The 42,292-nt window shown below is 73.3% G+C and carries 32 protein-coding genes; 19 read left to right on the forward strand and 13 right to left on the reverse strand.

Features of this window, described 5'->3' with window-relative positions; all coding sequences use genetic code 11:
* Positions 1 to 20: 20 nt before the first annotated feature.
* Positions 21 to 758: a hypothetical protein gene (locus ACIRQ9_RS33485; protein WP_404182122.1), complete on the reverse strand. Its 738-nt coding sequence runs from the start codon at positions 756 to 758 to the stop codon at positions 21 to 23.
* Positions 759 to 1,705: 947 nt separating this feature from the next.
* On the opposite strand from ACIRQ9_RS33485, the gene ACIRQ9_RS33490 reads away from it, so the two are divergent.
* Positions 1,706 to 2,365 (forward strand): NADPH-dependent FMN reductase, encoded by a 660-nt coding sequence (locus ACIRQ9_RS33490; protein ID WP_404182125.1) that lies wholly within the window; start codon positions 1,706 to 1,708, stop codon positions 2,363 to 2,365.
* 38 nt (positions 2,366 to 2,403) lie between these two features.
* Here ACIRQ9_RS33490 and ACIRQ9_RS33495 read toward each other — a convergent pair whose 3' ends face one another.
* Complete coding sequence (locus tag ACIRQ9_RS33495; RefSeq protein ID WP_404182128.1) at positions 2,404 to 2,691, reverse strand: hypothetical protein; 288 nt, start codon at positions 2,689 to 2,691, stop codon at positions 2,404 to 2,406.
* A 301-nt stretch (positions 2,692 to 2,992) separates the two neighbouring features.
* Positions 2,993 to 4,594 (reverse strand): ABC transporter substrate-binding protein, encoded by a 1,602-nt coding sequence (locus tag ACIRQ9_RS33500; protein WP_404182131.1) that lies wholly within the window; start codon positions 4,592 to 4,594, stop codon positions 2,993 to 2,995.
* Positions 4,595 to 5,059: 465 nt separating this feature from the next.
* Here ACIRQ9_RS33500 and ACIRQ9_RS33505 point away from each other — a divergent pair, with 465 nt between their 5' ends.
* Together ACIRQ9_RS33505 and ACIRQ9_RS33510 are read left to right on the forward strand one after the other, a co-directional pair.
* Entirely contained in the window at positions 5,060 to 6,022 is a 963-nt protein-coding gene (locus ACIRQ9_RS33505; RefSeq protein ID WP_404182134.1) for a hypothetical protein, read from the forward strand.
* A gap of 69 nt (positions 6,023 to 6,091) precedes the next feature.
* Complete coding sequence (locus tag ACIRQ9_RS33510) at positions 6,092 to 6,493, forward strand: alpha/beta hydrolase (protein WP_404182219.1); 402 nt, start codon at positions 6,092 to 6,094, stop codon at positions 6,491 to 6,493.
* Between the two features lie 47 nt (positions 6,494 to 6,540).
* Here ACIRQ9_RS33510 and ACIRQ9_RS33515 read toward each other — a convergent pair whose 3' ends face one another.
* A complete protein-coding gene (locus ACIRQ9_RS33515; protein WP_404182137.1) occupies positions 6,541 to 7,116 on the reverse strand; it encodes a TetR/AcrR family transcriptional regulator in 576 nt (191 codons plus the stop codon).
* Positions 7,117 to 7,418: 302 nt separating this feature from the next.
* Positions 7,419 to 8,855: a hypothetical protein gene (locus ACIRQ9_RS33520; protein WP_404182140.1), complete on the reverse strand. Its 1,437-nt coding sequence runs from the start codon at positions 8,853 to 8,855 to the stop codon at positions 7,419 to 7,421.
* A 160-nt stretch (positions 8,856 to 9,015) separates the two neighbouring features.
* Here ACIRQ9_RS33520 and ACIRQ9_RS33525 point away from each other — a divergent pair, with 160 nt between their 5' ends.
* The 3 genes from ACIRQ9_RS33525 to ACIRQ9_RS33535 all read left to right on the forward strand — a co-directional run bounded on the left by ACIRQ9_RS33525 (position 9,016) and on the right by ACIRQ9_RS33535 (position 15,764).
* Complete coding sequence (locus tag ACIRQ9_RS33525) at positions 9,016 to 10,896, forward strand: hypothetical protein (RefSeq protein WP_404182143.1); 1,881 nt, start codon at positions 9,016 to 9,018, stop codon at positions 10,894 to 10,896.
* Between the two features lie 128 nt (positions 10,897 to 11,024).
* Positions 11,025 to 11,318 (forward strand): WXG100 family type VII secretion target, encoded by a 294-nt coding sequence (locus tag ACIRQ9_RS33530; RefSeq protein ID WP_404182145.1) that lies wholly within the window; start codon positions 11,025 to 11,027, stop codon positions 11,316 to 11,318.
* 45 nt (positions 11,319 to 11,363) lie between these two features.
* On the forward strand, positions 11,364 to 15,764 hold the full coding sequence (locus ACIRQ9_RS33535) for an FtsK/SpoIIIE domain-containing protein (protein WP_404182147.1): 4,401 nt from the start codon (positions 11,364 to 11,366) through the stop codon (positions 15,762 to 15,764).
* Positions 15,765 to 15,829: 65 nt separating this feature from the next.
* On the opposite strand, the gene ACIRQ9_RS33540 is transcribed toward ACIRQ9_RS33535, so the two are convergent.
* The gene (locus ACIRQ9_RS33540; RefSeq protein ID WP_404182150.1) at positions 15,830 to 16,450 is read right to left on the reverse strand and encodes a hypothetical protein; all 621 of its coding nucleotides are present in this window, start codon (positions 16,448 to 16,450) and stop codon (positions 15,830 to 15,832) included.
* Between the two features lie 31 nt (positions 16,451 to 16,481).
* Complete coding sequence (locus ACIRQ9_RS33545; protein WP_404182153.1) at positions 16,482 to 16,769, reverse strand: hypothetical protein; 288 nt, start codon at positions 16,767 to 16,769, stop codon at positions 16,482 to 16,484.
* Between the two features lie 146 nt (positions 16,770 to 16,915).
* On the opposite strand from ACIRQ9_RS33545, the gene ACIRQ9_RS33550 reads away from it, so the two are divergent.
* The 3 genes from ACIRQ9_RS33550 (at position 16,916) to ACIRQ9_RS33560 (ending at position 20,751) form a co-directional block, all read left to right on the forward strand.
* Complete coding sequence (locus tag ACIRQ9_RS33550; RefSeq protein WP_404182156.1) at positions 16,916 to 17,596, forward strand: hypothetical protein; 681 nt, start codon at positions 16,916 to 16,918, stop codon at positions 17,594 to 17,596.
* Between the two features lie 284 nt (positions 17,597 to 17,880).
* Positions 17,881 to 19,416, forward strand: coding sequence for an ABC transporter substrate-binding protein (locus tag ACIRQ9_RS33555; protein ID WP_404182159.1), 1,536 nt, complete (start codon positions 17,881 to 17,883; stop codon positions 19,414 to 19,416).
* A 687-nt stretch (positions 19,417 to 20,103) separates the two neighbouring features.
* The gene (locus tag ACIRQ9_RS33560; protein ID WP_404182162.1) at positions 20,104 to 20,751 is read left to right on the forward strand and encodes a LuxR C-terminal-related transcriptional regulator; all 648 of its coding nucleotides are present in this window, start codon (positions 20,104 to 20,106) and stop codon (positions 20,749 to 20,751) included.
* Between the two features lie 97 nt (positions 20,752 to 20,848).
* On the opposite strand, the gene ACIRQ9_RS33565 is transcribed toward ACIRQ9_RS33560, so the two are convergent.
* A complete protein-coding gene (locus tag ACIRQ9_RS33565; protein ID WP_404182165.1) occupies positions 20,849 to 21,754 on the reverse strand; it encodes a hypothetical protein in 906 nt (301 codons plus the stop codon).
* A gap of 468 nt (positions 21,755 to 22,222) precedes the next feature.
* On the opposite strand from ACIRQ9_RS33565, the gene ACIRQ9_RS33570 reads away from it, so the two are divergent.
* Entirely contained in the window at positions 22,223 to 24,706 is a 2,484-nt protein-coding gene (locus tag ACIRQ9_RS33570; protein ID WP_404182168.1) for a SpoIIE family protein phosphatase, read from the forward strand.
* A 53-nt stretch (positions 24,707 to 24,759) separates the two neighbouring features.
* On the opposite strand, the gene ACIRQ9_RS33575 is transcribed toward ACIRQ9_RS33570, so the two are convergent.
* From ACIRQ9_RS33575 to ACIRQ9_RS33585, 3 genes are all read right to left on the reverse strand, one after another.
* The gene (locus ACIRQ9_RS33575; protein WP_404182171.1) at positions 24,760 to 27,075 is read right to left on the reverse strand and encodes an FtsX-like permease family protein; all 2,316 of its coding nucleotides are present in this window, start codon (positions 27,073 to 27,075) and stop codon (positions 24,760 to 24,762) included.
* 75 nt (positions 27,076 to 27,150) lie between these two features.
* Positions 27,151 to 27,900: an ABC transporter ATP-binding protein gene (locus tag ACIRQ9_RS33580; RefSeq protein ID WP_404182174.1), complete on the reverse strand. Its 750-nt coding sequence runs from the start codon at positions 27,898 to 27,900 to the stop codon at positions 27,151 to 27,153.
* Complete coding sequence (locus ACIRQ9_RS33585; RefSeq protein WP_404182177.1) at positions 27,897 to 28,412, reverse strand: PadR family transcriptional regulator; 516 nt, start codon at positions 28,410 to 28,412, stop codon at positions 27,897 to 27,899. Before ACIRQ9_RS33585 ends, ACIRQ9_RS33580 begins: the two co-directional genes overlap by 4 nt.
* A 133-nt stretch (positions 28,413 to 28,545) precedes the next feature.
* Here ACIRQ9_RS33585 and ACIRQ9_RS33590 point away from each other — a divergent pair, with 133 nt between their 5' ends.
* The 9 genes from ACIRQ9_RS33590 to ACIRQ9_RS33630 all read left to right on the forward strand — a co-directional run bounded on the left by ACIRQ9_RS33590 (position 28,546) and on the right by ACIRQ9_RS33630 (position 41,335).
* Positions 28,546 to 29,814: an ABC transporter substrate-binding protein gene (locus ACIRQ9_RS33590; protein ID WP_404182180.1), complete on the forward strand. Its 1,269-nt coding sequence runs from the start codon at positions 28,546 to 28,548 to the stop codon at positions 29,812 to 29,814.
* A gap of 196 nt (positions 29,815 to 30,010) precedes the next feature.
* The gene (locus ACIRQ9_RS33595; RefSeq protein WP_404182183.1) at positions 30,011 to 31,627 is read left to right on the forward strand and encodes a glycoside hydrolase family 13 protein; all 1,617 of its coding nucleotides are present in this window, start codon (positions 30,011 to 30,013) and stop codon (positions 31,625 to 31,627) included.
* A 38-nt stretch (positions 31,628 to 31,665) separates the two neighbouring features.
* Entirely contained in the window at positions 31,666 to 32,994 is a 1,329-nt protein-coding gene (locus ACIRQ9_RS33600; protein ID WP_404182186.1) for an ABC transporter substrate-binding protein, read from the forward strand.
* A gap of 6 nt (positions 32,995 to 33,000) precedes the next feature.
* Positions 33,001 to 34,368, forward strand: a complete 1,368-nt coding sequence (locus tag ACIRQ9_RS33605; protein WP_404182189.1) for a carbohydrate ABC transporter permease — start codon at positions 33,001 to 33,003, stop codon at positions 34,366 to 34,368.
* Positions 34,365 to 35,204 (forward strand): carbohydrate ABC transporter permease, encoded by an 840-nt coding sequence (locus ACIRQ9_RS33610; protein ID WP_404182192.1) that lies wholly within the window; start codon positions 34,365 to 34,367, stop codon positions 35,202 to 35,204. Before ACIRQ9_RS33605 ends, ACIRQ9_RS33610 begins: the two co-directional genes overlap by 4 nt.
* Before the next feature lie 1,032 nt (positions 35,205 to 36,236).
* The gene (gene wrbA, locus ACIRQ9_RS33615; protein ID WP_404182195.1) at positions 36,237 to 36,854 is read left to right on the forward strand and encodes an NAD(P)H:quinone oxidoreductase; all 618 of its coding nucleotides are present in this window, start codon (positions 36,237 to 36,239) and stop codon (positions 36,852 to 36,854) included.
* Positions 36,855 to 37,136: 282 nt separating this feature from the next.
* On the forward strand, positions 37,137 to 37,514 hold the full coding sequence (locus tag ACIRQ9_RS33620) for a hypothetical protein (protein ID WP_404182198.1): 378 nt from the start codon (positions 37,137 to 37,139) through the stop codon (positions 37,512 to 37,514).
* A gap of 12 nt (positions 37,515 to 37,526) precedes the next feature.
* Positions 37,527 to 40,493 (forward strand): AfsR/SARP family transcriptional regulator, encoded by a 2,967-nt coding sequence (locus ACIRQ9_RS33625; RefSeq protein WP_404182201.1) that lies wholly within the window; start codon positions 37,527 to 37,529, stop codon positions 40,491 to 40,493.
* Positions 40,494 to 40,771: 278 nt separating this feature from the next.
* Complete coding sequence (locus ACIRQ9_RS33630; RefSeq protein ID WP_404182204.1) at positions 40,772 to 41,335, forward strand: sigma-70 family RNA polymerase sigma factor; 564 nt, start codon at positions 40,772 to 40,774, stop codon at positions 41,333 to 41,335.
* Positions 41,336 to 41,339: 4 nt separating this feature from the next.
* On the opposite strand, the gene ACIRQ9_RS33635 is transcribed toward ACIRQ9_RS33630, so the two are convergent.
* A complete protein-coding gene (locus tag ACIRQ9_RS33635) occupies positions 41,340 to 41,966 on the reverse strand; it encodes a LuxR C-terminal-related transcriptional regulator (protein ID WP_404182207.1) in 627 nt (208 codons plus the stop codon).
* 169 nt (positions 41,967 to 42,135) lie between these two features.
* A complete protein-coding gene (locus tag ACIRQ9_RS33640) occupies positions 42,136 to 42,270 on the reverse strand; it encodes an SDR family oxidoreductase (protein WP_404182222.1) in 135 nt (44 codons plus the stop codon).
* Positions 42,271 to 42,292: the final 22 nt, after the last annotated feature.

The following is a 42,292-nucleotide window of genomic DNA, read 5'->3' on the forward strand; positions in this document are numbered from 1 at the left end:
CCCCCCCCCGCCCGACGAGGTCAGGCGAGCTTCTTCAGCTGCGCGTCGACGATGTCCTCGGGGATGGTCGGGGGTTGGATGGGATTGAGGGACAGGAAAGTGGCGATGGTGGAGTCCTGGCGGACGACCAGGACGGTGATGGGGATACTGGGTCCCCCGCTGTTGATGATCTGGGTGGCGTCGAAGGCGAGGGTCTCGTCGCCGTAACCGGAAACGGACCGGGACTGGGTACCGGAATATCCCAGCCCAGCACCCGGGTGGGCAGCGGACGGGCGCATCTCGGCCGTGCCGCACTTCGCAAGCGCGGCGCGCAGTTCGGTCATCACCGTGCGGGCGTTGGCAACGGTGTAGGACGTCAGGCCGACACTCGCATGCTGCCCGGGATCGTCGGAGGCGGACACGACATCCTGGCTGACCTGGGCCGTGAAGTCGTGCAGACTGCCCAGCTGTGCCGCCGCGAAGACGGGTCGGCAAGGTGCGGGTGTGACGGCGCGGTAGGTCGTGAGGTCGTCGTGGTTCACCGGGCTGCCCTTGCCCGTGACGGTGTCGACGGTATAGCCGGGGACGTCGTGCGCGGTCAGCGCCAGGCGGTCGAGGCCCTTCTGGCTGAGGCCCTTCCCGGACGCGGAGGCGGGCGATCCGGACGCCCTCTGCGGCTCCGAGCTCGCAGACGAGGCGGCGCCCGCGGTCGCAGACTGCTTACGTCCCTCAGCATCGTCCCCGCTGTCCGCACCGCATGCGCCGGTCAGCGCCAGCACCGACACGACACCCGCCGCCGCAACGACCCGTCTTCCGACCGCAGAAGCATTAATCATTCGCCCACCCCTCGGCGCCCCGACTCGGAGCACCCGCACAAAAAGCCCCGGCGTGTGCCGAGGCCGAAGTTCACAGGGAGCCTAGCCTGAACAGCCGGTGGTTTCACGGTGAGTGAGCGCGGGTGCGGTAGTGGCTGGTGCGGGCTCGGATCCGGTGACGGGTGCGCCAGCGGTGTCAGCGCATGACGAGCCAGGTGAGGGCGGTGCGAGCGGGGGCGACGAGGAGGAGTGTGCCGCGAAGTGATGCTCCCGCTCGGCGGCGGAATGCACGGGTGCGGTTTCTCGACCGGGCTCAGGTTCCACGTCGCCGGATACCGGTGCGAAGAACTCCGCCTCAAGACCCGCCGGGGGCCTACCCGCATGCCTCGAGAAGCGAATACGTCGAACGCGACCGTGCCGACGGGCCGGAGTTCACCCTCCGTGGCCGATCCGGCCCCGGTGCATACGGTTCCGTTCGAGGCGGGCCGACGGACGGGTGATTTGCCATCGGATGACTGCTTGCCCTGGCGCCCGCCGGCCGGCAGACCCTTGGGCAACGGGGAAAACGGCTGCCCGACAGGGCAGGATCGTGAGGAGTGCCCGGCAGGCGTGGGCGGCCGAGGACAGTTGCCTCAACCTTTCTGACCTGCCGAAACCACCCCCCAGAAGGTCAGGGCCGAAGGCAGGGCGGGACAGTCGTGAGTCGTCGTGTCTCCGACCGGGCCGTCATACTTCCGGTGCTTCCCATTTCGCTGCGTGCGGGAGGTGCGACGGGGCGGCCGTGAACTGTCCTTGGCCGGATGCCGCGGCCGCCCCGGTCACCGTTCGCGGGTCGCACGCGGGCCCGTGTCCGATGACACTCGTCCCAGGGCGACGCGCCGACACGTACGCCCGTGACGGAAGGACCGACCATGGCCACCGACTCGCCCCCCGGTCCGCTGCGGGTGCTGGTACTCGGCGCGTCGCTGCGGACCGGGTCGCTCAACGCGCGGCTCGCCACCCTGGTGGGGGATCTCATGGCCGGTGGCGGTGCCGACGTCGACCTCGCGACCCTGCGCGACTTCGGCATGCCGCTGTACGACGGGGACCTGGAGGAGGCCGAGGGGCTGCCGCCGGGCGCGCTCGCACTGCACGACCGGCTCGACCGCAGCGACGCCTTCGTCATCGCCTCGCCGGAGTACAACGCCTCCGTGCCGGGCCTGCTGAAGAACGCGATCGACTGGGTGTCCCGCATCCGGCCGCAGCCGTTCAAGACCAAGCACGCGCTGCTCGTGTCGGCGTCGCCGTCCCTGGTGGGCGGGAACCGCGGGCTGTGGGCGCTGCGGGTGCCCCTGGAGCACCTGGGCACCCGCGTCTATCCCGACATGTTCAGCCTGGCCTCGGGCCACCAGGCCTTCACCGGGGACGGGCGGCTGGCGGACACCGGGCTCCAGGAGCGCCTCGCCGAGACGGTGTCCGGATTTCTCAGCCTCGTCGAGGCCGATGTGCGCTACGTCTGCCTGGAGCGCCGGTGGTACGAGTTCCTGGGCGACCGCACCGAGGCCGACATCACCCAGCGCGCCGAGACGTGACGCCCGCGGGCCCCGGGCGGACCGGGCCCGCGGCGGGTTCAGTGCCGTACCGGCGTGGCGTCGGCCGGGGACCCGGCGACGGCGGCCTGCCGGAGCAGCAGGGAGGCCAGCGCGTGCGCCTCGTCGGGGCTGAGCGCGGCCCAGGTGCCGGGGACGCCGCCGCGGTCCTCCCCGATGGCCAGCGCGATGCGCTGGACGGCCCGGTCCGGCCGGCCCAGGCGCAGGCTCCGCACCTCGATCCTGCGCCCGCAGCCGGTGACGAGATGGGCGTCGTCGGCCCGGTTCTCCCCCACCCCGCGAAGCGGCTCGTCCTCGACCGTCGCCATCGGTGCCACGCTCCTTCGTCGCCGATCCGGGGGCGTCCCCGGCGGTAGCCTTCCCCGGTCGTGCGACCGGGGCCGTATGCCCACAGGAGCGCTCGGCGGCCACCGGATTGTTCCCGCCGGACACGGACGGCGCAGTCCCGCCCGCCGCACACCCCCCCCCTTCGGGCATCTTCGTGCGGCACGCGTCCGCGCGTGTGGCGGCCGTGACCGTGCCCGGCTCGCGGACGGGCACGGAAAGGCCGCGGGGCCCGGGACTGTCGCTGTCGCCGTCCCGGGCCCCGCGTGCGTCCGTCCGTGCGGCTCAGCCGCTCAGGCCCCGTCCCAGTTCCCAGAGCTGGAGAACCGACGAGGAGTTGATGGCGTAGGCGACGCCCGTGACGTCGTCCCTGGCGGCCACGTACTGCTTGCCCTGCCACAGCGGCAGCACCGGGACGTCCTCGGCGACCGTGTCCTGGATGCGGGCCAGCGTCCCCGCGGCCTGGATCCGGTCGGGCTGACGGCGGGTCTCGGGGATCAGCGTCCGCTGGATGTCCTTGTTGGAGTAAGGCGAGTTGAGGAAGTTGTCCTTGTCGAGGAAGGGCGCGACGAAGTTGTCCGCGTCGGGGAAGTCCGGGAACCAGCCCATGCCGTACACGCCGTAGGCGCCCTTGCGTTCGGCCGGGCTGAAGGCCGACCACGGGGTGCCCTGGATGGTCACGTCGAAGAGGCCGCTCGCGTGGAGTTGCTCGCGCAGGATCTCGAACTCCTCCTTCGTGGCGGACCCGTAGTGGTCGGTGGTGTAGTGCAGCGTCAGCTTCACCGGGGTGGCGACGCCCGCCCGCGTCAGCAGGTCCCTGGCCCGCGCCACGTCGGGGTCGCCGTACTTGTTGAAGAACGAGTTGGAGTGCCCGGCCAGGGTCGCCGGGACCAGCGAGTACAGCGGCTCGGCCTGGGTGCCGTACACCTTGGACACCAGGGCCTCGCGGTCGACGAGCTGGGCCATGGCCTGCCGGACGGCCTTGGTCCTGATGACGGGCGCGTCGGTGTCGAAGCCCAGGTAGCGGATCTCCAGGCCGGGCATCTCGACGAGGTCGACCTTGGCGTCGGTGCCCGCGTCGAGCTTGTCGATCTGGGCCGGCGACATCGTCCGGATCATGACATCGATGTCCCCTTTGTCGATCGCGGCGCCCATCGCGTTCGTGTCGTCGTAGACCCGCACCATGACCCGGTCGTTGTTGACCGTCAGACTGCCCTTGTACGAGGGGTTCTTGGTGTACGTGACCTCCGTGACGGTGTCGCCCTTCACGGCCGCCTTGAAGGTGTACGGGCCCGAGCCGTCGACCGCGAAGCCGTCGCGCAGCTTGTCCGGGTCGTAGTGCTTGGAACTGACGATGCCCGCGACGGGGGTCGTGAGCTTGAACGGGAAGGTGGCGTCGGCCGTCTTGAGGTGGAAGACGATCTCGCGGTCGCTCGGGGTCTCGATCGTCTCGATCGTGTTGAGCAGCGCGGCCACGCCGGTGTCGGCGTCGATGTGCAGGGACCGTTCGATGGAGCTCTTGACGACGCGCGAGGTGATCTTCTCGCCGTCCGAGAACTGGAGGTCCTTGCGCAGGGTGCAGGCGTAGCGCTCGTCGCCGTGGTCGGTGAAGCCGCAGCGCTCGGCGGCCTCGGGCACGGGTGAGCCCTCGCCCCTGGGCTCGATCATCAGCGTCTGGACCGTCTGGCGCAGCAGGTTCCAGGAGTTGGTGTCGTAGGTGTAGGCCGGGTCGAGGGGGGCCGGTGCCTCCTTGGTGGCCGTGAACCTGTCGGTGGTGCCGACGACGATGGTGGCACCGGCGCTTCCGCCGTCCTGTCCGCCGCACGCGGTGACGACCGGAGCGAGCAGGCCGGCCACCGCCGACAGCGCCAAAGTCCTGCGGTTCATGCGTTGTTCTCCAAGGGACGTTCCGTGCCCGCGGCGCCCGCGCGGGGGTGCCGAGGCGGCGCACCGGACTGCGGTCGCCGGCGGCCGAGATCCCGTCGAACGGATCGTTCCGCCTCGACAGTCGGTGGAATCTAAGACAACCGGCGTCCACGAATCCACGGCGGACGCCGGGATGCTGCGTGATCGGGTACGGCGACGGCGTCAAAGGGCCGAGTTCACCGCGGTTGTCCGGCCGAGCCGGTCGCCACCGCTTTTGATCTCGTCCTGCGCGGTGCCGGCGCCCGGTGCGACGGACCGGCCGCGCCGACAGCACCCGACCCCGTCCAGGAGCGTCCCGTCCCGATGAACCCCGCGCACAGTCACGGCACTTCTCCCTCAGACCCGCGAGCCCCGCGGCGGACGGCGCCGCCCGACACGGCCGTTGAGCGCCGCCCTCTGCCCGACGGGGTGGGGCAGGTGGAGGACATGGCCGCGACGGGGCGCGGCATCCTGCTGCTCGGCGAGGACGGCCGCCTCCACCTGTGGGACGGCCGGGGGCGGACGAGCGTCGAGGCCGGGCGCAGCGACGTCGGCCGGTCGGACGGCGGCGGGTCCTGGTGCGACCGGGCCGGGACCCGCCGCCTGCACGCCTCGGCGGACGGGCGCTTCGCGGCCGTGGTCGTCGACCACGGGCGGCACGGCGAGGTCCTGGACCTGGACACCGGAGCGGTGACGCTCGCGCTGCGCAACGACGGCTTCCACAGCGGCACCGTCCCCTTCTCCCTGGCGTTCACCGTCCACGCGGGGCGGCACGTGGTGCTGCACCGCACCGAGTGGAACCGGATCACGGCCGGGGACGCGGCGACGGGCAGGACCCTGACCGCGATACCGACCGACCGGCCGGAGCTGCCCTGGGTGTCGGTGTTCCACGGCGGCCTGCACCCCAGCCCCGGAGGCGGGCGCGTCGTGTCGGACGGCTGGCACTGGTACCCGTACGGGACGGTGGTCGCCTGGAACCTGCGGGCCTGGCTGACCGGGCTGGAGTCCGCGTGGCCGGCCGCGGTCGGATGGGCGCAGCTCGACGGCTGCCGGGCGCACTGGAACCGGCCGGTGACCTGGCTCGACGAGAACCGGCTGGCCGTCGGCGGGCTCGGCGCCGCCGAGGACCTGCCGGCGGACGGTGTGACCGTGTACGAGTTCCTGGACGAGGACGGCGGGCACCGCATCGCGCGGCGGTTCGACGGTCCCGCCGGGCGGCTGTTCGCCGTGGACGGCCTGCTGGTGTCGGCCGGAGAGACCGGTGCCGAGGTCTGGGATCCGGTGGCGGGCGCCCGGATCGGTGCCGTCCCGGGGTTCCATCCCACGCATCGGCATCCGGCCACCGGCGAGCTGCTGGAACTCGGCGCCGGCGAGCTGCTCGGCTGGCGGCCGCGGGCGGGCGGGGTGTGAGGGGAGCCACGGGACCGCCCGGGTTGTTGCAACGGTGATGACCGCGCGTCTCCTCGACTTCCTGGGCCGCTGACCGGCCGAAGGCCGACGTCGCGCGGCTTCCGTGCGGCGCCCGCTCTCGCGCGCGGGCGCCACGCTGCCGGGAGGGCGAGCGCAGCGCACGACCGGTCCTCCCGCCCGCTGCCGGTACCGCCCGGCGCCGGGCCCGGCTCGAATTCATTCCCCCCGCCGGTCCAGCGGCCGGTGACCGCGCAGGCGCTGGGCGAGCCCTCGACCGGCCCGGCCTGGAAGACCATCCCCTCCTGGTATCTGGTCACCGGCAAGGACCACGCCATCCCGCCCGCCGCCCAGCGGCCCATGGCCGCCCGCGCCCACGCGCACACCGTCGAGGTCGCGGGACCGCACGACATGGCCGTCACCGACCCGCACGCCGTGACCCGGGTGGTCGAGCGGGCCGCCACCGCCCGCTGACGCTCTCCGGCCACGCGGACCGGGGCCTCAGGACCCTCCGGGGGAGATCAGTCCAGGGTGCGCATCGCGACGGACAGGGCGTCCTCCGCGAACTCGCGCCCCATCCGGGCGCGGCCGATGACCCGGATCCCCTGGATGAACGTGGTGAAGAACCGGGCCAGCTCCCGCGGGTTCTTGTCCGCGGCGATCTCGCCCCGGGCCTGGGCCCGCTCCAGGCCGCCGGCCAGGAACGTCTCGACCTGGCGCATGGCGGCGGTCACACGGTCCGACGCCGCCTGCTGCTCGCCGCACTGGGTGGAGGTGTTCACCACCAGGCAGCCGCGCGTGGGATCGGCGAGGTCCGCCTCGATCATGGCGGTGAGCACCTGGCGGATGGCGGGCCGGATCTCCGCCGCGCCGTCGATGATCTGCTCCAGGTCGGCGGCCTGGAGGGAGGCGTAGCGGTCCAGGGAGCGGAGGTAGAGCTGTTCCTTCGAGCCGAAGGCCGCGTAGAAGCTGCCGCTGCCGATCGACATCTCCTGGAGCAGGTCCTGGAGCGAGGTCTCGGCGTAGCCGCGGCGCCAGAACAGATCCGTGGCGCGATCTACCGCCTGGTCTATGTCGAACTCCCTGGTGCGTGCCATGGGGCCAGGCTAGCGCGCTTTGTGGAGTAGTCAATCAATTATGGCCGGTGATCTCGTCACGACGGTCTCCGCGCTGGTGGAGAGGGGCCCGGAGCTGCCTGACCGGTCAGCTCCGAGGGCCGTGAGGGCACTGTCCGCCCTGCGATCTTGCGGGTGGGGAGCACGCGCTGCGAGTCTCCCGGCGTCCGACCGGTGCGTTTTCGGCCACCTCTCCGCTCCCCCGTGGAGAGGTGGCGCGGCGCCGCGGCCGGCGGACGGCGAAGGCCCGTCCCCCGTTCGCCGCTCCCCACGGGGGGCGGGCCTCAGGCCGGGACCGTCACCTTCAGGTCCAGCACCGGGATGTCGACGCGGCCCTCGCCGTCGGCGTGCCAGCGCCAGTGGGCTTCCGGCGTCCCGCCGTAGACGAGCCCGGTCCAGCCGGCGCCGCCCGGACCGCACAGCGCCGCCAGCTCGGCGGCCTCCCGCCCGTCCGGTGTGCCCGCCACCACGACCAGGCCCTGGACCGGCCGCCGCGTGGCGGCGGCGCGCACGGTGCCCCGCGCGGGTGCCGGCGGCGCGGCCGCGGCCGGCGGCCCGGCCTGCGGCAGCTGCCGCAGGCTCGGCGGTACGCGGACCGGCGGGGCGTCGGCCGCACCGCGCAGCACGGTCACCGGGGTGCCGGGACGGGTGCGGGCGATCTCCGCCAGCAGGTTCTGTACGACGTCACGGGCCACCGCCTTCTCGCCGGTCACGCTCAGGACGCCGTCCAGGCGGCTGAGGTCGACGAACACGGGCCGTCCGCCGGCGTCCGTGCCGGCCCGCACCAGACAGGCCGCGGTGGGCGCGGCGGTGCCGGACGAGGCGTACGGGCCCGGCGCACCGGCCGGACGGCGCCAGCGCGTGCCGTCGACGTTCGTCCAGGGTGCGTCGGCGGTGTCGGACGGCGACAGCCACACCGTCACCTCCCTCGCGTCGACGCTGAGCGCGTGCACCTCCCGCTCCGGCGCCCGGTCCGTGGCCGCGAACTCGTTGAGAGCGTCGTAGGCACGCCGTACCGATGCGGCGTCCGCGTCGAACCAGCGGCCCGTCGCCTGCCGCTGCGCCAGCCTGCGCCGCCGGCGGGCGGGTTCGCCCAGCCTGCCCAGGGCGCGGCCGGCCGCCGACCACCCGGCGCGGACCTTCCGGCGCCCCACGATGCCCGCGGTGACGAGCGCCAGCAGGATCGCGCCGAGCAGCGCGACCGCGGCGGCCAGCGGGACGGTGAGCACGGAGGACGACTGCCCGCCGCCCGTGTCCGGCCCGGGCGGCTGCCCGGAGCCGGGCGGAGCCGACGTGCCACCGCCCTGGCCCGAGGTGTCCCTCGCCAGCTGGACGCCGGGCCCCGACGCGTCCTGCGGCAGCCGCAGGATCCAGCCGGGGTGCAGCTGGTCGCCGGGGCCGGTGAGAGCGCCGCCGTCCCTCTGCGTCTGGCCCTGGTTGAGCCGCAGGATCTCGTCGGCCCGTGCCGGGTCGCCCAGGACGGCCCCGGCGATCGACGGGAGCGTGGCGAGCTGACCGCCGGTCCGTGCCGGGTCCTGGACCACGAACACCTTGACCAGGTCGTCGTCCTGGGGTGCCGCGACGGCGGGGCCCACCGCGACGAGCGCCACCAGGAACGCCGCGAGCAGCGCGGTCAGGGCGTGCGGCAGAGCCCGCGGGATGCTGGGTGCCGAGACGGATCTCGGCCGGTGCTCGGGCCGTCGGCCCGCGCCGTTGCTCATCGTGTCCACCCATGTCGTCCGGTGTTGCGTTGCACCGACTACACGGTGCCGCCGGCCCGGAACGTTCGAACGCGGCGCGAGATTTGTTGAACCCTCCAGGACTCCCGCCCCGTGTACCTCGCGATCGCACGCCACAGGAACCGGACCCGGGGGATCGCACATGGCACGTCGGCACTCGAGCCCCGAGGACTTCCAGCTGCTCGGCATGGACTCGGACCCGACCCCCGGCGACCCGTCCGTCATCCAGCAGATCGCCCAGCGCTACCGCGAGATCGGCGACGCCGCGGAGCGGGCCTTCGACCTCATGAGGAAGGACGGCGGCCTGTCCCAGGGCAGGGGATCGGCGATGGACAAGCTCGCGGAGAAGATCGGTGACGATCTGCCGGAGAAGCTGAAGAAGACGATGACGTCGTACCACGACGCGGCCCGGGCCTACAGCGAGTACGCGCCCCGGCTCCAGGAGGCGCAGGGCTCGTTCGACCGGGCCGTGGACCAGGCACGGACCGCGGCACCGCAGGCCAACCGGACCCCGCCCCAGCTCGGCGCCGAACCCACCGACGAGGAGAGGACCCGGGCGCGTTCGGCGCAGGACGCCATCGCCGCCGGCCAGGCGGAGATGGGCGCGGCCCGCAGCCTCGCGGAGCAGGCGAGGAGCCTGCGGGAGAGTGCCCAGCGGCGGTGCGCCGAGGTGCTGGACCGCGCGGCGTCGGAGGCGATCCCGGAGCGGAACGTCTTCCAGAAGATCGCCGACTTCTTCAAGGAATTCCCGTTCGTGCAGATCATCCTGGCGCTGCTCGTGGCGGTCGTCTCGGTGTTCTTCCCGCTGGTCGGCGTGCTGCTCGGCGGCGCGTTGTTCATCTTCAACCAAGTCGTGGCGAGTCAGACGGGCGGGATCAAGGCCGGGGACTTCGTGACCGGCCTGCTCGGCATCATCCCCGGAGGCTCGCTGCTCAAGCTCGGCGGTCGCGCGCTGGAGGCCGCCGCGCCCGCGCTCGTGGCCGCGGTGAAGAACCTCCCGCTGCTCAAGCAGGCGACGGGCAGCATCGGCAGGATCGGTGAGTCCCTCGCCAACACCAAGGTGATCGGGGGCTTCATCCGCGGACCCGTGGGCAAGGCAGCCGGCGACATCACCAAGGACTTCGCGGTCAACTCCGGTATCGAGGCGGCGTCCAAGGCCGCCAACCACGACCCGCTCACGGCCGCCGGCATCCTCGCGGGGGCGGCGGCCGGAGCGGTGGGCAAGACGGCCTTCAAGGGCGTGGTGGGCGGGATCGGCAAGGCGCGCGGCAACACCCCGGTGGGGGAGGGACAGCCCGGCCGGTTCGGCGACACCACGGAACCGGCGCTCGGCGACTCCCTCGGCAAGAAGGTCTCCGACCAGGTGGGCGCCACCCTCGAGGAGGGCGCCACGCTCGGTACGAAGATCGGTGTCGGGGTCGCCCAGGGCGGCGATCCCAACGAGGTCGCCGCGGGCGAGATCGCCAACTCGGCAGCCAAGATAGGCGTCGGGGCGATCGGCAAGGCGGGCTTCGGCCGCTCCGTCGACGGGCTCACCGACAAGATCCCGTTCAAGGGGAGCCCCCGCCCGGACGTCACGCCCCCCGCACCGCACCCCGCCGCCCCGCCCACACCCCCGGCGAGCCCGCACCCCGCGACCCCGCCCTCCCCGCCGGACCCCCGGCCCACCACCCCCGTGCCCGCACCGGACGCCCGGCCCGCGACTCCCGTGCCCGCACCGGACCCCCGACCCTCAACCCCGGTGCCCGCACCGGACCCCCGGCCCGCGACTCCCACGCCCGCACCGGCATCCCCGGCCCCCGTGCCGGCCGTGGCCCCGGCCCCCGCGCCCGCACCGCCCGCGGCCCCGGCGCCTGCCGCAGCTCCGGCGCCTGCCCCCGCGCCGACACCTGCCCCCGCGCCCGCGCCGACACCCGCACCGGCCCCCGCCCCCGTGACCGCCCCGGCGGACGTGGGTCCCGCCGGTCCGGCGTCGGCCGCCCCCGCGGACGGCCCGCCCGCCGGCGGCGGCCAAGGCAGCTGAAGCGGGGGCGGCGGCCACTGCAGCTGAAGCGGCCGAGGCAGCCGGGGCGGTCAAGGCGGCCCCGTACCCCACCAGTTCTCCATCCCCAACGGATGGACCGTACCGATCACCAGCAAGGAGAACTCCACGTGCCCAACTACAGCGTCAACTCCGACACCACCTCGTCCACCTCGCAGGCCCTGCTCAACGACTTCGCCCAGCTCCAGGACAAGCTCAACGAGGTCCGCGGCAAGATCACCAACCTGCTCGCCGACGGCTACAGCACCCCGGCCGCCCAGCAGAAGTTCTCCCCGTTCTTCGACGAGTTCGCGAAGGGCTTCGAGCAGGTCAACCAGGGCCTCCAGGGCATCGGCCAGTACGTGAGGACCGTCGGCGAGGCCTTCGACCAGACCGACAACCAGCTCGGTTCCGCCCTCTCCTGACCCCCCGGCCCCGCACCCACCGCTACTCGAAAAGGACGATGAGCAGTGCGACTGACCGTCAGTGTTCGTGACCCGCGGGCCGAGGGGGTGTCCACCACCGTCTCCGTACGGACCGAACCCGCCGCGACCGCGGGCAGGTTCGCGTCCGGACTGGCACGTGCCGTCGGGTACGCGGGGACCGACGGCGCCGCGGCCCCGGAGCCGGCCCTGTACATCGGCCCGACGCTCGTCGACCCCGGCAGCACCCTTCAGGCGGCGGGCGTCCGGGACGGCATGGACCTGGGCCTCGGCGCTCCCCTCCCCGGGGAGCCCGAGCCCGAGGGCCGTACCGAGGTCCGGATCGTCTCCGGACCGGGCGCGGGCACCACCTACCGCCTGGTCCCCGGCGACTACGGCATCGGCACCGCCCCCGGCTGCCGGATCCGTCTGGCCGAGGGCGCGCCCGCGCTCGCGGCCCGGATCCGGGTCCACGTCGACGGCCGGGCCGAGCTGCTGGAGACCGAGGCGGCCCTGCTCGACGGCAAGCCCTCGCACCGGCCCTCCCCCTGGCGCGAGGGCAGCCAGCTCGCCGTCGGCACCCTCCTGCTGGAGCTCACCTCCCGGCGGGCGGCGCAGGCCCCGCTGGTCCCGGCGGAGGACGGGCTGGGCCTGGAGTTCAACCGGCCGCCGCGCTTCCTGCCGCCCGCGGCCGGCGGGAAGTTCCGGCTGCCCACCCCACCGGTCAGGCCCGACAAGCGGCCGATCCCGCTGCTGCCGATCCTGCTGCTGCCGGCGGGCAGCGCGGCCATCGCCATCTTCGTCACCCACCGGTGGTCGTTCGTCTTCATCGCCCTGCTCTCGCCGATCGCCGCCCTGGTCACCCAGTTCGGCGGACGCAAGCAGGCGATGCTCAAGTACCTGGAGAAAAAGGAGGAGTACGACCGTGCCGCGGCCGGGGTGCGCGCGGACATCGACGCCGCCGTCCTGGACGAGCAGCACAACCTCCGTCTCTCCCTGCCCGATCCGGCCGCGCTGCTCCAGATGGCGGTCCAGCCGTCGGAGCGGCTGTGGGAACGCCGCTGGCAGGACCCCGACTTCCTGACCGTGCGCGCCGGCACCACCGATCTGCCGTCGTCGGTCAGCGTCGACGACCCGGAGCAGGAGGAGCACCGGCGCACCACCGTGCCGTGGCTCCACCAGGTGCCGGTCGCCCTGCCGCTGCGCCGGGTGGGCGTCGCGGGCGTCGCCGGACCGGGCGCGACCAGGCTGGCCGGCTGGCTGACCGCCCAGGCCGCCGCCCTGCACAGCCCGACCGACCTGCGCGTGGTCGTCCTCGCCGGGCCGTCCGGCGAACGCGACTGGTCGTGGACGCGCTGGCTGCCGCACAGCCAGGCGCAGGGCGAGGACGCGTACGCCCTGATCGGCAGCACCGCGGAGTCGCTGGCCCGGCGGATCGGCGAACTGGGCCAGATCGTCGCCGCGCGCGGCGCGGCCGGACCCGACATCACGCGCGGCGGCGCCAACGGCCACCCCGACATCCTCGTCGTCCTGGAGGAGGCGCGCCGGGCCCGTTCGCTGCCCGGTGTCATCGCCCTGCTGCGCGACGGCCCTGCGGTGGGCGTGCACACCATCTGCATCGACCGGGAGGAGCGGCTGCTCCCTGAGGAGTGCGGCGCCGTCGTCGTCGCCGACGCGGCCACCGGCACCGTCAAGGTCCGCACCGGTTCCGCGGCCGCGCTGGAGAACGTGCGCGGCGATTCCCCCGAACCCGCCTGGTACGAGGACTTCGCGCGGGCCCTGGCCCCGCTGCGCGGAGTGGGCGACAGCGACGAGAGCGCGCTGCCCGGCTCCGTGCGGCTGCTCGACCTGCTGGACCTCGAACCGCCCAGCGCGCAGGCGCTGGTGGCGGGCTGGTCGCTGGGCGGCCGCTCCACGCGAGCGGTCCTCGGCGTCGGCTACGACGGTGAGTTCGCCGTCGACCTGGTGCGCGACGGACCGCACGCGCTGATCGCCGGCACCACCGGCTCCGGCAAGTCCGAACTGCTCCAGACCCTCGTCGCCACCCTCGCCGTGGTCAACCGGCCCGACGAGATGACGTTCGTCCTCGTCGACTACAAGGGCGGCAGCGCCTTCGCCGAGGCCGCCGACCTGCCGCACACCGTCGGCCTGGTCACCGACCTCGACACCCGGCTGGTGGAGCGGGCCCTGGTCTCGCTCGGTGCCGAACTGCGCCGACGCGAGACGCAGTTGGCGCAGGCCGGGGCCAAGGACATCGAGGACTACCTCGACAGGCGCTCGCGCGGCGGCGACGTGCTGCCGCCGCTGCCGCGACTGCTGCTGGTCATCGACGAGTTCGCGTCCATGGTCCGCGAACTGCCCGACTTCATCTCGGGCCTGGTGAACATCGCGCAGCGCGGCCGGTCCCTCGGCATCCACCTGGTGCTCGCCACCCAGCGGCCGGGCGGCGCGGTCACCCCGGACATCCGGGCCAACACCAACCTGCGGATCGCGCTGCGCACCACCGACACCGGCGAGAGCCGGGACATCATCGACGCCCCCGACTCCGGCGACATCTCCCCGGCCAACCCGGGCCGCGCCTACGCCCGGCTCGGTCCGTCGGCGCTGCTGCCGTTCCAGTCCGGACGCGTCGGCGGCCGCCGTCCCGGCGGTCTGCCCGCCCAGGGCACCGAGGTCGCCGTGGACGCGACCCCGGTGGCCTGGAACGACCTCGGCGGACCGTTGCCGGCCCCGCGCGGGCGCGGTGGCGCCCCGGCGGCGCGGACCGAGGCCGTCACCGACCTCGCCGTGCTCGTCGGCGCCGTCGCCGAGGCCGCCGCGCTCAGCGGTGTGCCGCGCCAGCCCAGCCCGTGGCTGCCGCCGCTGCCCGCGCTGCTGCCGTGGACCCCGGCGCCCGCGCCCGAGCCCGCCGCCGTACGCGAGGCAGCGCTGCCCGCCGTCGCGTACGGCATGGTCGACCTGCCCGCCCGGCAGAGCCGCGCGCCGCTGACGTTCGACCTCGACGGGGCGGGTCATCTGCACGTCATCGGCTCGCCGCGCAGCGGCCGTTCGCAGACGCTGCGCACCCTGGCCGCCGCGCTCGGGCAGGCGCACGGCGCCGACGACGTCCACCTGTACGGCATCGACTGCGGCAACGGCGCGCTCAACGTGCTCGCCGAACTCCCGCACTGCGGTGCCGTCGTGGACCGCACCCAGACCGAGCGGCTGGGCCGGCTGCTGGACCGGCTCGGCGCCGAACTCACCGCGCGTCAGGGCATCCTGGGCTCGCGCGGCACCGCCGACCTCACCGAACTGCGGCGCGGCCGGCCGCCGGGCGCGCGGCTCGCGCACATCGTGCTGCTGGTCGACCGGTTCGAGGTCTTCGAGCGCGAGTTCTCCGCGTACGACAACGGCAGCTACCTGGAGCGGATGCTGCGCCTGCTGCGCGACGGCGCGGGCGTCGGCATCCATGTCGTCCTCGCCGGTGACCGGGTGCTCGGCGGCAGCCGCTTCTCCGGCACCACCGAGGACAAGATCGTCCTCAGGCTCAACGACCGCCAGGACTACTCCAGCGTGGGCATCCCGACCAAGTCCGCGCCGGCCGACCCCGAGCCCGGCCGCGGCATCCGCCCCCAGGACCTCAGCGAGGCGCAGATCGCCGTGCTCGGCGAGGACCTGGCCGGCACCGCGCAGGCCGAGGTGCTGTCCGCCCTGGCCAGGCAGCTCACCGAACGCGAGGCCGACGTCCCCGCCGACCGCCGCCCGGTCAGGCTGGACGTGCTGCCCGACCGGATCACCTACGCCGACGCGCTCGCCCTGCGCACGGCCGCGGGACCGATGCGGCCGCTGGTGGCCGTCGGCGGGGACACCCTCACCTCGCTCGGCCCCGACCTCACGGACGTGCCCACCTTCGTGATCGCCGGGCCGCCGCGCACCGGGCGCAGCTCCGCCCTGCTCACCGCGGCGGAGTCGCTGCTCGCGGCCGGCACCGGCCTGATCGTGCTGGCGCCCCGGCGCTCACCGCTGCGCGGGCTCGGCGGACGGCCGGGCGTGGTCACCGTGATCACCGTCGCCGAGGTGCCGGTGGGTGAGTTCCGGCAGGCGCTCAACAACGTCTCCCAGGAGTACGGGGTGATCGTCGTCGACGACGCCGAACTCTTCATGGGCGCGGAGATCGACTCCGATCTCGCGGTGCTCGCCCGCGGCGGCGCCGGCACCGGCTGGGGGGTGCTCGCGGCCGGCAACGCCGAGTCGCTGTCGCTGTCGCTGGCCGGGTGGATGGGCCAGGTCAAGCGCAACCGCACCGGCATGCTGCTCTCCCCGCAGGGGCTGAGCGACGGCGAGGTCATCGGCGTGAAGCTGACCCGCGGTGTGGTGGGCCAGGCCCCGCAGCCGGGGCGCGGTCTGCTGCACCTGGGCGACGGTGTGCTGCGGACCGTGCAGGTGCCGTACCCGGGCGCGGACGAGTAGCGCCGGAGGAGACCCGTGGGGCGGCCGTCACGGCGAGGGCCGCCCCGCCGGGGACGGTGGAGCCGTCAGACCTGGACGCCGTCCTCGGTGAGGAACCGGAACGTGCTGGTGACGGCGTCGAAGAGGTCGTACACCTCGTTCTTCAGCGGCAGGTTGGGGCTGGCGAGGGTGACCACCAGGAAGTCCTCGGTGGTGCCGGGCACCGGCATCATCGTGTGCATCGTCAGCAGCTCGACGGAGACGTCCGCGGTCACCCGCGTCACCTCGGTGCCGGTCACCCGGGCCACCCGGCCGACGTGGGGCACCTCCGCCGGGGCGATCACCCGGTCCGTGGGCGCCGTGCCGGAGGCGGAGGAGACGCCCAGCTGTGCCGACAGCACGGGCAGTGTCATCTCCTGGCCCTCGGGCGTGGTGACCGCGAAGACCATGCCGTACGCCATGAACAGCCCGTCCGGGTACATGGTCGCGGTGCCCGCGGCCAGCAGCGCCCCGTGCCGGCGCGCCGCGCGGGTCACCTCACGGCCCTGCCGGAACATGTCGTTGATCTCGGCCTTCCGGCGTGGATCGTCGGTCGAGGCGAGCGCCTCGGCACGCAGGCGCGCCGTCTCCTCGCCGCTGAGGTCGATCTGGTCCCAGCCGTCGGGGACGTCCAGCAGGAATCGCCGTGCCGTGCTCGCCGTGCTCATCGTTCACCCTTCACCGTGCCGGCCGGGGCGGTCACTTGCCGCCGCCGAGATGTGCCACCGCGTCCTGGTCCGTCCTGGCCATGGAGTCGAGGATGTCGCCGATGGCGGACTGGATGCCCTCCACCTGCTTCTGGAGCTGGTGCTTCCCGTCCTCCCAGCGGTCCTCGAAGTTCTGGGCCGCGCCGCGGGACAGTTCGGGACCGAAGGCCCTGTCGAAGTCGAACAGGCTGTGCCCGATGTCGATCTCGCCGTGGACGGTGTCCAGCATCTTCCTGGCCTCTTCGAGCTCGCTGACGGGGATGTGGACGTCGGACGCCATTGGCGGCTCCTGTTCCTGCGCGACGACGATCGGTTCTCCGGCAGGAACACGAGGCCAGGGGCCGGAATCGTTCACCCGGACGCGGAGCGGCGAGAGATCCGGGCATCGTGTTGAACCCCGGACGGCCCCCGTCTCGTGTGTCTCGCATGAACTCGTTTCTCAGCGGCCTGCTGTCCCCCGGGGCCGCCAAGCGCCGCGCCATCGTCGCCACCGCCCTCGCGGTGTGCGGCGTGGCGAGCCTGACCGCCTGTGGCAAGACGATCCAGATAGGCGACAGCAACACCCCGTCCACCCCGGCCCCCGCCCCGGCCAGCTCGTCGGCGCCCGCCACGACGGGCGCCCCCGCCCAGGGCGCCGGCAACTCGGCCCTGCAGGTGGTGGACTCCACGGCACGGGACGCGGGCCTCGACGGCACCGGCGGCACGGTGGTCGGCGCCGCCGTGCAGGAGGCGCCCCCGAAGTGGGTGCAGCTGGCGGCGGTGACCTCCCCGCAGCTGTCGGCCCCGCACCTGATCAACATCAACCAGGCGGCGCTCTACCGGTTCGACGCCGACACGGCCTCCCCGTCCGCGTCGCACTGCGACGACGCCTGCGCCGTGAAGTGGCCGCCGGTGACCATCCAGGAGGGCGGCAACGTCTACCTGGCGGGGGTGAACCCGAAGGAGGTCGGCGCCATCCGCAGGCAGGACGGCCAGGTGCAGGTCACGGTCGGCGGCTGGCCCGTCTACCGCTTCTCCGGCGACACGAGGGCCGGTGACCTCGACGGGCAGGGCGTGGACGGCAAATGGTTCGCGGTCGGCCCCGCGGGCCAGAAGGCGGTGAACTGACCCGGGCGGCGCGGACCGCCGGGAATTCGGGCCGCCGCGCACTGGCGTGCGGCGGCCGTTCCGGCTTTTGCCGTCCGCGCCCAGTCCGGCGCGTCGAATTCCGGATCCCGCACCCCTGACGCTGCCTGCGAGTCACCACTTGCTGCCCAAACGATCCTGCTCTCTCTCGGCACGGCAATTCGCCGTCCGGCGCCTGATAGAAACCCGATGCAAAAGGCGTTCCGGAGCAGAAGAAGGCATCTCAAGTGAGCAAGCTCAGCAGGTGGTCGATTCTGCCTGCCCTCATGGCACTGACGTCCGCCCTGTTGACCGGCTGCGGTTCCGGATTGGGTTCGGACGACGGCTCCCGCGTCGTCGTCGGAATGTCCGACGACATTCTGGCCACCGACCCCGCGTCGGGCTATGACCCGGGTTCCTGGCTGCTGTTCAACAACGTCTTCCAGTCGTTGCTCGCATTCCCCAACGGAAGTGCGGTGCCGGAGCCCGACGCGGCCGACCGCTGTTCCTTCTCCGATACGCGCAGCGAGGTCTATCGCTGCACCCTCAAGGACGGCCTGCACTTCAGCAACGGTGACGCGCTCACGGCGCGGGACGTGAAATTCTCGTTCGACCGTCTGCGGAAGATCGACGACCCCGCGGGACCGGCGGTCATGTTCCAGTCCCTGGACCGGGTCGAGGTGCCGGACGACCGCACCGTCGTCTTTCGTCTCAACACGCCGGACGCCACCTTCCCGAGCAAGATCGCCTCGGGTGCCGGGTCCATCGTCGACCGGCACGCGTACCCGGCGGACGCGCTGCGGCGGGACCACACCGTCGTCGGGTCCGGCCCGTACACGCTGGACTCCTTCGACGAGAAGCAGGCCGCCTTCTCGGTCAACGCCGCCTACCGGGGCACCGCGCGGGCGAAGAACGACGGCGTCACGCTGAGGTTCTTCCACGGTCGGCGGAGCGCGCTCAAGGACGCCCTGACCGGCGGATCCGTCGATGTCGCCTACCGGGGGCTGAGTGCCCAGGACATCGCGGACCTCGGCGAACACGGCTCCCGCGGGAACGCCGAGGTCGTCGAGGGCAACAGCGCCGAGGTCCAGGACCTGGTCTTCAACATGGACGACCCGGTCGCCGGGCGGCTCGGGGTGCGACGGGCGATCGCCTATCTGATCGACCGGAACGCGCTGGTCGACCGCGTCTACAAGGGAACGGCGATCCCGCTGTACTCGATCGTCCCGGCCGGCATCGTCGGCCACAACACCGCGTTCTTCGACCGCTACGGCGGCGAGCCCTCCCGCGCCAGGGCGGCCGCGGCCCTGCGGGCGGACGGCATCGACGGCAAGGTGGCGCTGACCCTGTGGTCCACGCCCTCCCGCTACGGGCCGGCCACGGACGACGAGCTCCGGGCCATCGCCGACCAGCTGAACGCCAGCGGCCTGTTCGACGCCCGGACGAAGTCCGTCGCGTTCGGCAGGTACGAAAAGGACATCGCCGCCGGAAAGTACGGCGTCTACGTCAAGGGTTGGCTTCCCGACTATCCGGATCCGGACAACTTCACCGCACCGTTCTTCGGGGCCGAGAACGTGCTCGGCAACAATTTCGAGAACACCACGATCACGCAGAAGCTCATTCCGCGCACGGCGACGGTGAGCGACCGTTCCCGCACCGCCGCCGACTTCGGCGAGATCCAGGACATCGTCGCCGACCGCCTGCCGATGCTGCCGATCTGGCAGGCCAAGCAGTACGCGGTCGTCCGGCATGACGTGGACGGCTATGTGTACTGTCTCGACACGTCGACCGTATTCCGCTTCTGGGAGCTCTACAAGTCCTGAGAGAACGGCGGCCCGTCCCCCTCGTGCAGGCGCCCCCGGGAGTTCGTCGAGCCTCCCGGGGGCGCCGTTTGCCGGTCGCCGGATTGTTCCCCGAGAACCGTCCGGGAGCCGTTCTCGGGGCCATTCGCGGCGTCTGTCCCCGGCCGGTTCTCCCCGCGCGTGAGCGAATCCGCGGGTCGATCGCGCAACGATGCCGCCTCAAAGGGCAACTCTCTTTATCTGGTGCCTTCTTGTGCGTGGCGGCGGCCAATGGCAGTTGTATGGTCCCTCGGGACGGACAAGCGGTGTCGCATGGAACGACGGTGAGCATGTACGGAAATGCTGCTGGTGCGGCAGGGCCCCCGCGCGCCGACGCGCGGCGGGCCGCGCGGGGTGACAGAGCCGGGACTCCCGACGTGTCCCGGTAGCCGTCGCGGCCCGCCTCCGGCCGGGCCCGCGTCCCGGACTTCGCCCGCCGCCTCGGCGGACATTCAGAACTGAAGATCACCAAGCCGTCACCCCTGGGCGGCAGCCGGGCGTCCCGACCGATCTCCCGAAGCGGATGCTGATCCGGCGTCGCGAGGGTGTGCCGATCATCCGGCCCCAGGCGTCCGCCCGGCCGGCGGTTCCACGACGAACCCTTGGAACCCCCCACATCATCGCGATCGTGCGCCGAGACCACGTCGCGCCGATCCTGGAGGACCTGCGTTGACCCACAAGGAGAAGTCTCCTGCCCTGATATCGATCGTCGTCCGGGCGGCCGATCCGGTGTCCCTGCAGGGTGCCGAGGTACTCCTGCGCAGGTCGGCGGGAGCGATACTGCTGCCGGCCGACCAGTTGGCACGGGCCGACGTGGTCCTGCTCCTCGCGAACGAGGTGACCGAGGAGGCCATGTCCTGGATGGAGGAGGCGTCGGCCGTCTCCGTCAATCCGGAGATGCGCATCGTCCTGGTCGCCGACCGCATCAGCAGGCCGCGGCTGGCCCGCGCCGTCCGCCTCGGCCTGGTCAGCGTGCTGCCCCGGGCGCAGGCCGGATTCCCGGAGATCACCCAGGCCGTGCTCAACAGCCGGGCGGGCGGGGCGCAGATGCCGGGCGAACTGCTCAGATCGCTGATCGAGGAGCTGCGCACGCTGCTGCGCGACCCGACGGGCGCGATCCTGCCGGGCGGTTTCGAGGGCCGGGAGGTCGAGGTGCTGCGGCTGCTGGCCGACGGGCTCGACACGACCGAGATCGCGGCCAGGCTCAACTACTCCGAGCGCACCATCAAGAACATCATCTTCGCGGTCACCCGTCGGCTGAACCTGCGCAACCGCACGCACGCCGTCGCCTACGCGATGCGCATCGGCGCGCTGTGAGCCGTCCCCGGCCGCGCTGACGCGGCAGTCGGACGGGGGCACCCCCTGCGGGCCCCCCTCCCGAAGAAAGGTTTCCCTCCCGCCGGACCCATGGGGCTCAGCCGCCGACGCGCAGCACCGGACCCGCCTCCACGATCCCGCTCTCCTTGGACGTCACGGGGACCGGCACGGCCGCGACGGGCCTGGTGACGGGCTCGGCGGGCGTCAGCAGATACCCCGGCATCTCGCGCGTGACCAGCGGCCTCGGGGCGTCCCGCACGTCCTGGAGCGGGGTGACGTACAGGTTGAAGGCCACCGTCAGCAGGGCCAGCGCCACCACCGCGGCGGCCGTCACGCCGAGGGCGGTGCCGCCGAGACCGGCACCGGCCGCGCCGCCCGCGCCGCCCGCGCCGCCCGCGCCGCCCGCGCCCGAGGGTGCCACGGTCACCGCGGCGAGGTGCGCGTACTGCGCGCCGCACAGCAGCGCCGCCGCCAGGAAGGGTGCCGCCACCGCCACGGGGTGGCCCGCCGACGGCGCGGGCCACAGCAGGGCCGCGGCCGCCAGGGCGGTCAGCGCGACGGCCGCCGACGTGGCGCCGGCGGAGCGGCCGAACGCCACGGACGGCGCGTCCAGCGCGGCCGTGCCCAGGAACTGGGCCGCGGTGAGGCCGGCCGTCAGCACGGCCCCGCCCGCGACCGGCCCGGAGCGGGTCCGGTCGGCCTCCGCGAGGCCGAGACCGCACACCGCGGAGCCCGCGCAGATCAGGGCGGAGAGCAGGGTGGGCAGCGCGTCGTGCCGCACCGTGGCACCGGACACGCCGTAGCCGAGCAGGGCGATCACGTGCGCGCCCCACCCGCCGGCGGCGAGGGCCAGTACGGCGAGGCCGAGCCAGGTCCGTCCCGCCTCCGCCCGGCGTGCCCGGTGGCGGACCGTACAGGCCCGCACCTGGAAGGCGGCGGCGCACGCGGTCGAGTACGCGAGAACCGGGAACAGCGGGTGTGCAGAAAGATGTTGGTGGCCCAAGGCCAGGCTCCACTCCGAACGAACAGCGCATCACGACGATGGCGTGTGAGACGTCCCCTCGCGTCATGGCGGGGAGGGGTCCGCGGGCCCGGGTGGTCGTCGTCCGTATCGGCCCGGCCGCGGATTCGATCCGGAGCTTTCGCAATCCGCCCAGGCCACATACATGGTGACGGGGGTTCGGGCCGCCGGGGAACGGCGATCAGGTCAACAAGACTGCCCCTTGGGGAACTTCGCCCCGCGCCACCCTCGCGTACGACACCGGGACCGCCCGCGTGCGGCACGGGCACCGCCCGCGGGAGCCGTCCGCCGCGCGGCGGCAGGCGGTCTCAGGTCCGGCCCGCGTCCGCGCCGGGTGCGTGGTCCCGTGTCGATGTGGCGGTCGCGCGGCCCGTGATGCACACTGACGAAGAGGTGGAATCACCCGAAACGCGTACACATGCACGCTGCACCCATGCGACCGGGAACGCCATGACCACGGCCCCGAACGACGGAAGTGCCTCCCCGCAGCGGCCGGCCGGACCCGCCGCCTCACCGGCCGCGGCCCTCCTGGACAGCGTCGGCGACGTCATCGGATGGTCCCGGGCGGCCGAGGCGCTGCTCGGCTACGCGGAGGGCGAGATCCTGCACCGTCCCGCCGACGCGCTGCTCGCCGCCGCCGGCGGCGGCGGAGTGCCGCGGCCGGAGCACGGGGACTGGTGCGGGGTGGCGCTGGTCCGGCACCGCGCCGGACACGACCTGCGGCTCGTCCTGCGGGTGGGCGCGCTGGGCGGCGCCGCCGGCCGCGAGCACTGGCTGATGACCATGTTCGACCTGAACGAGGCGGTCCTGCCCGGCGTCAACCGGTCGCTGCTGGACGGCCTGCTCGCGCACCTGCCGATCGGCATGGCCGTCATGGACACGGAGCTGAGGTACACCTGGGTCAACGACGCCCTGGTGCGGGCCTCCGGGGTGTCCGACCGGCTGGGACGCACGCTCGGCGCGGTCTTCCCCTCCGAGCAGGCCGCGGCGGGCGAGGCGGCGATGCGCCGGGTCCTGGAGACGGGCACGCCGTGCATCGACTACGAGTACCGCGGGCCCATCCTGTCCGACCCGTCCGGCGAGCACATGTACTCGGCGTCCTTCTTCCGGCTGGAGGACGAGGACAACAGGGCGACCGGGCTGTGCTACCTGGTCCTCGACGTCACCGAACGGTGGCGCAGGCACCACCGCGAACTGATGCTGGGCCGGGCCCGCGCCTGCGGCAAGCAGCTGGACCCGGTCCGGGCCGCGCAGGAGTTGGCGGAGATCTGCGTACCGGACTTCGCGGACCTGGTGAGCGTCGAACTCGCGGACGCGGTGATCGAGGGCGGCGAGATCCCCGCGGTCTCCGGGAGCGAGCCCGTCCGGCTGCGGCGGGCCGCGCACCTGGCCGCGGGCGAGACGTGCGTGAGCTTCCTCGGAAGCGCGAACGGGGCCGTGGAGTACGCCCCCCGCTCCCGGGCCACCCACTGCCTGACCGACGGCGAGGGCACCCTCGGCGCACCGGCGGACGTCCACCCGGGCGCCGGGTCCGCCGCCCAGGGAGGCGCGGGAACGGCCGGCGGCACGGACACCCCCGACGCGGGGCCGGCACGGACCGAGGCCGACGGCCCGCAAGATGCCTGTGCCGCCGGTGAGGGCGCGTACCACCCGCCGATCACGGTCCCGCTCTGCGCCGGCGCCGTCTCGCTCGGGCTCGTCACCTTCCGGCGCCACCGGGGCAGGGACCCGTTCACCCCCGAAGACCTGGCCTTCGCCGAGGAGTTCGCGACGCACGGGAGCGCCGCGCTGGCCGCCGCGCACCGCTTCGCGCAGGAACGCCGGATCTCACTGTCACTGCAGCGGAGCCTGCTGCCCGGACGGCTCGGCGGCGACGAGGCGGCCGAGATCGCCTGGCGCTACTTCCCGGCCTCGCAGGAGGCGGGCGTCGGCGGCGACTGGGTCGACGTGATCCCGCTCTCCGGCGCCCGGGTCGCGCTGGTGGTCGGGGACGTCGTCGGCCACGGCGTGGGCGCGGCGGCGGCCATGGGACGGCTGCGGGCCGCCGTGCACACCCTGGCCGCGATGGACCTGCCGCCCGACGAACTCCTCGCCCACCTGGACGACTTCGTGACCCGGATCCGCGCCGAGCAGCCCTGCGGCACGGACGGTGCCGGCCTCATGGGCACCCTGGGCGCGTCCTGCATGTACGCCGTGTACGACCCCGTCGACCGGACCTGCACGCTGGCCCGCGCCGCCCACCCGGCCCCGGTGATCGCGCGGCCCGACGGGACGACCTTCGTGCCCGACCTCCCGGCGGGTTCGCCGCTGGGGGTCGGCTCGGTGCCGTTCGAGGCCGTCGAGATGGACTGCCCCGACGGCAGTCTGGTGGCCTTCTTCACCGACGGCCTGGTGGAGGGCCGGCACAGGGACATGGAGGAGGGCGTCGCCCGGCTGCGCACCCTGCTCGGCGACCCCGGCGCACCCCTGGAGCGGCTCTGCGACGAAGTGGTCGACGCCCTGCTCTCGCGTCCGCTGCACGACGACGCCGCCCTGCTGCTCGCCCGTACCACCTCCTTCCCGGCCTCCGACGTGGCGGCCTGGGAGATCCCCGGCGACCCCGCGGCCGTCCGCGAGGCGCGGCGCCTGGCCGACCGGCAGCTCGACGCGTGGGGCCTGGAGGACCTGCGGTTCGCCACCGAGCTCATCGTCAGCGAACTGGTCACCAACGCCATCCGCTACGGCACGACCCCGATCCGGCTGCGCCTGATCCGCCACCACGTCCTCACCTGCGAGGTGCTCGACGGCAGCAGCACCGCGCCGCGGCTGCGCCACGCCAGGACGACGGACGAGGGGGGCCGGGGACTGTTCCTCGTGGCCCAGGCCTCGCACCGCTGGGGCTACCGGTACACCGGCTCGGGCAAGTCCATCTGGGTGGAGCAGGAACTGCCCTGAGACCACCCCCGGCCCCGCCTCGGCCGGGCCACCGGGTCCGCCGTCCGGTGCGGTCAGGCGACCGCGGCCAGGGAGTCCGCCAGCCGGCGCCGGGCCGCGCGGGCCGCGGGCAGCGCCGCGAGGGCGGCGGCGCCGAGCATGGTGGCCGCGCCGAAGCCCAGCAGCAGCCACACCGGCGGATCCTGCGCGATGCCCGCCCCGATGCCGCTGGAGCGGCCCTGCGCGTCGATCAGCCAGTGGGCGAGCGGGGCGCCGAGCGCGGCGGCGGCCACGAACGCGGCCAGGGCGGTGCAGCCCATGGCCGTCATGGTGACCGCGGTGATCTGCCGCGGGGACAGGCCGACGGCCTTCCATGCCAGCAGGTCGCGCTCGCCCTCGCGGACGGTTCCGCCGATCGCGGTGAGCACCTCCACGAGCCCGATGAGGGCCAGGACGAGGATGAGTCCCGCCACCACCCCGCGCAGCGGGGACAGCTCGTCGGCCGGGTTGGCGGCGGCGTGCACGTCCAGCCGGTCGTGCGCGGCGGCCGTCAGCCGCCCGGCGACGGTGTGCGGGTCGGCGCCGGGCACCAGGCGCACCTGGTAGAGGGTCGGGGCGAGCCGCGGGTCGTTCTCGCGGAGGGTGTCGAGCGAGGTGGAGATGACCCGGCCGGCGTTCTCCGGTTCGATGCTGCGGCCGACGATGTGCAGGATCTGCGGCTGGTCGCCGACGGTCATCCGGACCCAGTCGCCGACGCGCACGTCCAGCAGGTCGAGCAGGCCCTGTCCGGCGACCGCCTCGTCGCTCTGGCGCGCCGCCCGGCCCTCGGCGAGGGCGTACGGGTAGGGGTCGTGCCGGGTGCCCAGGCCGCGCAGGGCGATCGTGGCCGTCTGCCCCGGCACCAGCGCGGCCACCTCGACACCCGGATAGGCGGCGGCGACCTGCGGATCGCGTGCCAGCAGGGCGCGGACCTCCCGGTCGCCGAGTCCCGCGCGCGGGTGCACGGTCAGCGCGGCGGGCACACCGATCCGCTCCGGGCTGCTGTGGAAGCGGTCGAGGGTGGTCCAGGCGCTCATCGCCACCACGATCAGCAGCAGCGGCAGCGCCAGCCGGGCGACCGTGGCCAGGGAGCGGGCCGGCCGTGAGAAGGCGGTGTGCAGGCCGAGGACCAGGGGCGCGGGCACGTTGATCTCCAGGGCGCGTCGCAGCGGCGCGGCCAGCCGCCTCCCGGAGCCGCCCCGGACGGCGCTCGGCGCACGGCCCGCGCGACCGGCGGGCCGTGCGCCGGGCACCGGCGGGACGCGGCCCGCGCGCCAGGCCGCGAGCCCCGTCGTCGCCGCGATGAACAGCACCGCGCCCGCCGGGACGGCCAACTGCGTCGGCGTGTGGCCGGGCAGCACCCGCCACATCCGGACGGCGTCCCCCAGCCGGCCCGGGACCCCGCTGCCGAGCGCGTCCGTCAGCGCGACGGCCGCGACGGCGCCGGACAGGGCGTACGCGATGTGCTGCGAGAGGAAGACCCGTACCACCTGGCTGGGGGTGAAGCCGACCGCCTTCAGGACGGATATGTCGCGCAGGTGCCCGCGGATGCGGGTGGCGATCGCCCCGTGCACGGCGAACCCGGCGGCCACCAGCGCGCCGAGGCCGAACAGCCCCAGCACCTGGCCCAGCAGCCGGTTGTCGCCCTGGGCCTCGGCGCGGGCCTGCTGCCAGGTGGCGACCTCGCCGATGGCGCCCGAGCCGAGGACCGTGACGGCGCGCTGCACCGCGTAGTCCGTCTCGGCGGGGTCGGCCAGCCGCAGTCCGACGACCTGGCCGGTGGGACGGTGCACGGCGGCGGGCAGCGCCCAGACGAGACCGGGCTGCTCACCCGGGCGGTAGCGGGCCTCGGCGGTCTCCGCGATCCCGGCCACGGTGAGCGTTCCGCCGCCGTCCGGCAGCGAGAGCCTGTCGCCGGGGCCGGCCAGCAGGGCGCGGGCCAGGCGGCTCTCCAGGACCACGCCGTCGGGCGCGGCGGCGTCCAGCCAGTGCCCGGCGGTGAGCAGTGGACGGCCGACCGAGGGGAGCCCGGAGGTGGCCCGCAGCTCCACGGTGGCGCGGGCGCCGCGGGCGCCGAGGGTGGTCACGGCGGTGGCGTAGGGCCCGGCCACCCCCTCGACCCCGGCCACGGCCCTGAGCCTGCCGAGATCGGTGGCGGTGCCGGTGTGGATCCACACGTGGGCGCCGCGGGTCTGGGAGAAGACCCGCTGCCAGGGGTTGGTGGCGTAGCCGAACAGCGCGGCGGCCAGCAGCAGCGACACCACCACTCCGGCGGTGGCGAGCACGAGGAAGAGCGCCTCGCCGCGGTGCGCGCGCAGGTCGGAGTGTGCCCAGCGCAAGGTGGCGCGCATGAGATCCAGCCCTTCCGGTGGGTCCGAGAGATCGGTGCGTGTCGGGGTGCGGCCGTACGGCGGTGAGCGGGCTCGTCAGTCCTTGAGCTCCAGCACGCCCGAGGTGCCGGGCCGGCGCGCGGGGGCGGTGTCGAGCTGGGCGTCGTCGGCGATCCGGCCGTCGAAGAAGCTGATGACCCGGCCGGCGGCGCTCGCCAGCCGGGCGTCATGGGTGACCAGCACGATCGTCTGCCCCCGCTGGTGGAAGCGGGACAGCAGCCGCATCACCTCGCGGGTGCCCTTGCTGTCCAGGCTGCCGGCGGGCTCGTCGGCCAGCAGCAGCGGCGGATGGTTGACCAGGGCGCGCGCCAGGGCGACCCGCTGCTGCTCGCCGCCCGACAGCTCGCCCGGCATGCTGCGTTCCTTGCCGGCGATGCCCAACTCGGCGAGCAGCGCCTCCCGTTCGGCGCGGGCGCGGCGGGGCGGCACGCCGGCGAGGAGGGCCGGAAGCTCCACGTTGTCGGCGACCGACAGGTTGGAGACGAGGTTGAAGAACTGGAAGACGATGCCGATGCGGCGCCGGCGCTCCACCGCCCAGCGGGTCTCCCGCCAGGCGTCGGTGCGTTCGCCGCCCAGCCAGAGGCTGCCGCTGTCGGGCTGCTGGAGCCCGCCGAGCAGGTGCAGCAGCGTGGACTTGCCCGCCCCCGAGGGGCCGGTGATCGCCACGAACTCGCCCTGGCGGACGCACAGATCGACCCCGCGGACGGCGTGTGCCGGACCGCTCTCGCCGTGGTGCGTCCTGACCAGGCCCTCGGCGCGCAGCACGGGAGCGGGGCCGTCACTCACTCCAGGTCCTCCAGCTCTTCCTGGCACCTTTCCAGCCAGTCGAGGTCTGCCTGAAGGTGCAGCATCGCACCCTCGATGAGGAGGTGGGCGATGCGGTTGTCCCGGTCTTCCGCGGCGGCCAGCTTCGACAGGTCGCGCATCGAGTTGAGGTACTGGCGCCGCTGCTTGTTGATCAGCGCGATCTGGTCGGCGATGCCGGTCCGCGGGGCGAGGGCCAGCTTCATGAAGAAGTCGTCCCGCACCCGTGGTTCGTCCTCGGGCCTGTCGTACCAGGCGCGGAGCTCGTCCTGCCCGGTCGGGGTGAGGCGGTACACCTTCTTGTTGGGCCGGCTGGACTGTTCGATGTCCTCGCCCTCGATGAGTCCCTGCTTCTCGAGGCGGCCGAGGGTCACGTAGATCTGGCCGACGTTCGGCTGAGGGTACGCGGAGCCCAGCAGTTGCTCAAGGCCCTGCTTGAGCTCGTAGCCGTGGGCAGGTCCCCGGGCCAGGAGGGCAAGGAGGGGCAGGCGCACTACCGTCGTCCTCCTGTCCTCGTAAAGTGTCCCTGGATCTAGTATCGCCCATACCTAACGGGTATACATGGCCTTCGAGCCGTGGTGACACCGCCGGCGGCCACCGACGACGCCGGCGCACAGGGAGGAACCTATGCGGTGGCTCAGGGCCGCGGGTAGGTGCCTCCTCGTTCTGGGCGTCGTCCTGACCGGGTGCGTGTCGTCGAACGGCCCGTCCGCCGACGCCGGGGACGGGCGGGGGCCGCTCACGCTGGCCACCGCCGGGGACCTCACCGGCTATCTGGGCACCGTGCTGGACGGGTGGAACCGGACCCATCCGGGGGAGCGGGTGACGCTCGTGGAGCTGCCCGACTCCGCCGACGAGACCCACGCGCAGATGGTCACCGACCTGCGCGGCGGCGACCGCAGCCGGTTCGACGTCCTCAACATCGACGTCACCTGGACCGCGGAGTTCGCGGCCGCCGGGTGGATACGGCCGCTGGACCCCGGCCGCTTCCCGCTCGGCTCCTTCCTGCGGCCGGTCGTGGACACCGCGACCTACGACGGCCGGCTCTACGCGGTGCCCTACGTCACCAACGCCGGACTGCTGCTGTACCGCAAGGACGTCCTCGCGAAGGCGGGCGTGCCGCCGCCGCGGACCTGGGCCGAGCTGGAACGGGACGCGAAGACCATCGCGCCGAAGTACGGACTGGACGGCTACGCGGGCCAGTTCCTGCCCTACGAGGGCCTGACGGTGAACGCCGCCGAGGCCGTCTACTCGGCGGGCGGCACCATCCTCGGCGACGAGGGCGACCGGGTCACGGTGAACTCCGCGGCGGCCCGGGAGGGCATCGACTTCCTGGCCCGCGGCGTACGGGAGGGCTGGATCCCGAAGCAGGCCCTGTCGTACAAGGAGGAGGAGTCCAAGCAGGCGTTCCAGGACGGCCGGCTGCTCTTCCTGCGCAACTGGTCCTACGCGTACGCCGTCGCCTCGGCCCCCGGCTCCCCGGTCGCCGGGAAGATCGGCGCCGTGCGGCTGCCGGGCCCCGACGGGCTGGGCACCAGCGTGCTCGGCGGCTCCGACCTGGCCGTCAACTCCCATGCGCGGCACCCCGATTCGGCCGCCCGCCTGATCGCGTACCTGACCAGTGAGCAGGTCCAGCGCCAGGTGCTCACCCTCGGCGCGCTGCCGCCCGTACGGGCCGCCCTGTACGAGGACCCGGCGCTGGTGCGGCGCTTCCCCTACCTGCCCACGCTGCGCGCGAGCGTGCTCTCCGCGGCGCCGCGGCCCAAGAGCCCGCGGTACGGCCAGGTGAGCCTGGTGGTGCAGGCGGTCGTGCGCGACGCGATGACCGGACACGAGACGCCCGAGGCGGCGGTCCGGCGGCTGGCCCGCGAACTCGCCGCGGTGCCGCAGCGCTAGAACGGCACCTCAGACCTTTCTAGTTACTTGTTAGGTAACGCGCAGGTCTCATCTGACGCCCTTCCGGGCTGATTTGTCGCCATAAACTCCCCCTGCTCACGCGCCGGTTTCGCGCATCTCGTTGACACGTCCCAGACACGCTTACTTAACATGCATGCATAACCACCAGGCACCAGAGACAGGCAGTGGGTTGAACATGCACCGTTGGTGGCGCGACGCGGTCATCTACCAGGTGTACGTCCGCAGCTTCCTGGACAGCACCGGAGACGGCATCGGCGACCTCGCCGGAGTCCGCGCCGGACTGCCGTACCTGAAGAAGCTCGGCGTCGACGGGATCTGGCTGAGCCCCTTCTACCCCTCGCCGCAGCACGACCACGGCTACGACGTCGCCGACTACCGCGACGTCGACCCGGTCTTCGGCGACCTCGACGAGTTCGACCGGCTCATGGCGGCGGCCCGCCGGCTCGGCATCCGGGTGCTGCTCGACATCGTGCCCAACCACTGCTCCTCGGAGCACCCGTGGTTCCGCGAGGCCCTCGCCGCGCCGCCCGGCAGCCCCGAGCGCGCCCGCTTCCACTTCGCCGACGGCCGCGGACCCGACGGCGCCGAACCGCCCAACAACTGGCACGCCATGTTCGGCGGCCCCGCCTGGACCCGGATCACCGAGGCCGACGGCCGCCCCGGCCAGTGGTACCTGCACATGTTCACGCCCGACCAGCCCGACTGGAACTGGCGCGAACCCGAGATCGCCGCCGAGTTCGACCGCGTCCTGCGCTTCTGGCTGGACCGGGGCGTCGACGGCTTCCGCATCGACGTCGCCGCCGGCCTCTACAAACACCCCGCACTGCCCGACTCCGACGACCCGGAGGCCGACGCCCGCACCCGCGACTCGGTCAACCCGCTCGCCTGGAACCAGCCCGAGGTGCACGACGTCTGGCGGCACTGGCGGTCGGTCTGCGAGGAGTACGCGGCCCGGGACGGCTCCGAACGCCTCCTCGTCGGCGAGGTCTCCGTCCCCACCGCCCGCGAACACGCCCGGTACGTCCGCCCCGACGAACTCCACCAGGCGTTCTTCTTCGACCTGCTCGGCGCCCCCTGGGACGCCGACGCCTTCCGCAAGGTCATCGCCGAGGCCATGCAGGACATCGCCGGCACCGGCTCCACCGTCACCTGGGTCCTCAACAACCACGACCAGGTCCGCACGGTCACCCGCTACGGCGAACCCACCCCCGAGGGCAGCGGCCTCGGCCCGGCTCGCGCCCGCGCCGCCGCGCTGCTCATGCTGGCGCTGCCCGGAGCCGCGTACATCTACCAGGGCGAGGAGCTGGGCCTGCCCGAGGTCGTCGACCTGCCCGACGACGTCCTCACCGACCCCATCTTCCGCCGCACCGGCAGCCGCGCCCGCATCCGCGACGGCTGCCGGGTGCCGCTGCCCTGGTCGGGCCAGGCGTCCCCGTTCGGCTTCACCCCCGGAGCCGAGAGCGCCAAGCCCTGGCTCCCGCAGCCCGAGTACTTCGCCGAGTACGCCACCGACCGCGCCCTCGCCGACACCCGCTCCTTCTGGCACCTGTACCGCGACGGACTCCAACTGCGTGCCGCACTGGCTCAGTTGGGCGAGGGCGAGCTGCGCTGGCTGGACAGCCCGCCCGGCGTGCTCGGCTTCGTCCGCGGCGACGGCCTGGTGTGCGCCGTCAACTTCGGTACGTCACCGACCCCCGCGCCGGTCCCCGGCACCCCGCTCCTGGCCAGCGGCCCCACTCCGGCCGGGATCCTCCCCGGCTCGACCGCCGCCTGGTGGATCAACGACCTCTGAACAACCAGCAGTCGACAGCACTCGAAGGGACATCAACGATGATGCGACGCCGTACGACCCTGCTCACCAGCTGCACCGCCCTCGTCCTCGCGCTCGGCGCCACCGCCTGCGGCAGCGGCGACCCCGTCTCCGCGGGCGGCGGCGACAAGGCGCTCAGCGGCCAGACCGTCACCGTGGCCGGCGTCTGGTCCGGCACCGAGCAGAAGAACTTCCAGAAGGTCCTGGACGCGTTCAGCGCCAAGACCGGCGCCAAGACCCAGTTCGTCTCCACCGGCGACAACGTCTCCACCGTCGTCGGCAGCAAGATCGAGGGCGGCAACGCACCCGACGTCGTCATGGTCCCGCAGGTCGGCGTCCTCCAGCAGTTCGCCAAGGAGGGCTGGCTGACCCCGCTGTCCGCCACCGCCGAGAAGTCCGTCGAGGCCGGCTACGCCCCCGTCTGGAAGAACTACGGCAGCGTCGACGGCACCCTCTACGGCCTCTACTTCAAGGCCGCCCACAAGTCGACCGTCTGGTACAGCCCCGACGCGTTCAGCCAGGCCGGCGTCAAGCCGCCCGCCTCCTACGACGACATGCTCAAGGTCGGCCACACCCTCTCCGACTCCGGCCTCGCGGCCTTCTCGGTCGGCGGCCAGGACGGCTGGACCCTGACCGACTGGTTCGAGAACGTCTACCTCTCCCAGGCCGGACCCGAGAAGTACGACGCCCTCGCCGCCCACAAGCTGCCGTGGACCGACCCCTCCGTCGTCACCGCGCTCACCACCCTCGGCAAGCTGTTCAAGGACAGGGAACTCGTCGCCGGCGGCCAGAAGGAAGCGCTGAACACCGACTTCCCGAGCTCCGTGGAGAAGGTCTTCGGTCCCAAGCCCGACGCGGGCATGGTCTACGAGGGCGACTTCGTCGCCGGCGTCGCCCACGACCAGTTCGGCAGGACCATCGGCAAGGACGCTGACTTCTTCCCCTTCCCCGCCGTCGGCACCGGCAAGGCACCCGTCGTCAGCGGCGGCGACGCGGCCGTCGTCCTCAAGGACGGCAAGAACGCCAAGGCCGGCATGAAGCTCCTCGAATACCTCGCCACCCCCGAGGCCTCCGCCGTGTGGGCCAAGGCCGGCGGCTACCTCTCCCCGAACAAGGACCTCCCGCTCGACTCCTACGCCGACGACGTCACCCGCGCCACCGCCAAGTCCCTCGTCGACGCCGGCGACTCGGTCCGCTTCGACATGTCCGACCAGGCCCCCGCGGCCTTCGGCGGCACCAAGGGCGCCGGCGAGTGGAAGCTCCTCCAGGACTTCCTGCGCGACCCCTCCGACCCCAAGGGCACCGCGGCCAAGCTGGAAGCGGCCGCGGCCAAGGCCTACAAGGGCTGACGCGTCATGACATCCACCCTGGTCAAGCAGACGGTGAGCCCGCCGTCCGCCGGACCCGCCGAAAGGGCCCGCCGTTCCCGGCGGCGGGCCCGGGCCGTCGCCCTGCTCTTCGTCCTCCCGGCGCTGCTCCTGCTGGGCGCCCTCGTCGTCTACCCCGTGCTGTTCTCCGTCGGCCGCAGCTTCTTCGACGCCTCCGGCGACCGCTTCGTCGGCGCCGACAACTACACCGAGATGTTCCGCGACCCGGCCACCCTCAAGGCCGTACGCAACACGGCGATCTGGGTCGTCGTCGCCCCGACCCTGCTCACGGGCCTCGGCCTGGTCCTGGCCGTCCTGGTGGAGAAGGTCCGCTGGGCGACCGCCTTCAAGCTGCTGCTGTTCATGCCGATGGCCGTGTCCTTCCTCGCCGCGGGCATCGTCTTCCGCCTCGCCTACGACGAGGACCCCGCCAAGGGCGTCCTCAACGCGGCCGTCGTCAGCGTCCACGACGCGTTCAAGTCCACCTCCGCGTACCCGACGGCACGGGCCCGCGACGGCCACGGCCTCACCGCGGACCGGGACGGCTCCTACCGCACGGACCGGCCGGTGTCACCGGGCACCGCCGTGGACCTCGGCATGGTGGGCGTCGCCCCCGGCGACATCCCCGGCGACGCGCGCCCGGCGTACGCGGCCGCACAGCGTCCCGCGGCGGCCGACGAGGTCAGCGGAGTCGTCTACCTGGACTTCACCCCCGGCGGGGGAGGGGAACAGGGCAAGGTCGACCGCGCGGAGAACGGACTGCCGAGGATGCGCGTCGAGGCGGTCGCCGCGGACGGCACCACCGCCGGTACGGCGACCACGGCAGCCGACGGCTCCTACCGCTTCACCGGCCTCAAGACGGCGGCCACGTACACCCTGCGCCTCCCCGCCTCCAACTTCGCCCAGCCCTACCAGGGCGTCTCCTGGCTCGGCCCGGCCCTGGTCACCCCCGCCATCATCGGCGCCTACCTGTGGATCTGGACCGGCTTCGCGATGGTCCTGATCGGCGCCGGCCTCACGGCGCTGCCGCGCGACGCCCTGGAGGCGGCGCGGATGGACGGCGCCAACGAGTGGCAGATCTTCCGGCGCATCACCGTCCCGCTGCTGGCACCCGTCCTGACCGTGGTCTTCGTGACGCTGGTCATCAACGTGATGAAGGTCTTCGACCTCGTCTACATCATCGCGCCAGGACCGGTGCAGGAGGACGCGACCGTGCTGGCCACCCAGATGTGGCTGGTGTCGTTCGGCGGCGGCAACAACCAGGGCCTGGGCAGCGCGCTCGGCGTCCTCCTCCTCCTGCTGGTCGTCCCGGCGATGGCCTTCAACGTCCGCCGCTTCCGAAGGAGTCAGCGATGAACGCGATCCGCCGCGGCCTCGGCAACGGCCTGGTGCAGGCCTTCCTGGTGCTGATCGGCCTGGTGTGGCTCACCCCGCTGGCCGGCCTGCTCCTGTCGTCCCTGCGGTCGGCGCAGGACACGGCGAAGGGCGGCTGGTGGACGGTGTTCTCCAGCCCCGGGCAGCTGTCCTTCGCCAACTACACGGCGCTGCTGAAGAACTCCGGCATGACGCAGTCGCTGTGGAACACGGTGCTCATCTCGGTGCCGGCCACGTTCCTGGTGGTGGTCATCGCGGCCCTGGCCGGCTACGCCTTCGCCTGGCTCGACTTCCCCGGCCGGGACGGCGTCTTCCTGGTGGTGGTCGCCCTCCTGGTCGTCCCGGTCCAGATCGGCCTCCTGCCCGTCGCCAAACTCTTCGGCGAACTGGGCCTGTTCGGCTCGATCCCGGGCGTGGTCCTCTTCCACGTGGCCTACGGCCTGCCGTTCGCGGTGTTCCTGCTGCGGAACTACTTCGCGGAGATGCCGAAGGAGATGCTGGAGGCGGCCCGCATGGACGGCGGCAGCGAGTGGCGCATCTTCGTCCAGCTGGTCCTCCCGGTGGGCCGCCCGGCCATCGCCAGCCTCGCCGTCTTCCAGTTCCTCTGGGTCTGGAACGACATGCTGGTCGCCCTCCTCTTCGCGGACAGCTCCTCCCAGCCACTGACGGTGGAACTCCAGTCCCAGATCCGCCAGTTCGGCAGCAACATCGACGTACTGGCGCCGGGGGCGTTCGTGTCGCTGGTGGTACCGGTGGTGGTGTTCTTCGCCTTCCAGAAGCATTTCGTGCAGGGGGTCATGGCGGGGTCGGTGAAGTAGCGGCCGCACAGCCCGCGGCAGCCGGTCCTGACGTCCAGGGCCGGCTGTTCGCCGTTCCGTCTGCCGACCAAGACGTTCGGATCAGCAGGGGATTCGGCCGGCCCCGGGCCTCCCCCGGCCTGGCGACTCGCGCAGGCTCGCTGTCGCCACGCCTCGCCGCGATGCCGGAGCCCGGCCGCGGCAGGGGGGCCAGGACTCCGGTCACGGGAGGAGCGCGGCACAGGGGCGCGGCACGGGCGGTCACGTCGACCTTCAGGACGGTGTCGGCGTCAGCCGGACCAGGTCCGGGCCGCCGCGCCAGGTCGGGGCGCACCGCACGATGTCGTGGAAGAAACGATCGACCTCAGGCCCGTGGCGAACGGGGCCGTCCCCCACGACCCCTTCGTCGTCGTCGCCCGGACCCGGCCGGTTCCCCGTCATGAGCGGCGGCCGACAGGGAACCGGCGAGGGGCGGGGGTCGTGGCGGTACCACCTGGGGGATGGCCGCCCCGGCACGGCCCGCCCTCGTGCGCCGCCGTCGGGGACCGGCAGCGGCACCCGGAGACGAGACCGGCCCCGGCCCCCACCAGGACCGGGACCGGTCTCCGCGGAGCACGTGCCCGCCGCCCCCACGGCGACCGAGCACGTGACGCCCGCGGGCCGCCGTCCCGCGGAAGCGGAGGACGGCTGCCCGCACCCCACCGCTGACGGGACGCAACAGACGGGGGCGCGCCGGTGCGCGAGGCCGGTCCTGACCACCGGCCGGCGCGACGAGCGTCGCAGCCGCCGTCGCCGCGCGGCAAGCGCCAGCCGGTCAAGGTGCCCCATGAGGCACCGGCGGCGGACCGGTCAGGCAGTCCACGACGCGCGGGGCCGATGGCCGAGGACGCGTGCAGATGTGGGGTGACTCACATAATTTAACATTCAACGACCACCTCGTTTAATGTTCAACGAGTGTCCGACGTGCGGGCACGGATCACAAGATTGCGACCTGCCATGGGCATCTTCAGCCGCAACCGAACGAACGAATCCCAGGAAACGGAGAACACCACCGTGAGCACCCCGATCAAGGTAGCTGTCGTCTACTACTCCTCCACCGGCACGATCGCCGAGGTCGCCAAGGAGATGGCGCAGTACGCCGAGAAGGCAGGTGCCGAGGTGCGTCTGCTCAAGGCGGCCGAGCTGGCCCCGCAGGCGGCCATCGACTCCAACCCGGCCTGGGCCGCCAACGCCGTCGCCACCGCCGCCCTCCCGGAGGCCACCGCGGACGACATCGAGTGGGCCGACGCCGTGATCTTCGGCTCCCCCACCCGCTTCGGCAACATCGCCTCGCAGCTCAAGCAGTTCATCGACACCCTCGGCGGCCTCTGGGCGCAGGGCAAGCTCGCGAACAAGGTCTACAGCGGCTTCACGTCGTCCGCCACCGTGCACGGCGGCCAGGAGTCCACCCTCCTCGCCCTGTACACCTCCTTCCACCACTTCGGCGGCATCGTGGTCGCCCCGGGGTACACCCACGCCTCGAAGTTCGCCGACGGCAACCCGTACGGCACCTCGCACGTCGACGCGCAGGGCAACAACCCGGTGGACGACACGACCCGTGAGGCCGCGCGCGTGCAGGCCGAGCGCGTCGTGCACATCGCGACCGCCCTGAAGGCCGGCCTCTCCGCCTGAGTCCGCCCAGCCGCCGGCCACCGCGCCGGCGCCCGGTACCGGCCCGTCCACGAGCGATCGACCCGCCCGCGGACGGGCCGCCGCGTGCGGGGGGCGCCCCGCCTGCCCGCCGTGGAACCCGGAGTTCTCGCGCGAACGGCGGCCGCCCGGCGCGGCGAGCGGCGCCTCGGCCGTCCGGCCGCCCGTCCCGCCCCGGCGCCCTCGCCGAAGCCCTCGCCCGAGACCAGCAGCGGGTCGAACATCACGACGACGCCCGCGAGGACCAGGAACAGGACCGGGCCGATGAGCATCGGGACCGGCACCTTCGCCGGCGACGGCCCCGAGTCCGCCGCCCCCTGGACGTGCGGGTGGACGCCCACACCGGCCATCGCGATGGCGTGCATGCCGCTGACGGCCGCCCCCATGACGAGACTGGCGCCGAGGCTGGGCAGGAAGCCGCGGACACTCACCGCGGCCCAGAGCGCCGCCGTCGCGGCGGCCACCGGCGACGACGACGGACAGCGCGACGACGCCGGGCCTGCTTTCAAGTCCGCATTCGCGGTCGACGACCGCGTATTCCGTCCCGGCGCGGGCGGTGGTGAATTCCCTTGCCCTTTCGGGCGTTTACGCTGCCCGAAGGCGAATTCCGCAGCACACGCCGCGGCCTCCGCCGGGAAATAGAATCGACCGACCATGCGCTTTCAGATCCTCGGGCCCCTCCGGCTCTGGCGGGGCTCCGCCGACGTGCGACTCGGCCCTCCCAAACAGCGGGCCCTGTTGGCCCTGCTGCTGGCGCACGCCGGCCAGCCGGTGCCGCTGCACGAGATCGTGGACGCGCTGTGGCACGAGGACCCCCCGGCGACGGCGGCCAACGTGGTGCACCGCCACGTCGCCGCGCTGCGCCGGCTGCTCGAACCCGAGCTGGTCTCCGGCACCGCCTCCAGCCGTCTGGTCCGCGCCTCGGGCGGCTACGCCCTCCAGGTCTCCGGTGACGAACTGGACCTGCTGCGGTTCCGGGCGCTGTGCGAGGACGCCAGGGACGCGGCACGGCGGGCCGACCCGGCGCGGGCCGTGGAGTCGCTGGTCGAGGCGCTGGACCTGTGGCGGGGCCCCTCCGCGTCCGGGATCCCTCCCGAGGTGCGCGCCCTGCCGGTCTTCACGGCCATCGACGACGAGCACGTCGTGGCCGTGAAGGAGGCCGCCGGGCACCTGCCCACCGCCGGTGCCGCACTTACCGAACGCGTCCTGGTCACGCTGCGCCAGTCCGCCGCCCACCACCCGTTCGACGAGGCGCTGCAGGCCCGGCTCGTCGAGCTGCTGGCCGCCGCGGGGCGTCAGGCGGAGGCGCTGGAGACGTACCGCACGGTGCGGGCCCGCCTCGCCGAGGAGATCGGCCTCGACCCCGGCCCCGAACTCCGCGCGGCACACCGCGCCGCACTGGAGCAGTCACGGCCACCGGCCGGTGATCCGGCGGAAGCGGCGGCGGCGAGACCGGCACGGACCCCGTCGGCCGCCCCGGCACGGGATCGTCGGACACTCGCGTCCGACCCGTCCGCACCGGCCGCCCTCTCCCCCGCGGCCGCCACCGCCCTCGTCACCGACCCGGCCGCTCCCCCCGCCACCGCCTCGGGCCCGGCCGCCGACGCCCCCGAGCCCACGCATCCCGCTCAACTCCCCCGGGACTTGCGCGCCTTCGCAGGCCGCGGTGCCGAGCTGGAGCACCTGGACACGTTGGTGCCGGGGCCGGGTGAACCCGCACAGGCCGTCGTCATCAGCGGTATGGCCGGCGTCGGCAAGACCACGCTCGCCGTGCACTGGGCCAACCGCCTCGCCCCCCGCTTCCCCGACGGGCAGGTCTACGTGGACCTGCGCGGCTTCCATCTGAGCGGGGCGGCGATGAGCGGGGCCGAGGCGCTGCGCGCGCTGCTCGACGCCTTCGGCGTGCCCGTCGGCCGCATCCCCGCGGAACTGGGCGCGCAGGCCGCGGCCTACCGCCGGCTGCTGGCCGGCCGGCGCGTCCTCGTCGTCCTGGACAACGCCCTCGACTCCGAGCAGGTACGTCCGCTCCTGCCGGCGCCGGACGGCTGCCTGGCCGTCGTCACCAGCCGCCACCAGCTCCAGGGGCTGATGGCCGTCGAGGGCGCGCACGCGCTCACCCTGCGGCAGCCGGACGAGGACGAGGCCCGCGCGCTCCTCGGCCGGCGGCTCGGCGAGGACCGCGTCGCCCGCGAGGAGGGGGCGGCCTCCGAGATCATCGGCCTGTGCGAGCGGCTGCCGCTGGCGCTGGCCGTCGTCAGCGCCCGCGCGGCGCTCAACCCCGGATATCCGCTGGCGGCGATCGCCGGTGAACTGCGCGCGGGCCACGGCAGTCTCGACGCGTTCTCCGGGGAGCCGCCCCTCGCCGACGTGCGCTGCGTCTTCTCCTGGTCCTACCGGGCGCTGACCCCGGAGGCGGCCCGGCTCTTCCGGCTGCTCGCCCTGCACCCGGGTCCCGACTGCTCGGTCGCCGCCGCGGCCGGACTGGCCGCCGTCCGGCCACGCCAGGTGCGCGCCCAGCTGACCGAGCTGGTCAGGGCGCACCTGCTGTCCGAGAACGAGCCCGGCCGGTACTCCCTGCACGGCCTGCTGCGCGCCTACGCCGCGGAACTCGTCGAGGAGCTCGACTCCCGCCAGGACGCCGAAGCGGCGCACACCCGGCTGCTCGACCACTACCTGCACAGCGCGCACGCGGCGGAGGCCGCCCTCGCCCCGCACCGCGAGCGGATTTCCCTGCACCGCCCGGCCCCGCACACGCTGCCCGAGCGGTTCCCCGACCAGAAGGCCGCGGCCGACTGGTTCGACCGTGAACGCGCGGTGCTGCTGGCCGCCGTCGACCACGACGTCCGCCGCGGCGACGGCGGCTACGGCTGGCGGCTGGCGGCCGTGCTGGAGCTGTACCTGGACCGCAACGGACGCTGGCAGCAGCAGCGGACCGTCCAGACGGCCGCCGTCACCGCGGCCCAGCGCGGGGGCGACCTGACGGGCCAGGCGCACGGCCACCGGGCGCTCGGCTTCGCGCTGAGCCGGCTGGGGCAGTGGGACGGGGCCGACGAACACCTGCACCGCGCGCTCCAGTTGTCCGAGGAGCTGCGCGACACGTGCGGCCAGGCCCGCGTCCACCGGTACTGGGCGTTCGTCGCCAACCGGCACGGCCGGCACGCCGACGCGCTGGACCACTACCGGCAGGCGCTGGAGCTGTACCGCTCCGCCGGCCACCTCAACGCCGAGGGGAGCGTGCACAACGAGGTGGGCTGGACGTACCTGCTGCTGGGCGCGTACGACAAGGCGCTGGACGAGTGCGGACGTTCGCTGGCCGTCCACCGGAAGACCGGCGACCCCAACGGCGAGGCGGCGGCCTGGGACAGCCTGGGCGTCGCCCACCTTCGGCTGGGACGGCTCGACCGGGCGCTGGACGGCTTCCGTCACGCGCTCGCGCTGTACCGGCGGATCCGGGACTCCTATCTGGAGGCCGACACGCTCGCCCACATCGCCGACACGCATCTCGCGGCGGGGCGGACCGAGAACGCCGCCAAGGCGCTCGGGCAGGCGCTGGAGATCCTGGAGGGCATCGGTCATCCGGACGCCGAGGGCGTCCGGGGCAGACTCCTCGAACTGGGCTGAACCGCAGGCCGGCGCGGACCGTGTACCACCTGGCGGCACGGTGCGGAGCGGTACCGACGGTGCCGTGAGGGCCGGCCGTGGGCCGCCCTCCCTCCGGCGTGCGCCCGGTCAGGATTCCGTCAGTTTTCCGGCGGCACCGGCTGCCTACGATCGCGCGGAAACAGGCACGAGAACGCGTCGTGCCCGTCGGCGACGAGCCTCGAACCGGTTCGCCCGGCGCTCCGACTCCGCCCGTGCGCACCGCGCCGGAGGGCGGAACCCTGCCCCACGGGATTGACATGACTTGCGCTCTCGCGCCGGCCGAGCCTCCGACGGCACCTCGCGACCACCTTCTGCGGGCACTGGCGGCCGACCACACCAAACCGCTGCTGGCCTACGTCGAACGCATGCTGCGGGACCGCCACACGGCGGAGGACATCGTGCAGGAGACCCTGATCAGGGCCTGGCACCACGCGGAGCGGCTGTACGAGAACGAGGGGTCGGTGCACGGCTGGCTGCTGACCGTGGCCCGCAATCTCACCATCGACCGGATACGCAGCGCCTATCACCGTCATGAGTCCCCGGGCTCGGAGTATCCGGGCCCGGAGTTCGCGGGGGTGCTGGAGGACGACCACGCCGACACGGTGGCGGCCTCGGTGGACGCCGTGTCGCTGCTGCGGCATCTCTCCCGGGAGCACCGGGAGGTGCTGGTGCACACGTACCTCAACGACAGGACCGTGCAGGAGACCGCCAGGATCCTCGGGGTCCCCGCGGGTACCGTCAAGTCGCGGCAGCACTACGCACTTCGGCAGCTGCGGCTCCGGGCGCACGCGCGGGCGGCCGCGGACGCGCGGGCCGCCTGAGGCCTCACAGCAGGCCGTTGCGCAGGGCGAAGGCGACCGCGTGGACGCGGTTGCGCAGGCCGTGGCGCGCGATGATCTCGTGGATGATGTATTTGACGGTTCGTTCCGAGTAGTGGAGAGCGGCGGCGATCTCCGTCGTGCTGAACCCCGCGGCCAGTTGCCGCAGCACCGCCAGTTCCCTGGTGGTGAGGGACGACGACGCGTCGTCGGCGCCGGCGCCCTGGTCGTTCCACTGCCGGTTACGGATCTGCTCCAGCAGTGATCCCAGCAGGGACTGGGGCAGCGACGCGGCGCCGCGGGCCACCGCGCACAGCATCTCGGTGATGTCGGCGAGGGTGGTCCGCTCACGGGACATGAAGGCCACGAGGCCGAGCCCGACCACGCGGACGAGCTGTTCGGCGGTGGGCCGGTTGGCCACGAGGACGAGCCGGGGCGCCCCGGCCGGGTCCTCCGGGCAGTAACGCTTCAGCACCGCGAACGTCCTCTCGCCGAGGTCGTCCGTGATGAGCAGCAGGACGTCCGGTCGTTCCTCGGCGTCCGTCGGCAGTACGTGTACACGATCGTCGGCGATGAGATGTGCTTCGACGCCCTGCGCAGTCAGTCTGTCTTCTGCCAGGACGGTCACCTGCATGGGTCGCGACGGTTCAGAGCCGCTCACCTGGCGTCCTTTCCTGTTTCCGGATGGTGCTCGATTCGTGGGGCTGCGGGTCCGCTCACGCCGTCCCGCCCGGAGGCCGTAGGGCCTGCAGGCCGGTACGGCGTCCGGGTGGGACGGTGCGCGGGAGGTCCGCCGGGTGGCGTCAGAGGGTCTTGATCTGGCCGCCGTCGATGACGATCTCGGCGCCGGTGATGTTGGCGGCGAGGGGGGAGGCGAGGTAGAGGGTGAGGTCGGCGACCTCGGTGGCTTCGGTGATGCGGCCGGACGTGATGCCCATGCTCTGGGGTACGACGGTGTCG

The organism is Streptomyces sp. NPDC101237 (genome assembly GCF_044767465.1).
GTDB lineage: Bacteria > Actinomycetota > Actinomycetes > Streptomycetales > Streptomycetaceae > Streptomyces > Streptomyces gramineus.

Coding starts and splice junctions, on each gene's coding strand:
- ACIRQ9_RS33625 (WP_404182201.1), top strand. CDS start 37,527: ATGCGCTTTCAGATCCTCGGGCCCCTCCGGCTCTGGCGGGGCTCCGCC.
- ACIRQ9_RS33620 (WP_404182198.1), top strand. CDS start 37,137: ATGAGCATCGGGACCGGCACCTTCGCCGGCGACGGCCCCGAGTCCGCC.
- ACIRQ9_RS33495 (WP_404182128.1), bottom strand. CDS start 2,691: ATGGCGACGGTCGAGGACGAGCCGCTTCGCGGGGTGGGGGAGAACCGG.
- ACIRQ9_RS33525 (WP_404182143.1), top strand. CDS start 9,016: ATGGCACGTCGGCACTCGAGCCCCGAGGACTTCCAGCTGCTCGGCATG.
- ACIRQ9_RS33605 (WP_404182189.1), top strand. CDS start 33,001: ATGACATCCACCCTGGTCAAGCAGACGGTGAGCCCGCCGTCCGCCGGA.
- ACIRQ9_RS33500 (WP_404182131.1), bottom strand. CDS start 4,594: ATGAACCGCAGGACTTTGGCGCTGTCGGCGGTGGCCGGCCTGCTCGCT.
- ACIRQ9_RS33540 (WP_404182150.1), bottom strand. CDS start 16,450: ATGAGCACGGCGAGCACGGCACGGCGATTCCTGCTGGACGTCCCCGAC.
- ACIRQ9_RS33635 (WP_404182207.1), bottom strand. CDS start 41,966: ATGCAGGTGACCGTCCTGGCAGAAGACAGACTGACTGCGCAGGGCGTC.
- ACIRQ9_RS33490 (WP_404182125.1), top strand. CDS start 1,706: ATGGCCACCGACTCGCCCCCCGGTCCGCTGCGGGTGCTGGTACTCGGC.
- ACIRQ9_RS33610 (WP_404182192.1), top strand. CDS start 34,365: ATGAACGCGATCCGCCGCGGCCTCGGCAACGGCCTGGTGCAGGCCTTC.
- ACIRQ9_RS33520 (WP_404182140.1), bottom strand. CDS start 8,855: ATGAGCAACGGCGCGGGCCGACGGCCCGAGCACCGGCCGAGATCCGTC.
- ACIRQ9_RS33575 (WP_404182171.1), bottom strand. CDS start 27,075: ATGCGCGCCACCTTGCGCTGGGCACACTCCGACCTGCGCGCGCACCGC.
- ACIRQ9_RS33555 (WP_404182159.1), top strand. CDS start 17,881: ATGGCACTGACGTCCGCCCTGTTGACCGGCTGCGGTTCCGGATTGGGT.
- ACIRQ9_RS33505 (WP_404182134.1), top strand. CDS start 5,060: ATGGCCGCGACGGGGCGCGGCATCCTGCTGCTCGGCGAGGACGGCCGC.
- ACIRQ9_RS33545 (WP_404182153.1), bottom strand. CDS start 16,769: ATGGCGTCCGACGTCCACATCCCCGTCAGCGAGCTCGAAGAGGCCAGG.
- ACIRQ9_RS33550 (WP_404182156.1), top strand. CDS start 16,916: ATGAACTCGTTTCTCAGCGGCCTGCTGTCCCCCGGGGCCGCCAAGCGC.
- ACIRQ9_RS33640 (WP_404182222.1), bottom strand. CDS start 42,270: ATGGGCATCACGTCCGGCCGCATCACCGAAGCCACCGAGGTCGCCGAC.
- ACIRQ9_RS33630 (WP_404182204.1), top strand. CDS start 40,772: ATGACTTGCGCTCTCGCGCCGGCCGAGCCTCCGACGGCACCTCGCGAC.
- ACIRQ9_RS33570 (WP_404182168.1), top strand. CDS start 22,223: ATGACCACGGCCCCGAACGACGGAAGTGCCTCCCCGCAGCGGCCGGCC.
- ACIRQ9_RS33600 (WP_404182186.1), top strand. CDS start 31,666: ATGATGCGACGCCGTACGACCCTGCTCACCAGCTGCACCGCCCTCGTC.
- ACIRQ9_RS33515 (WP_404182137.1), bottom strand. CDS start 7,116: ATGGCACGCACCAGGGAGTTCGACATAGACCAGGCGGTAGATCGCGCC.
- ACIRQ9_RS33595 (WP_404182183.1), top strand. CDS start 30,011: ATGCACCGTTGGTGGCGCGACGCGGTCATCTACCAGGTGTACGTCCGC.
- ACIRQ9_RS33590 (WP_404182180.1), top strand. CDS start 28,546: ATGCGGTGGCTCAGGGCCGCGGGTAGGTGCCTCCTCGTTCTGGGCGTC.